This window comes from Synechococcus sp. H55.10 (genome assembly GCF_047502715.1).
In the GTDB taxonomy this organism is placed as follows: Bacteria; Cyanobacteriota; Cyanobacteriia; order Thermostichales; family Thermostichaceae; genus Thermostichus.
Genome location: NZ_JANSJJ010000097.1, coordinates 1 through 45136, shown reverse-complemented (window position 1 = coordinate 45136; position 45136 = coordinate 1). Strand labels below are relative to the sequence as shown.

47 protein-coding genes, 1 tRNA gene and 1 pseudogene are annotated in these 45136 nt (G+C 60.0%); 24 read left to right on the top strand and 25 right to left on the bottom strand.

Annotated features, from left to right (window positions below; genetic code table 11):
• Positions 1 to 276 precede the first annotated feature (276 nt).
• The 4 genes from NW858_RS07440 to NW858_RS07425 all read right to left on the bottom strand — a co-directional run bounded on the left by NW858_RS07440 (position 277) and on the right by NW858_RS07425 (position 4235).
• Entirely contained in the window at positions 277 to 1815 is a 1539-nt protein-coding gene (locus tag NW858_RS07440) for an L-aspartate oxidase (RefSeq protein ID WP_414520212.1), read from the bottom strand.
• A gap of 2 nt (positions 1816 to 1817) precedes the next feature.
• Entirely contained in the window at positions 1818 to 2774 is a 957-nt protein-coding gene (nadA, locus tag NW858_RS07435) for a quinolinate synthase NadA (protein WP_414335604.1), read from the bottom strand.
• Between the two features lie 198 nt (positions 2775 to 2972).
• On the bottom strand, positions 2973 to 3836 hold the full coding sequence (gene nadC, locus NW858_RS07430; protein ID WP_414335605.1) for a carboxylating nicotinate-nucleotide diphosphorylase: 864 nt from the start codon (positions 3834 to 3836) through the stop codon (positions 2973 to 2975).
• A gap of 69 nt (positions 3837 to 3905) precedes the next feature.
• A complete protein-coding gene (locus NW858_RS07425; RefSeq protein WP_414335607.1) occupies positions 3906 to 4235 on the bottom strand; it encodes a hypothetical protein in 330 nt (109 codons plus the stop codon).
• A gap of 126 nt (positions 4236 to 4361) precedes the next feature.
• Here NW858_RS07425 and NW858_RS07420 point away from each other — a divergent pair, with 126 nt between their 5' ends.
• The 3 genes from NW858_RS07420 (at position 4362) to NW858_RS07410 (ending at position 7120) form a co-directional block, all read left to right on the top strand.
• Positions 4362 to 4934, top strand: coding sequence for a pseudouridine synthase (locus tag NW858_RS07420; protein ID WP_414335608.1), 573 nt, complete (start codon positions 4362 to 4364; stop codon positions 4932 to 4934).
• A 527-nt stretch (positions 4935 to 5461) separates the two neighbouring features.
• On the top strand, positions 5462 to 6415 hold the full coding sequence (rsmH, locus tag NW858_RS07415) for a 16S rRNA (cytosine(1402)-N(4))-methyltransferase RsmH (RefSeq protein WP_414520211.1): 954 nt from the start codon (positions 5462 to 5464) through the stop codon (positions 6413 to 6415).
• 174 nt (positions 6416 to 6589) lie between these two features.
• Positions 6590 to 7120, top strand: coding sequence for a hypothetical protein (locus NW858_RS07410; RefSeq protein ID WP_414520210.1), 531 nt, complete (start codon positions 6590 to 6592; stop codon positions 7118 to 7120).
• Here the strand turns inward: NW858_RS07410 and NW858_RS07405 are convergent.
• Positions 7117 to 7860 (bottom strand): response regulator, encoded by a 744-nt coding sequence (locus tag NW858_RS07405; protein WP_414336014.1) that lies wholly within the window; start codon positions 7858 to 7860, stop codon positions 7117 to 7119. The two genes, NW858_RS07410 and NW858_RS07405, sit on opposite strands and share 4 nt — an antisense overlap.
• Before the next feature lie 133 nt (positions 7861 to 7993).
• Positions 7994 to 8911, bottom strand: a complete 918-nt coding sequence (gene rbsK, locus NW858_RS07400) for a ribokinase (RefSeq protein WP_414336016.1) — start codon at positions 8909 to 8911, stop codon at positions 7994 to 7996.
• Between the two features lie 187 nt (positions 8912 to 9098).
• Between rbsK and NW858_RS07395 the strand changes: the two genes are divergently transcribed.
• Entirely contained in the window at positions 9099 to 9425 is a 327-nt protein-coding gene (locus tag NW858_RS07395) for a YbjQ family protein (protein ID WP_414368823.1), read from the top strand.
• A 365-nt stretch (positions 9426 to 9790) separates the two neighbouring features.
• Here the strand turns inward: NW858_RS07395 and NW858_RS07390 are convergent, their stop codons facing one another.
• Positions 9791 to 10540 carry a YebC/PmpR family DNA-binding transcriptional regulator gene (locus tag NW858_RS07390; protein ID WP_414336113.1) on the bottom strand — a complete coding sequence of 250 codons (750 nt, stop codon included), beginning with the start codon at positions 10538 to 10540 and terminating at the stop codon, positions 9791 to 9793.
• A 165-nt stretch (positions 10541 to 10705) separates the two neighbouring features.
• Complete coding sequence (locus tag NW858_RS07385) at positions 10706 to 11416, bottom strand: hypothetical protein (RefSeq protein WP_414336111.1); 711 nt, start codon at positions 11414 to 11416, stop codon at positions 10706 to 10708.
• Between the two features lie 230 nt (positions 11417 to 11646).
• Between NW858_RS07385 and NW858_RS07380 the strand changes: the two genes are divergently transcribed.
• The 11 genes from NW858_RS07380 to NW858_RS07330 all read left to right on the top strand — a co-directional run bounded on the left by NW858_RS07380 (position 11647) and on the right by NW858_RS07330 (position 22262).
• Entirely contained in the window at positions 11647 to 12570 is a 924-nt protein-coding gene (locus NW858_RS07380) for a fructosamine kinase family protein (protein ID WP_414520209.1), read from the top strand.
• A 373-nt stretch (positions 12571 to 12943) separates the two neighbouring features.
• Positions 12944 to 14083 carry a cyclopropane fatty acyl phospholipid synthase gene (cfa, locus tag NW858_RS07375; RefSeq protein WP_414520208.1) on the top strand — a complete coding sequence of 380 codons (1140 nt, stop codon included), beginning with the start codon at positions 12944 to 12946 and terminating at the stop codon, positions 14081 to 14083.
• Between the two features lie 151 nt (positions 14084 to 14234).
• Complete coding sequence (locus tag NW858_RS07370) at positions 14235 to 15290, top strand: extracellular solute-binding protein (protein WP_414520207.1); 1056 nt, start codon at positions 14235 to 14237, stop codon at positions 15288 to 15290.
• Between the two features lie 41 nt (positions 15291 to 15331).
• Positions 15332 to 16183 (top strand): ABC transporter permease, encoded by an 852-nt coding sequence (locus tag NW858_RS07365; RefSeq protein ID WP_414337271.1) that lies wholly within the window; start codon positions 15332 to 15334, stop codon positions 16181 to 16183.
• Entirely contained in the window at positions 16180 to 16983 is an 804-nt protein-coding gene (locus tag NW858_RS07360; RefSeq protein WP_414520206.1) for an ABC transporter permease, read from the top strand. The genes NW858_RS07365 and NW858_RS07360 overlap by 4 nt, the downstream gene beginning before the upstream one ends.
• Positions 16980 to 18047 (top strand): ABC transporter ATP-binding protein, encoded by a 1068-nt coding sequence (locus NW858_RS07355; protein ID WP_414337269.1) that lies wholly within the window; start codon positions 16980 to 16982, stop codon positions 18045 to 18047. The genes NW858_RS07360 and NW858_RS07355 overlap by 4 nt, the downstream gene beginning before the upstream one ends.
• 187 nt (positions 18048 to 18234) lie before the next feature.
• The gene (locus NW858_RS07350) at positions 18235 to 18993 is read left to right on the top strand and encodes a GntR family transcriptional regulator (RefSeq protein WP_414368853.1); all 759 of its coding nucleotides are present in this window, start codon (positions 18235 to 18237) and stop codon (positions 18991 to 18993) included.
• A gap of 101 nt (positions 18994 to 19094) precedes the next feature.
• Positions 19095 to 19538: a SufE family protein gene (locus NW858_RS07345; protein ID WP_414426959.1), complete on the top strand. Its 444-nt coding sequence runs from the start codon at positions 19095 to 19097 to the stop codon at positions 19536 to 19538.
• Between the two features lie 13 nt (positions 19539 to 19551).
• Positions 19552 to 20643, top strand: coding sequence for a metal ABC transporter solute-binding protein, Zn/Mn family (locus NW858_RS07340; RefSeq protein ID WP_414520205.1), 1092 nt, complete (start codon positions 19552 to 19554; stop codon positions 20641 to 20643).
• On the top strand, positions 20640 to 21416 hold the full coding sequence (locus NW858_RS07335; protein ID WP_414349117.1) for a metal ABC transporter ATP-binding protein: 777 nt from the start codon (positions 20640 to 20642) through the stop codon (positions 21414 to 21416). The genes NW858_RS07340 and NW858_RS07335 overlap by 4 nt, the downstream gene beginning before the upstream one ends.
• Positions 21417 to 21425: 9 nt before the next feature.
• The gene (locus tag NW858_RS07330; RefSeq protein ID WP_414520204.1) at positions 21426 to 22262 is read left to right on the top strand and encodes a metal ABC transporter permease; all 837 of its coding nucleotides are present in this window, start codon (positions 21426 to 21428) and stop codon (positions 22260 to 22262) included.
• On the opposite strand, the gene NW858_RS07325 is transcribed toward NW858_RS07330, so the two are convergent.
• Positions 22259 to 23014 carry a hypothetical protein gene (locus NW858_RS07325; protein WP_414520203.1) on the bottom strand — a complete coding sequence of 252 codons (756 nt, stop codon included), beginning with the start codon at positions 23012 to 23014 and terminating at the stop codon, positions 22259 to 22261. The genes NW858_RS07330 and NW858_RS07325 overlap by 4 nt on opposite strands.
• 366 nt (positions 23015 to 23380) lie before the next feature.
• On the opposite strand from NW858_RS07325, the gene NW858_RS07320 reads away from it, so the two are divergent.
• Entirely contained in the window at positions 23381 to 24199 is an 819-nt protein-coding gene (locus NW858_RS07320; RefSeq protein ID WP_414335863.1) for a DUF1350 family protein, read from the top strand.
• Here NW858_RS07320 and NW858_RS07315 read toward each other — a convergent pair.
• Positions 24196 to 24606: a hypothetical protein gene (locus tag NW858_RS07315; RefSeq protein ID WP_414349167.1), complete on the bottom strand. Its 411-nt coding sequence runs from the start codon at positions 24604 to 24606 to the stop codon at positions 24196 to 24198. The genes NW858_RS07320 and NW858_RS07315 overlap by 4 nt on opposite strands.
• Before the next feature lie 208 nt (positions 24607 to 24814).
• On the opposite strand from NW858_RS07315, the gene NW858_RS07310 reads away from it, so the two are divergent.
• Entirely contained in the window at positions 24815 to 25048 is a 234-nt protein-coding gene (locus tag NW858_RS07310; protein ID WP_414337264.1) for a hypothetical protein, read from the top strand.
• 206 nt (positions 25049 to 25254) lie between these two features.
• Here NW858_RS07310 and NW858_RS07305 read toward each other — a convergent pair whose 3' ends face one another.
• Positions 25255 to 26286 carry a hypothetical protein gene (locus NW858_RS07305; RefSeq protein ID WP_414520202.1) on the bottom strand — a complete coding sequence of 344 codons (1032 nt, stop codon included), beginning with the start codon at positions 26284 to 26286 and terminating at the stop codon, positions 25255 to 25257.
• 361 nt (positions 26287 to 26647) lie between these two features.
• On the bottom strand, positions 26648 to 27748 hold the full coding sequence (gene ribD, locus NW858_RS07300; protein WP_414520213.1) for a bifunctional diaminohydroxyphosphoribosylaminopyrimidine deaminase/5-amino-6-(5-phosphoribosylamino)uracil reductase RibD: 1101 nt from the start codon (positions 27746 to 27748) through the stop codon (positions 26648 to 26650).
• Positions 27749 to 27991: 243 nt separating this feature from the next.
• Between ribD and ppc the strand changes: the two genes are divergently transcribed.
• The gene (ppc, locus tag NW858_RS07295; RefSeq protein WP_414520201.1) at positions 27992 to 30928 is read left to right on the top strand and encodes a phosphoenolpyruvate carboxylase; all 2937 of its coding nucleotides are present in this window, start codon (positions 27992 to 27994) and stop codon (positions 30926 to 30928) included.
• Positions 30929 to 30968: 40 nt separating this feature from the next.
• Here ppc and NW858_RS07290 read toward each other — a convergent pair whose 3' ends face one another.
• The gene (locus tag NW858_RS07290) at positions 30969 to 31775 is read right to left on the bottom strand and encodes a Ycf66 family protein (RefSeq protein ID WP_414367760.1); all 807 of its coding nucleotides are present in this window, start codon (positions 31773 to 31775) and stop codon (positions 30969 to 30971) included.
• A 165-nt stretch (positions 31776 to 31940) separates the two neighbouring features.
• Between NW858_RS07290 and NW858_RS07285 the strand changes: the two genes are divergently transcribed.
• Positions 31941 to 32342 carry a hypothetical protein gene (locus tag NW858_RS07285; RefSeq protein ID WP_414335877.1) on the top strand — a complete coding sequence of 134 codons (402 nt, stop codon included), beginning with the start codon at positions 31941 to 31943 and terminating at the stop codon, positions 32340 to 32342.
• Between the two features lie 294 nt (positions 32343 to 32636).
• Here the strand turns inward: NW858_RS07285 and aroH are convergent, their stop codons facing one another.
• The 6 genes from aroH to NW858_RS07255 form a co-directional block, all read right to left on the bottom strand.
• The gene (gene aroH / locus NW858_RS07280) at positions 32637 to 33011 is read right to left on the bottom strand and encodes a chorismate mutase (protein ID WP_414334481.1); all 375 of its coding nucleotides are present in this window, start codon (positions 33009 to 33011) and stop codon (positions 32637 to 32639) included.
• A 90-nt stretch (positions 33012 to 33101) separates the two neighbouring features.
• A complete protein-coding gene (locus NW858_RS07275; RefSeq protein ID WP_414334479.1) occupies positions 33102 to 33791 on the bottom strand; it encodes a V4R domain-containing protein in 690 nt (229 codons plus the stop codon).
• A gap of 64 nt (positions 33792 to 33855) precedes the next feature.
• Positions 33856 to 34338 (bottom strand): hypothetical protein, encoded by a 483-nt coding sequence (locus NW858_RS07270; RefSeq protein ID WP_414520200.1) that lies wholly within the window; start codon positions 34336 to 34338, stop codon positions 33856 to 33858.
• Positions 34339 to 34383: 45 nt separating this feature from the next.
• Positions 34384 to 34635 (bottom strand): hypothetical protein, encoded by a 252-nt coding sequence (locus NW858_RS07265; protein ID WP_414520199.1) that lies wholly within the window; start codon positions 34633 to 34635, stop codon positions 34384 to 34386.
• Positions 34632 to 35315, bottom strand: coding sequence for a V4R domain-containing protein (locus tag NW858_RS07260; RefSeq protein ID WP_414334474.1), 684 nt, complete (start codon positions 35313 to 35315; stop codon positions 34632 to 34634). Before NW858_RS07260 ends, NW858_RS07265 begins: the two co-directional genes overlap by 4 nt.
• 147 nt (positions 35316 to 35462) lie before the next feature.
• On the bottom strand, positions 35463 to 35774 hold the full coding sequence (locus NW858_RS07255; RefSeq protein ID WP_414510307.1) for an Hfq-related RNA-binding protein: 312 nt from the start codon (positions 35772 to 35774) through the stop codon (positions 35463 to 35465).
• A gap of 291 nt (positions 35775 to 36065) precedes the next feature.
• Between NW858_RS07255 and gvpA the strand changes: the two genes are divergently transcribed.
• The 5 genes from gvpA (at position 36066) to NW858_RS07230 (ending at position 39378) form a co-directional block, all read left to right on the top strand.
• Entirely contained in the window at positions 36066 to 36284 is a 219-nt protein-coding gene (gene gvpA / locus NW858_RS07250) for a gas vesicle structural protein GvpA (protein ID WP_011429717.1), read from the top strand.
• A gap of 239 nt (positions 36285 to 36523) precedes the next feature.
• On the top strand, positions 36524 to 37531 hold the full coding sequence (gene gvpC, locus NW858_RS07245) for a gas vesicle protein GvpC (protein ID WP_414520198.1): 1008 nt from the start codon (positions 36524 to 36526) through the stop codon (positions 37529 to 37531).
• Between the two features lie 88 nt (positions 37532 to 37619).
• Positions 37620 to 38504 carry a gas vesicle protein GvpN gene (gene gvpN / locus NW858_RS07240; RefSeq protein WP_414334468.1) on the top strand — a complete coding sequence of 295 codons (885 nt, stop codon included), beginning with the start codon at positions 37620 to 37622 and terminating at the stop codon, positions 38502 to 38504.
• Between the two features lie 41 nt (positions 38505 to 38545).
• Positions 38546 to 38878, top strand: coding sequence for a gas vesicle protein (locus NW858_RS07235; protein WP_414334484.1), 333 nt, complete (start codon positions 38546 to 38548; stop codon positions 38876 to 38878).
• Between the two features lie 74 nt (positions 38879 to 38952).
• Complete coding sequence (locus NW858_RS07230; protein ID WP_414334466.1) at positions 38953 to 39378, top strand: LptA/OstA family protein; 426 nt, start codon at positions 38953 to 38955, stop codon at positions 39376 to 39378.
• Positions 39379 to 39548: 170 nt separating this feature from the next.
• Here the strand turns inward: NW858_RS07230 and NW858_RS07225 are convergent.
• From NW858_RS07225 to NW858_RS07200, 6 genes and pseudogenes are all read right to left on the bottom strand, one after another.
• Positions 39549 to 39622 (bottom strand) — tRNA-Arg (locus tag NW858_RS07225).
• A gap of 21 nt (positions 39623 to 39643) precedes the next feature.
• A complete protein-coding gene (locus tag NW858_RS07220; protein ID WP_414334483.1) occupies positions 39644 to 40276 on the bottom strand; it encodes a ribonuclease HII in 633 nt (210 codons plus the stop codon).
• Between the two features lie 62 nt (positions 40277 to 40338).
• Entirely contained in the window at positions 40339 to 42504 is a 2166-nt protein-coding gene (locus tag NW858_RS07215; RefSeq protein WP_414520197.1) for an Rne/Rng family ribonuclease, read from the bottom strand.
• Between the two features lie 778 nt (positions 42505 to 43282).
• Complete coding sequence (locus NW858_RS07210) at positions 43283 to 44302, bottom strand: TIGR03936 family radical SAM-associated protein (protein ID WP_414520196.1); 1020 nt, start codon at positions 44300 to 44302, stop codon at positions 43283 to 43285.
• A complete protein-coding gene (locus tag NW858_RS07205) occupies positions 44299 to 44823 on the bottom strand; it encodes a tetrahydrofolate dehydrogenase/cyclohydrolase catalytic domain-containing protein (RefSeq protein WP_414520195.1) in 525 nt (174 codons plus the stop codon). Before NW858_RS07205 ends, NW858_RS07210 begins: the two co-directional genes overlap by 4 nt.
• Positions 44820 to 45136, bottom strand: a pseudogene (locus tag NW858_RS07200) (arginine decarboxylase); the annotation flags it as partial. The pseudogene NW858_RS07200 and the gene NW858_RS07205, both read right to left, overlap by 4 nt.

Genomic DNA, 45136 nt, shown 5'->3' with positions numbered 1-45136 from the left:
ACAGCATCTGCCAGTGCCAAGAAAACAAGCTCAACTCGCTCGCGGAAAAAGACAGAGGGAGAGAGGGGCTAGGGATAGCGCTCCGCGTCGCCGGCGCGTTCGCGGCAGCGTTGCGTAGCAACAACGGCGCGACAAAAAACCTTTCATTGCTATTTGAATTGAATTAAATAACTATAACTCTCAAACCCATTTCATCTTCATTCAGCCTTCATTCAGCAAAGGGTTCAATTCTGCGGCTAGGATGCGGATAGCTCGCTCCTGGCAAAGACAAACCACTCAACCTGCAGGTGCTCGACAAAGGGTTGAGCCGCACACTTCGGTGTGAAAAGGCTCCCCTTCCTGGGGAAAATCTTCCCGAAAATGGGCCCCTCGGCTTTCCTCTCGCAGCAGCGCCCCCTGTGCCACCAGGCGAGCGAGCAAAAGTAGACTGCCGGCCTCCGCCTCTTCCCGGCTGGCCCAGGGCTTCTCCTCTAGGGGCAGGGCTTCTGCAAAAGCCAGAAAAGCTCGCAGCCGCTCGCCCTCCCGCACCACGCCCAGGGCTTCTCCCACTTGCGGCTTGAGCTTGGGGAGAAGAGAAGGTGGCGCAGTGAGCACAGGTAGTGCCTGGGGCTGCCGAGGGGGGCCGTGTAAATCTTGCAAGGCGGCCAGAGCGGCCCGCTTGCCCATGACCAGCCCTTCCAAAAGGCTGTTGGAAGCTAGGCGATTGGCCCCATGCAAGCCCGTGGAAGCCACCTCCCCCGCTGCATAGAGGCCCGGCAGGCCGGTGAAGCCGCCAGCGTCGGTGCGTACCCCACCCATCACGTAGTGAGCCGCAGGAGCGACCGGGAGAAGATCTGTTGTGGGATCCAGCCCCAAGGCGCGGGCAGAGGCGACGATGGTGGGAAAGCGTTCCCCCAAATGCTCAATGCTGCGCAGGTCGAGGTAGACCGCCCCCGTCCGCTGCCGCTCCCAGAAAACAGCCTGGGCCACCACATCCCGCGGCGCCAGCTCGCCCAGCTCCGCATAGCGAGGCATAAAGCGCTCCCCCCAGGCGTTGAGCAGAACCGCTCCTACCCCTCTGGCGGCCTCGCTCACCAGTGCCCCATTGGGCAAGGCCGTAGGGTGAAATTGCACAAACTCCAGATCCCTCAAGATGGCTCCGGCGCGCCAGGCCAGCACCATTCCATCGCCGCTGGCCCCCGGTGGAGCCGTGGAGATGGGAAAGAGGCTGCCAAATCCTCCCGTAGCCAGGAGAACCGCCCCGGCCTTCACCTGTACCGGCCCTTCAGGGCCGAGAAGCAGGGCTCCCGCCACTCTGTCTCCCGCCAGCAAAAGGCTGAGAGCCGTGTAGCCCTGCAAAGGCGGCCTGCTGAGACGGCCCAACAGGCCTCTGAGCAGCCACAGCCCGCTGCGATCCCCCCCCAGGTGACGCACCCGTGCCCGCGAGTGGCCTCCTTCTCGCACCGGCTCGGGATGGAAAGGCAGTCCCCAAGACAAAAGTTTCTCCAGGTGAAAGGGCGCTTCCTGCAAGATGGAGCGGGCCACCTTTGCTTCCACCAGGCCGCGGCCTGCCTGCAGGGTGTCCTGGAGATGGGCCGCCACATCCGTCGCGTCCAGAGGAAAAGCCACCCCCCCCTGCGCCCAAGGCGTAGAGCCAGAGGGCAAGGGATCCTTGCTCACCACCAGGGTTCTTGCTCCCTCAGCTTCCGCCCACAGGGCTGCGTACACTCCCGCCACCCCGGCTCCCAGGATCAGCAGATCCGTTTCCCATCGCGATAGCGCTGCAGTTCCCGACAGACCCCCTTGCAAGGGCGGCACGTAGTCCTTGCGCCTCACCTCTAGGCCCCGGCAGGGATCGCCAGCATGGCCAGGATGGACTGGCGGGCCTTCGCAGCCACCGCCTCCGGCACCCGGATCACGGGGCGCATCTCCAGCAGGGAGCGGCGGATCTTCTCCAGGGTGATCTTCTTCATGTACTCGCAGACGGCATCCGCCTTCACAGGGATGAACGTCTTGTCGGGGGCTTCCTTCTTCAGGCGGTGGAGAATGCCCACCTCGGTGGCGACCACGAACTCCCGGCAGGGCGAACTCTTGGCATGGCGCACCATGCCCTCGGTGGAAAGGAGCTTGGCATCGGGTTTGAGAAACAGACAACTGGAGCCACAACTGCATTCGGGGTGAATGAGGAACTCTGCCCCAGGATGCTCTTCCACCATCGCCTTGAGGTGCTCTTCCCGAATGCCGACATGCACGTGGCACTCGCCGGGAAACAAATCCAACTCCCTGCCTGTCACCTGCGCCACGTGGGCCCCCAGGAACATATCTGGCACAAAAAAGATGGGGCGATCCGGGGGCAGGCTGGCCACCACTTGAACCGCGTTGGCGCTGGTTACGCAGACATCGGCCAGGGCCTTGATCGCGGCGGCAGTGTTGACATAAGCAACCACCAGGCCTTCTGGGTTGGCCTCTTTCCAGCGCAGCACATCTTCGGGGCAGATGCTATCGGCCAAGGAGCAGCCCGCCTCCAGATCCGGCAGCAGCACCGTTTTTTCCGGGTTGAGGATGGCCGCCGTCTCAGCCATAAAGTGGACGCCGGCAAAGACGATCACCTGGGCGTTGGTCTTCTGCGCCTCGCGAGCCAGTCCCAAGGAGTCTCCCACAAAGTCCGCCACCTCCTGCACTTCGGGGAGCTGATAGGAATGAGCAAGAATAACCGCCTGTCTCTCCTGTTTGAGCTGAGCAATTTCCCGGACGGTCGCAGCAGCGTTGCCTCGCAACAGGGTTTCTCCTTCCATTACTTCCTAACGGTTTTGTTCCTCTGTGAGCTGGAGCGGAGCACTTTTTGGGCAGAGCATAGCTCCCGCAGGTGGTCAACTCCGCTTTGGAGAAGCATCTGAGCCGGCAAGAGAAGCCTTTCGTAACAGCGGGACGGAGCCGAGCCCAGGTTGTCTTCTCAAGCTAGCATCAAAAGCAGTGCCCCGCGAGAGCGTGTCTCAGGGCGGCACCACCAGCAAAGAGAGATCCAAGGCCTTGGCGGAGTGGGTGAGCGCCCCGACGCTGACGTAGTTCACGCCTGCCTCGGCAACTTGCCGGGCCCGTTCCAGGTTCATGTTGCCGCTGGCCTCCAGAGGAACCTTGCCGCCCACCCGTTGGACGGCGGCCCGAGTTGCTTCCAGGGTGAAGTTATCCAGGAGGATGAGATCGGCGCCTGCCGCCAACGCCTCTTCCAGTTCTTGGAGATCCCGCACCTCGACCTCCACCTTGAGGTGGTGGGGAGCGCCTTCCTTGGCCCGTTTGACGGCTGTCAAAACCCCCCCCGCGCTGCGGTCGCAACAGAGTTGCGTAGCAATGATGTGGTTCTCTTTGATCAAGATGCCGTCGAAGAGGCCAAAGCGGTGGTTTTTGCCGCCCCCTACTCGTACTGCATACTTCTCCAGGGCGCGTAGGCCAGGGGTGGTCTTACGGGTGTCCAGAAGCTGGGTTGAGGTTCCTCGGAGAGCTTCTACATAGGAGCGGGTGAGCGTGGCAATGCCGGACAGCCTTTGGAGAAGGTTGAGCGCCAGCCTCTCCCCCGCCAGAATCCCCCGCAGGGATCCCTTGAGATGAGCTACCTCTTGGCCAGCAGCTACTGCGGCCCCCTCTTCCACCCAAGGGGTGAACTCTACCTGGGGATCTGCCAGCCGGAAGACTTTTTGGGCAATCTCCAGGCCCGCCAGGATCCCCGGCTCCTTGGCCAAAATCACCGCCTCGCCCTTCAGTCCTGGGGGCAGGGTCAGCTCTGTGGTGAGATCGCCGTGACCCAGATCTTCCCGCAGCCAAGCGCGAAGGATCTCCTCAGGCAAGTCAACTTTGTCCATTGTTTTAGCTGGTGGGGGTAGAGCTGGTTGTATGAGACGGCTTTGCCAGGATCTGATACAACTTTTGCCCTAGGGGGTGTTTTGCGGCGTTTCCTCTGCCGGGCTGGGCGCCGTATCCGGCTCTTGGGCGAGGGCAGAGTCCTCAAGGCTGGGAGCGGTTTCTTGCTCCTTAAGAGGAAGCTGGGCGGCAACAGGCTCTGGGGCAGAAGGGGAGGGCGCAGTCGGGATCGCGGCTTCTTCTTCAGGAGCAACCGCAGGTGGCTGGGCAGCTTCTTTTTCTTTTTGCTGTTCGTAGCGCCGGCGTTTGTTGCCCTCGTCCACCAGCACGTACACCAGACTGAGGAGAGAGAGCCCCGCCGTTCCGACTAAAACCCAAAGTAAATTGTTGTCTATGGTCATGGGTGAGCTCCGTCAAACGCTGCTGCCGGTGGAGGAACATTGCTCCTTAAGGCTCGATCTTACCGTTGAAGCTGCTCTGCCAATCTGAAAGATCCGGAAAGATGGAATTCATGAGTTGTGTGCCTCATGCGTTATCTCAAGTTCTACAAGCCCTACGGTGTGCTCACCCAATTTACCGACCAAGAGGGGCGGCCTACGCTCAAGTCTTTTATCCCGGTGCCCAGGGTCTATCCGGTGGGTCGATTGGATCGCGACAGCGAAGGGCTGCTCCTGCTGACCGATGATGGCATCCTCAATGCCCGCTTGATCGATCCCAAGTTCGGCCACGAGCGCACCTATTGGGTTCAGGTGGAAGGGATCCCCACCCCCCAGGCCCTACAACAGTTGCAACAGGGGCTGATCATCCAAGGGCGAAAAACGCGCCCGGCCCAGGTTAAAGTCTTGGCCGAGGAACCCAACCTGCCGCCACGGGATCCCCCCATTCGCTTTCGCCGCTCCATCCCCACCACCTGGCTGGAACTGACGCTGCGGGAGGGTCGCAATCGACAGGTGCGCCGCATGACTGCCGCTGTTGGGATCCCAACTTTGCGGCTGGTTCGCGTTGGACTGGGGCCGCTCTCTCTGACGGGGCTTGCTCCCGGCCAGTGGCAGGATCTCAGCGAGGCAGAACTGGCTCAGTTACAGCAATACTGTTTCTAATCACCAAGCAGTTGTTGTTTTTATCAAGTTGTCTTTATCAAAAAGTTGGGTCTAAAACTCCAGGCTTTTCTTGGTTTTGGATGTATGGTCATTTCCAACCGGATTAAGACACTTCGCCGCCAATCCAACTCCTCTCCCGACCCTCTCTCCCAAGGGGCGAGGGGGAGAAGACTCAGAACCCTCTCCCTCTGGGAGAGGGCAGGGTGAGGGATCAACGAGGGATCAATTTGTAGTCCATTTAGCACAAGGTCAGTTACCCAATAGCGATGTTGCCCTCACCCCCGGCCCCTCACCCCCAGCCCCTCTCCCTCTGGGAGAGGGGAGTTAGAGCGGCGCGTAGCAATGTAGAGAAACGTTTCGTTGCTATTTGAAATGACTATAATTTGAGATCATGAAAGCTTGATAAAAGCACAGTCTCTACTCTACAAACCAATAGAGGCGAAACTCAGCCGACCTACTGAACAGACGGATCCATTTGGCTGGGGAAAAGACCCGGCTAGCATCGAAGCCACCCCTCTGCTGCGCTTATGGACTTGCCGAAAACTCTGCTTGGGGAGATCCCTCTCTACCACCATGAGTCCGTTCTGACCGAAGAGGTGGTGGCCTATCTGCAACCAAGGAGTTCGTCCCGCGAACGGCAGGGCGGCACCTTTTTGGACGTAACGGTGGGAGGGGGTGGACACAGCTTGGTGCTGCTACAAAGAGGAGCAGAGCGAGTGGTGGGGCTGGATCGGGATCCGGCAGCTCTGCGGGCGGCCCAGGCGCGTTTGGCCGCAGCAGGGATCCCCGACAGTTGCCTCCGACTCTGGCACCTCAACTTTGCCGATTTCGATCTGCAGCAGCACGGCTTTCGGGATGAGCAAGGGCAGGGGATCCCCTTCGATGGCATCGTGGCCGACCTGGGGGTGAGTTCGCCACAACTGGACTCTCCTGAGCGAGGATTTAGCTTTCGCCGGGAGGGGCCGCTGGATATGCGCATGGATCCCGGTGCTGATCTGGAAACCGCTGCCGATTGGGTCAATCATCGCCCGGTGGAAGACTTGATCGACATTTTCACCCGCTATGGCGAAGAGCGATTTGCCCGCCGCATCGCCCACCGCATCGAACAGTCGCGCCCCCTTTTCACCACCACCCAACTGGCCCAGGTGGTTTGCCAGGCGGTACCCCCGGCAGCGCGGCGAGGCCGTATCCACCCGGCCACCCGGATCTTTCAGGCGTTGCGCATTGCCGTAAACCGAGAACTCGAGGCTTTGGAAACCTTGCTGGCTCAGGCTCCCACTTGGTTAAAACCCGGCGGCAGGTTGGCCGTGATCAGCTTCCACAGCCTGGAAGATCGCCTGGTGAAATGGGCCTTTCGCACAGATCCCCGCTGGCAGGTGCTCACTCCCAAACCCGTGTGCCCTTCCGAGCTGGAACAGCAACGCAATCCGCGTGCCCGTTCTGCCAAACTGCGAGTGGCTGCCCGCCGAGCGGCGCTGTGATTGCCCTCCACCTCGCCTGGAGGTTTGATTTAGCACCCTGCGTCTCATCGTGGAAAGCTGCTGCAGATCGGATAGAGTGGGTCGGAAAAGGACTCCGTCCCGCTGGCGCGAACGGCAGCGACCCATTGCTAGCGTTGTGACGTTGGCACTTGGTGTGTGTGAGGTTTGAACTCTATGATCAGCCAGCCTTTGAACACAGGCCGTGGCCGCCGCTCTTTTCCACTGCAGAGCAAAACCGCGACCTTGCCTGCCCGCCGCCACCCAAGGACGGCTGCCCACGCCAGCAAAGTCAGTCGCCCCCAGCCCTTAAAATCGGCTCATCCCCACAGTCGGGATCCCGTCTGGAAAAAACATCTGGTCAGGTGGCAACAGATCTCCACAGGCATGGCCATTGTCTCGGGGTTGGCGGTGCTGGGCCTCTACAGTTGGACTGTGCATACCCAAAGCCAATGGAGCCAGCGTTACCAGGTGTGGCAGCAGATGCAGCGCAACGAACGGCAGTTTCTGCTGGCTCAAGAATCCATCGCCAATGCTCTGCGGGAAGTTGCCGACCGCTCCGACATGGTGCCGCTGGTGCCGGAGCGGATGATCGAGGTGCCTTTCGCCTCCCCTGGCCCAGTTGAACCCCATCCAGGCCACCAGGCCGCGCTCCGCGCCGCTAGCCCGACCGAAAAAGCCCCGCCCTTTTATCCGGTTGGGTACTAGTCCAACGGATCCAATCGATAGCGGCTGAGCCAGTGATCCAAATGCACTTCCTCCTCATCCAGCAGTTGGGCGTTGATCAACCCCCGTTTAAAAGCAAGGCGGATGGCGCGGGCCCGCAGGCTGAAGGTGGTTCCCCACTCGTCGCTCTCGATTTGGTCGTTGCTCACTTCTAACTTGTCGTAGAGGTTGCGCAGGCGGTTGGTGACCCCTCGGCGGGACAAAAAGCGCCGTGCGGCAATGGCCTGGTCGGTGAGGCCGAGGGCAATGTCCACCAACACCTCATACTCCGCATCGCTGAGACCCGTAATTTTGTTTTGTGAACGGGAATCGACCCCGCGCACTTCCCGATCGATCACGCATTGCTCGTCCTGCACCACCGCTTGGATGGCGCTGACCAATTTTTCATCGGTGCAATTTTTCAAAAGGTAACCATAGACGGTTTGCGGGGGCACAATCTTGTGCAGCTCCCGCACATAGACTTCATCGGCAAAATGCGACCAAAAAATGATGCGTGTGCTGGGGCACTCTGACCACACCTGGCGGGCCACCTCGATCCCGGTCATCTCGGGCATGCGAATATCCATCAACACAAAGCTGGGGTGGTGCTGACGGTAGAGATCCAGCGCCTCTCTGCCGTTCGAGGCTGTGTACACCGGGCCAAATTCAGGCAAATGTTGCGTCAGTAGGCTGTGTACATGCTGACGGTAAAGAACGTCATCTTCAGCAAGGAGGGTACTCACAGGTCTTTGTCAGAGCTACCGGCTGTTTTCTGTCTGTTCATCTCCTAACCCACACCTACGCGGGAAGACAAGGTTCTCTTGAGCAGTACCCAAGGGATCCTGTTACCGGCTGTGGTCGGGTGCTAGCGCTGGTCTAGGCCGTTTCTGGGGCAGAGGCCAAAAACGCCTCGATTTCAGGGCGCCGAGGCAAGCTGGGTTGGGCTCCCGCGCGGGTTACGGCCAAAGCAGCGGCAGCATTGGCAAAGCGCAAGGCTTCCCTCAGGGATCCCCCGGCAGCCAGACAAGCGGCCAACGCCCCACAAAAACCATCTCCGGCAGCAGTGGTATCCACCACCTCTACGGGATGGGCCGGCCAATGGCCCCTTTCTTCCCCATCGGCCCAAACGAACCCTGCCCCTCCCAAGGTGAGGATGACGGTTGGGATCCCCTGCTTCTGCAATTCTTGAGCCACCTTTTGAGCTTGTTCCGGCGTTTCCACAGGAGACTGGGCAAGGTCGGCGGCTTCGATTTCGTTGAGCACCAGGTAGCGAACCTGGCGCAACAGGGATCCCGGCAAGGGTGCGATGGGCGCAGGATTGAGCAAAATGGGGATCCCCTGGGCAAAGGCTTGTTCTGCTGCAGCCTGCACGGTGGGCAGAGGAATTTCCAGTTGCAGCAGAAGCAGAGCCACCGGGGTAAAGGGAGGCAAATGCGCTGGCAAATAGCGACCATTGGCGCCAGGGCTGACCACGATCCGGTTTTGCCCGCTTGCATCCACGGTGATGAGAGCCACGCCGCTGGGCCCTTCCAACTGCCTCAGGTGACGGGTATCGACGCCGTTTTGCTCCAGGTTCTCTCTCAGCAGGCGGCCAAACCCATCCGATCCCACCGCCCCCCACATCTCCACTTGGGCTCCTGCTCGTGCCGCTGCCACCGCCTGATTGGCCCCCTTGCCGCCAGGGTAGGTGGCGTAGTCGGATCCCAGCACCGTTTCGCCAGGGCCGGGATGGCGGGGCACCTGCACCACCAAATCCATGTTCAAACTACCCACCACTCGGATTGGGCCTGCCATCGGGTTTGGGGGAGAATCCTGTCGGCAAAGCAGAAGTCTTTGACTCTTGGGCAGCTATTGTATCAGCCGCCGGTTTGGCCGGGGATCCCGTTAACAATACCCCACCACGTGGCAAAGGCCATCGGGAGGGATCTGAAGGTTGACGATCCCGACTATCCTGGTAGGCGTTGACCAAGGGGGCAGGCTGATGTTGCTGACAACCACAGATGTGCTGCAAGGTGTGGAGATCGAGCGCTACCTGGGCATCGTCACCGCCGAGGTGGTCTACGGCAGCAATGCCTTGCGAGATTTCTTTGCCGGCATCCGCGATATTATTGGCGGGCGCACGGGAGCCTACGAGCGCGTCTTCGAGCAAGGCCAAAAAGAAGCCATAGAAGAGCTGGAGCGGCGAGCCAAACGCCTGGGGGCAGATGGCGTCATCGGCATCGCCATCAACACCGACACCATCAACATCGATCAAACCGGCGTGCTGCTGCTCATCACCGCCACCGGCACTGCCATTAAGCTCCGCTGAAGTTCTGGGGGTATGGTCGTTTCAAATAAGATTTAAGACACTTTGCCACCAGCCCCTCTCTCTGAGGGATGACCCTCACCCCCAGCCCCTCTCCCAAGGGGCGAGGGGGAGAAGACTCAGAACCCTCTCCCTCTGGGAGAGGGCAGGGTGAGGGATCAATTTGTAGTCCATTTAGCACAAGGTCAGTTACCCAATAGCGATGTTGCCCTCACCCCCAGCCCCTCACCCCCGACCCCTCTCCCTCAGGGAGAGGGGAGTTAGAGCGTTGTGTAGCAATAACGACTTAGAGAAACGTTTTGTTTGTAGGTGTGGCCGGCAATGCAGCTCTGATGAGAGTTTCCTGTCGCTTCAATAGAAGGGTGTCCTCAGGCCAAACTTTCCATCACCGCCTCGTCGATCTCGAAATTGGCGTAGACATTTTGCACATCGTCCAGGCTATCCAGACGTTCCATCAAGGTGAGCACCAGCTTGGCGGTGTCGGGATCCCCCACCTGAACCTCATTGGATGGGATCCAGCGGATGGCGGCATCTTGCACTTGGCAGCCCTCTTTTTTCAGATACGTGGCCACCTGCTCGAGCAAGGAGTAGTCGCAGTATACTTCTGCGCTGGTTCCCTCCACCTTGAGGTCATCGCCCCCTGCTTCTGCCACCGCCAGCAACAGGGCTTCGGGATCCGCCACGTTCTCCAGGCTGATCACCCCTCGCTGTCGGAACATCCAGCTCACACAGCCGGCTTCTCCCAAGCTGCCGCCGGTTTTGTTGAAAGCTTCTCGCACCTCGGCAGCCGTGCGGTTGCGGTTGTCGGTCATCGCCTCGATCAACACCGCTACCCCGCCGGGGCCATAGCCCTCGTAGCGAACTTCTTCCAGGGGGCTGTCATCGCTCCAGTTGCCGGCTCCCTTGGCGATGGCCCGTTCGATGTTCTCGCTGGGCATCCCCGCCGCTTTGGCTTTCTCCACCGCCGCCCGCAACTGAAAATTCCCATCCGGATCTGGCAAGCCGCTGCGAGCCGCCACGATAATGGCCCGCGAAAGTTTGGTAAATAGGCTGCCCTTTTTGGCATCTACACGGGCCTTTTGCCGTTTAATGTTGGCCCATTTGCTGTGTCCTGCCATGCCGCCGACACCGATCCAGTCAAGCCATCAACCGAGGGGATCCCTCCTAATTTTGAAGCCTAGATCACGGCGACCCAGGACTCAACCCCACCCCAGCTCCAACGGCAACAGACTGAGGGCAAAAATGGTGGGATCCCTAGAGGGCATTTAAAGCGAGCAACCCCCTCAAGGCCGAATGGGCTGCCGTTCGATCACACCCCCCGGCGGCGGTGGAGCGGCTGGGGTTTCTTCAGGGGTAGGCGTTGCCACAGGAGCTGGGGGCAGAGGGGGCACAGCCTCTCCGGGTACAGGCCCAGGTGCGGGCGTGGGGGTTGGGGATGGAGTGAGAAAAGGCGTCACCTGGGGCAGCAGCTCGGCGTAGAAAATCGCGTCTTGCTCTGGCCCCAAGCGACCCACTTGCCAACGGTGACGGGGAACAAACATCGTTTGCAACAGCACTTCTCGGCCAACAAAAGCGGGAGTTCCCGAAAAGACATAGCCATCGACGATGACCCGATTGAGATCGGGCCGAGTTTGAAACACCCGATCCACCTCCCGCCGCATCTCAGCATCCAGCCGCCCCAGCAGAGTTTCCAGAGTATCTTCAGGGCCAATCGGCACCCGCACCGCAAAGCGATAGCCTTCGCAGCGATAGTCGCCACAGATCTTGACCAGCTCGTTACGCACCCGGATTTGCGCCCCAGGATCGATGTTGCGCTCCAGCACAAAGACTTCCTCTTGCGGTTGCTGCTCGACCGGTTGAGCCCAAGTTGGCGGTTGACTTGTCCATCCTGCCCAAGCCAGGGATCCGAAAAACAAGCCAAGGCTCCAACCCAGACTGCCCTGCTGAGCGCGGGGTGAAAAGGCGGGATCGCGATCCGGGTTCGGGCTATTCATAAGCGTTAACCGACATCAGGATGGCTATCGCCAACTCTACCCGACATTGGCCCAGCAGGCACTAGGCAAGGAGAAAAATCAGTTTCAAGATCAATTCAAGATCAAAATGAGAGCAGGCGAACGGCGTCCTGGTCAGCAACGGATGGGCTGTGGCGGAGAGTCTGAGGCAAGCTATGGAGAATATGTCAATTAAGTACCTGTTTTCCCCCAACAACTAACTTTTGCTGTTGATGCAAACTCTTTGGCAAGCCATTGCCCAGCACCTTTCGCAAGCGACAGGGGATCCCATCCAGCCCCTGCAGTATCGTCCTGTGGGCGGGGGCAGCATCAACGCCACCTATCGGTTTTCCTGCGCTCCCCAAAACCCTCTTACAGAAGGGTCGAGAGACTACTTCGTCAAATTGGCCCGTGGGGGAGAGAGGGCGCTGGAGATGTTTGCGGCAGAAGCGGCGGGCTTGCAAACCCTGGCGGCTGCCCACGCCATTCGGGTGCCTCGACCCATTGTTTGGGGATCCGTAGGAAGCCAAGCCTACTTGGTGCTGGAGTACTTGGAGCTAACCTCGCCCCGTCCCCACACGGCCAGTCTCTTGGGATCCCAGTTGGCCCAGTTGCATCGCACCTTGTCTCCCAACGGGAGCTATGGCTGGGATCGCGACAATACCATCGGCTCCACGCCGCAAATCAACAGTTGGCGGCCAAACTGGCCGGACTTTTATCGGGAACAGCGGCTGCTCTACCAAGTCAAGCTGGCCTGCCAACGGGGATACCGCGGCTCGTGGGTGGCCCAAGCCGAACGGGTGATGGCGAAGCTGGAAGCGTTTTTTCAGGACTATAGGCCGGAACCCGCTCTGCTACATGGAGATCTGTGGGGGGGCAACTACGGGGCCTTGGCCGATGGATCCCCCGTGATCTTCGACCCAGCCGTCTACTACGGGGATCGGGAGACAGATCTGGCGATGACAGAGCTGTTCGGCGGTTTTCCGCCGGCGTTCTATCAGGCTTATCAGCAGGCCTATCCCTTGAACGAGGGGTATCCCCACCGCAAGCCTCTCTACCAGCTCTACCACTGGCTCAACCATCTCAACTTGTTCGGAGAGGGCTACCTGGGCTCGGTGCAGCGCGCCCTGCAGCAATGCCTGCACTTTCTCGAATAGGGTCAGTTATAGTCAGGTGTATGGTGCTTGTAGGTATAGAATTTATTTCCTCGCACTTGTAATCCAATTGCACTCGATTCCGGAAAAAGTTTAACTTTAAAGCCATCCTTTTCTAGAGTTGGCACCTGCTGGAATGTACGGCGTGTTTGGGCAAAACCCACACCATCCCGCCAGTAAAGCTCTTATCAAAATAAGTTTTCCCTCTGGTGCTGTATCCCTGACTTTGGCACCAACAACAGAAGCTAGAAGCCGATAGGCAGAAATGTCCTGAGCTGCTGCCAAGTGACAGGATGAAGAAGCTGCGGTTTAATAGCTGAGCAATACATTGCTGGTTGCGCTCACCAGGCTTGCCTACAGCAAGGGGTTCCTGGAGATGAGGAAAAGCCTTAGCATCTGGCATTGGCTGGCCCGCCGATATGGGCTTAGGCTCTTGAGTGCTGCCGATATAGCCGTCAATGGCTCGCGGCCCTGGGATCTGCAAGTCCGCGACGAGCGGCTCTACCTGCGCTGCCTGCTCTATGGATCCCTGGGCTTTGGCGAGGCCTACCTGGAGGGGTGGTGGGATTGCGAGGCTATTGACGAGTTGGTTTGTCGTCTCCTCACCGGTCAGGCAGTGGAGCAAGTGGGCTGGCCGGTTCGGCTCCTGCTTGCCTTGGACAGTCGCCTCATCAACCGCCAGCGGGGTAAGGGAGCGTTTGTGGTTGGCCAGCGCCACTACGACCTTGGCCATGACCTCTACGAGGCCATGCTGGATCGCCGCCAGATCTATAGCTGTGCTTATTGGGATGGGGGGGCACAAACCCTCGACGAAGCCCAGGAAGCCAAGCTGGATCTCATTGCCCGCAAGCTAGATCTCCAGCCCGGCATGCGCGTGCTCGACATCGGCTGTGGTTGGGGAGGCACGGCACAGTACCTGGCCGAACGCTATGGGGTGCAGGTGGTGGGCATCACCGTCTCGCAAGAGCAGGCCAAGCTGGCCAGCGAACGCTGCCGCGGCCTACCGGTGGAGATTCGGCTGGAAGACTATCGCCAGACGCAGGGAAAGTTTGATCGGATCCTTTCTGTTGGCATGTTTGAGCATGTGGGCTACCGCAACTACCGAACATTTATGCAGGTAGTCCGTCGCCTTCTCAAAGAGGATGGCTTGTTTCTTCTCCACACCATCGGCGCCAACGTTGCTTACCAAGGGCGGGATCCGTGGATTGAGCGCTACATTTTTCCCAACTCGATGCTCCCCTCGCCTCGTCAGATAACAGCGGCTTTCGAGGGCCTATTTGTTCTGGAAGACTGGCACAACTTTGGGATCAACTACGTGGCCACCCTAAAAGCTTGGCACACCAATTTTGAGCGGGCATGGCCCCAACTGGCTGGTCGCTACGACGAGCGCTTTCGCCGCATGTGGCGGCTTTACCTGCTGATGAGCGCCGGCAGCTTCAAGGCCCGCGCCAGCCAGCTTTGGCAACTAGTCCTCTCGCCCAGGGGAGTAAGGGGCGGCTACCGCTCGGCGCGGTAGCGACACGGAAAGATCTCCCTTCCTGTTTCTCAGGATTCCCTTTCTCTTGAAGAGCCCTGTAGAGATGGGGCCGGCTCTTAACGTCAACTTAAATTTGGCCGTGTAGCCTGCTAATAAGCGCATACACTTATTCGCGCAAGGAGGTCGTCCCATGAAAAAGCTGGCTGAGCTTCCTCTGATCGGTCTCCCCATCGCCGCTTTGTTGACCACGTGGGCAGTGGTCACCTCGGCTCCTCCGGTGACGGGGGCGCCGGCTGGCGGGCGCGCTGCCTTGGTGGTGGCCTACAACAGCCCGGAGAAATGGGCCAACTGGGGCGAGGTGCTCAAAACTTTCTCTGCTAAAACCGGCCTGCAAGCTCCTTCGGATCCCAAAAACTCCGGCCAAACCCTGGCTGCCCTCAAGGCGGAAGCCGCGGCTCCCCAGGCGGATACGGCCTACTTTGGCATTGTGTTCGGCATTCAGGCTGCCGAAGCCGGGTTGCTGGAGCCCTACAAGCCGGCGGGATTCGAGGAGATCCCGGCAGGGCTCAAGGATCCCGAGGGCCGCTGGATGACGATCCATCAGGGGGCGGTAGCCTTCTTGGTCAACACCAAGGTGCTGGGCAACACTCCCATGCCCCAGTGCTGGGCTGACCTGACGAAGAACGAGTACAAGGGCAAGGTCGGTTTTCTGGATCCCACCCAGGCGGCCATCGGGTATTCGGTGGCCACGGCTGCCAACCTGGCCCTGGGAGGCACGCTGGAGAACTGGGATCCCGGCATCCAATACCTGGCTCAGCTCAAGGCCAATGACCTGCAGCTGCCGGCCCAGACGGCCACTGCCCTGGTTCAACAGGGCGAGATCCCCATTTTGATCGACGCCGATTTCAACGGCTACCAGCTCAAAAACAACGAAAACGCCCCCGTTGAAGTCGTCATCCCCTGCGAGGGATCCCTGGCCATCCCCTATGTCATCGGCCTGGTCAAAGGGGCGCCCAACCTGCAAGGGGGTAAGCAGTTAATCGACTTCACCCTCTCGAACGAGGGGCAGGCTTTGTTTGCCAAGAGCTACCTGCGGCCCGTGCGGCAGGTGAGTGTGGATCCCGGTATTGCCGCCAAGATGCTTCCGGACAGCGCCTATGTAAAAGTGACTGTGCCCGATTTCGCGCAAATGCGCGCCGTGCAAGAGCAATTTAACGAACGCTGGAAAGCTGAGGTCATGCGGTGATCCCAGGCACGGGACTTCGCTCTCCTTTGAGGTTGGCGGCGATGGGGCCGCGGTGGCTGGCTGCACCGCTTGTTCTCCTCTACGCGCTGGGGCTGTTGATCCCGCTGGTTGTGCTGCTGCGCCAGAGCTTGCTGGAAGAGAACGGCGGGAGCCTGACGCTGGAGAACTACGGGGCGGTGGTTACCTCGGCTGCCTATCGCCGCGCCTTGCTCAACAGCATCTGGATTGCTCTTGCCTCTACGCTGCTGGCTTTGATCCTGTGCTTTCCCGTAGCCATCTACATCGAGCGCTCCGCCGATCCCCACCGCCATGCCCTGGCTGTGGCCTTGAGCATTCCTCTTAGCCTGCCGGGGATTGTCATCGGGTTCTTCGTCATCCTGTTTTTTGGGAGGACGGGCCTGGTGCCCCAGCTTTTTTTGCTGCTGACGGGCGAGCGGCAACTGAGCTTGGCTTACACCTTTGGGGGCATGCTGCTGGGGTATCTGTACTTTCAGATCCCGCGGGTTGTGTTGGTGTTGCGGGGGGCGGTGGCTGCCCTTCCTCAGGAGGTGATCGAGGTGAGCCGTACGTTGGGAGCGACACCTTTGCAGGTGTACTTGCACGTGCTGTTGCCGGCGCTCCTGCCGGCTTTGCTCGGCGCTGCCAGCGTCAGCTTGGCCACTGCCTTTGGGGCTTTTGGCACGGCGGCCACCCTCAGCCGTGGCTTTCGCGTCTTGCCGCTGGAGATCGCTGCTTCCTTCACAGAAAGCTTTCAGCCGGGACGGGCTGCCAGCTTGAGCATTGTCCTGACCTTGCTCACCACAGCCATTCTGGTGGGCCTGGGCCAGGTTGCCGAGCAGGCCCTGCAGCCCCAGCGCCCCGCAGCGGGATCATCTAGGGGGCCGCGGCCATGAAGCCCTTGTTTCCCCGGTCGCAAGGGGATCCCGTCCTGGCCATTGGGCGGGGGTTTACCTGGGCGGCGGCGATCTTGTGCCTGGCGCCCCTGCCCTTGCTGCTGCTGGTGGCTACCACAGCCAACTGGCCGCTGGGGGTTTGGGCCGGCGGGATCACCGGCAAGTGGCTGCAGGAGGGATGGGAAACGGTGCGACCCTATGCTTTTTTCAGCCTGCGGCTGGCGGGCCTTGTGCTGGGGATCAACCTGGCCGTCGGCCTGCCGGCAGCTTGGCTAATAGCGCGGCGGCGCTTTGTGGGTCGGCAGGTTCTGATGGCCCTGATCAATCTGCCGCTGGCCATTCCCGGCATCGCCATTGCCCTGGCCTTGATCCTGGCCTACCCGGCAGCTCGCGCCAGCGGGATCCTTCTCCTGCTCGGCCAGGTGATCTACACGTTGCCGTTTCTGGTGGCCACGCTGGTGCCGGCTCTGGCCCAAGGGGCATTGCTGGAGCGAGAGGCGGTGGCCCGCACCCTGGGCGCCACTTTCCTGCAACGCTTATGGCATGTAACGCTCCCCTCGATCCGCAGCGCCCTGTTGGCCGCTTTGCTCCTGGTCTTCACCCTCTCCATGGGAGAGTTCAACGTCTCTTTCTTTCTCTTCACCCCTCTCAACAAAACGTTGCCCATCGAGCTGTATTCTGCCTATATCACCAATCGGGTGGAGGTGGCAGCGGCCATGACTGCCCTTTTTCTTCTCTTCGTCGTGCCCGCTGCCATTGCCATCGAGCGACTGGGCGGTAGCAAGGTAGGACAAGCATGACCACCCCTGCTTCTGTCGTCTTTGACCGGATTGCCTACGCCTACATCCCCGGACGCCTAGTGGTCGAAGACATTAGCCTGCAGGTGCCGGCGGGAGAAATTGTGGTGTTGGTTGGCCCCAGCGGCTGTGGCAAAAGCACTCTGCTGCGCTTGGTGGCCGGCCTGCTGATCCCCGCCGAAGGCCGCCTTCTCATCGACGGCGCCGACACAAGCTCCCTGGGGCCAGAGAAGCGCTTGGTGGGCTGGGTGCCCCAAAGCTATGCCCTGTTCGAGCATCTCAACGTTCGCGACAACGTGGCTTTTGGATTGCGCATGCGGCGGATCCCCAGGCCTGTCATCTGCCGGAGGGTCACCGAGATGCTGGAGCTCTGCCGCATTGCCGAGCTGGCCGATCGTCCAGTTACCCAGCTTTCTGGGGGTCAGCGGCAGCGGGTGGCCATTGCCCGGGCTCTGGCCGTGTCGCCGCGGGTGCTGTTGCTGGACGAGCCGCTGGCGGCTTTGGATCCGCAACTGCGGGCGGCCATCCGGGCCGACCTGCAAGCCCTGTTGCGGGCCAGTGGGGTCACCACCCTGTTTGTTACCCACGACCAAGAAGAGGCCCTGGCCATTGCCGACCGGGTGGCGGTGCTGCAGGCGGGCAAGCTGGAGCAATTCGGGACGCCCCAGGAGCTCTGGCAAGCCCCGGCCAGCGCTTTTGTGGCTCAGTTTTTCGGGGGGGCAGCGGTGTTTTCTGCCCAACGTCTTGGACCTGGCCGCGTACGCCTTGCCCCCGGAGTAGAGGCGAACATTCCCTGGCAGTGCGATGGCCAGGTGGTGCAGGTAGCAGTTCGCAGCGGGGATCTGGAGCTTTTGCCCGAAGTTGGCCAATCGATGGAGGCAGGGCAGTTCGTGCCCACAGCCGTTGAGTTCGGAGGCGATGTCTTTAAGATCGCCGGGGAATTGATAGGCGCAGGCAAAGTCACGCTTCTGCACGACCGACCGGTTATCCTGGGGCAAAGCTACCCCGTTCGGGCCAAGCCAGGCCGCGTCCTCTCTGTCATTGGCCGGCCTTGCCACCGCCACTAGGGGATCCCACCTTTGCCGGCAGCCAACTTCAACTCCCCCCGCTTTTGTCGTATGCTTTCCAGAGTTGAAGCAGGCCGCGGGATCCCTGCCGGATAGTGCATAACCTTACAGCCTCTCCTAACTTTGTTCAGCCACTTTCCAATAGCAAGCCTGCGCGCTCACCAGGGATCAACCAGCAGGAGCACAGATGGCTACAGGAAACGACGGCACCCCAGCCAAAGGGCGGCCTGGTAGGCGTTGGGCCAAATCAGCCGACCTGCTGGCTCAAGGCAAGCTCAAACTCCGACCGGCCAAGGGCGGGCAAAGGCCGCAAGAGGTGGTGTACAGCAAGCTGCGGGAGATGATCTTGAGCAGCAAGCTGCAGCCGGGCGAGTGGCTGCGCCAGGAGCAGTTGGCCTCTCTTTTCGGCGTCAGCCGTACCCCTGTCCGCGAGGCTCTGCGCATGTTGAGCCAGGAACACCTGGTTGAGTTTGTTCCCAACTATGGGGTGCGGGTGGTGCCCCTCAGTTGGGAGGAATTTGAAGAGCTCTATGCCATGCGCATCGGGCTGGAAGGGCTGGCGGCGCGTCTGGCTGCGGAGCGAGCTACGCCCTCGGACGTGGGTGAGCTGCAACAACTCCTGGCTGCCATTGCCACGCTGGCCGAGGACGAGGATTTGTGGACCTATCTGCGCCAAGAGTGGCACTTTCGTCTGCGATGTTACGCCATCACCGGTCGGGAACAGCTGATCCAGCGAATCCGGAATCTGCGCGAGCACGCCGAGCGCTACCTGCGGCTGGCCTACCACGTGGAAGGCAAGATGCAGGAGTCGCTGGAGTTTCACCGCCGGCTCCTGAAGGCCATCGCTGCCCACGACGGCGCCGCTGCCGAACAGATTAACCAAGAAGCACTGCGCTGGACCCTGACCAATGCCGGCCCCATTGTGCGCGCCAGCCAAGCTATATAGGGATCCCCCCATCGCCACACCTAGTGCTTCTCCTCGGCAGGCTCTGAGGCGGCGTGCTACGATGACTTTTGATTATCATTCTCATTCAGGCAAGTGGGTTGATGCCCGAAGCTCTGCGGCAGATTGTGGGTCGCTTTCAAAAGGCCAGAACTTCTCGTCAGAAGTACGAGCTGCTGCTGGCCTATGCCAAGCGCCTGCCCCCTTTCCCCGATTCCCAGCGAACAGAGGAGAATCTCGTGCGGGGTTGTGCTTCGCGGGTGTGGCTGGCCACCGACTTGAGGAACGGCAAGGTCTACATCCAGGGAGATGCCGATGCCCAGTTGGTCAAGGGCTTGGTGGCCATTTTGGTGGAGGGGTTGAGCGGCCTAGCGCCAGAGGAAATTTTGGGGGTTTCCCTGGAGTTTGTGCGGGAGATGGGCCTCAATTTCAGCCTTAGCCCTTCCCGCTCCAACGGCCTGGTGAGCATGTTCTCATTGCTGCAGCAGCGGGCCTTGGCTTTCCAGGAGTCAGGCGCTTCCGACGCTGCTGTCTCTGTCGTCTTGTGAGGTATTAGGACTCATGGCTAATAACTCTCTGCGTTCGGCCCGACCCGTGCGATCGCTGGTCTCGCTGGTGGCGGCCCTCTCGGTCGGGATCCTGGGTGGCTTACAGATGCGCCAAGAAGAGTCCCGGGCCCAACGGGGATCCACCCCTCCGCAGGTGGTGACCACAATCCTGCCGATAACGCAATTTACCCGCGCCGTGGCCGGGGAGCGGGCCGAGGTGAAACCCCTGATCCCTCCCCAGATGGGGCCCCACGACTTTCAGGCTCGACCCGAGGATGCGCGCCTGCTGTCCCAGGCGGATGTGCTGGTGATCAACGGGTTGGGAATGGAGACCTTTTTGGAAGGATTGATCGCCAGCGCCGGCAATCCCAAATTACAAACCATTGACAGCAGCCAAGGGATCCCGACTTTGCAGACCCAGGAGCCAGAGCATGGGCATTCCCACGGCCATGGCCATTCTCATGGTCACGGCCACAGTCATGGACACTCTTATGGGCACAGCCACGGCGAGTTGAACCCCCACATCTGGCTGGATCCCAGGCGGGCCATTCAGCAGGTGGAAAACATCCGCGATGGCCTCATTGCTGTCGATCCAGAAGGGGCAGAGACTTACCGCGCCAATGCCGCTGCCTTTATCGAGCAACTGGAAGCTTTGGATAAAGAAATCGAGCAGAAATTAGCTCCCTTCGCCGGCAGGAGCTTTGTGGTCTTCCACGACCTTGCCCCTTACTTTGCCGAGCGCTACAACCTCAAAGCGGAGTTCCTGGTGGAGATCCCGGAAGCCAGCCCCTCCCCTGAGGATGTGCGGCGGGTGATGGAGACGGTGCGGCAGTCGGGCCTAAAGACAATCCTGGTGGAGCCACAAGTGGGGAAGGACAACCCCTTTGAGGTCTTGGCCCGGGATCTGGGGGTACAAGTCCGCGTATTCGATCCCTTGGAAACGGCTGGCCCAGAGGGGATCGAGCCGGAGTACTACCTAACCATCCTGCGGCAGAACGTGGAAAACCTGGTCTCCGCCTTCGAGAAAGAGAAGGCCTGGGTTCCCCTGCAGTTGCCCTTGGTGGGTCAGGCTGCTCTCGAGCACCTGCTGGCAAGGGGGCGATGAGCTTCCATTCTGACGAGGTTGTCCTGCGGGTGGAGGGGCTGACGGTCTATCGGGGATCCCAGTTGGCGGTGCAGAATGTCTCGTTTGAGCTGGCGGCGGGATCCCACACGGCCATTGTTGGCCCCAACGGCGCCGGCAAGAGCACCTTGGTGCAGGCCATCTTGGGCATCCTGCCGCGGCAGTGTGGCTCGGTTTACATCCTAGGGGAGCCGCTGCGTCTGTCGGGGTACTTGCCCCAGAAAGTGCGGCAGCAGCTTGCCTATGTGCCGCAGCGCTTGCACTTCAACCCCGCCATTCCCCTGACGGTGGCGGAGTTTGTTGCCCTGGGCTGGGGATCCCTTAGGCCCCGCTGGCCCTGGCAGCAGCGAGCTGCTCGGCAGGAGGCCGTCCAGAAAGCCTTGCAACGGGCCGAGGCTCTGCACCTGGCCTCTAAGCCCCTGGGTCAACTGAGCGGCGGCGAGCTCAAACGGGTGTTGTTGGCCTATTGTCTAGTCTGGCCGCGGCGGCTGCTGGTGCTGGACGAGGCCCCCGCTGGTCTAGATAGCCTCAGCGAAGGGGAATTCTATCGGCTATTGGAAGAGCTGCGCCGCTCCCTGGGCTGGGCCATCCTGCAGGTCTCCCACGACCTGGAGATGGTGTCCCGCTACTGTGACCGCGTGTTGTGTCTCAACCGCTCCCTGATTTGCCAGGGATCCCCTGAAGCGGCCCTGGCGCCGGAGATGCTCAGCCGCGTCTACGGCCCCGCGTTTGCCCGCTACATCCACCACCACTGAGGAGGGGCAATGCCGGAGACCTGGGCGCAGGTGGTGGAATGGCTGCAGCTGCCCTTCATGCAGCGGGCTCTCCTAGGCGGCATCCTGACGGGGGTGACGGGGGGGCTTTTGGGCAGTTTTGCCATCTTTCGGCAGTTGGCGTTTTTTAGTGATGCCTTGGGGCATTCGGCGCTGCTGGGTATTGTCCTGGGAGTGGCCCTGGGGCTGGATCCCACGGCGGTGCTGATGGTGTTTGGGGTGGTGTTTGCCTTGGGCGTGACCTTTATCCTGGAACGCACCCAGCTCTCGGCAGATGCGGTGCTAAACATCATCTACTCCTCCTCCTTGGCCCTGGCCATCATTGGCCTCAGCCTGATCCCTGGCTACCGCGGCAACCTTAACCAGTTGCTATTTGGGGATATTCTCGGCATCAGTCTGCCGGCCTTGTGGATGAGCGGCCTGCTCCTGCTCTTGGCCCTGGGGTATATTGGGCTGACCTTGCCTGCCCAGATGCTGCTCACCCTGGATGAGTCGCTGGCGCGGGCGCGGGGGGTAGAGGGGGGCTGGCAGCGGTTGGCCTTTGTGGTGCTGCTGGCTTTGGTGGTGGCCCTGTCGATCCGCTCGGTAGGGGTGCTATTGGTGAGCGCTTTTGTGGTGATCCCTGCTTCGACGGCGCGGCTTTTGGGATCCAACTTTACAACGTATGTGTTGCTGGCCATGGGCTTGGGGGGCTTGAGTGCGGTGTTGGGGATCCTCCTCTCGGCTGCCTTCAACCTGCCCTCCGGCCCCAGCATTGTGGCCACCCAGTTGCTGTTTTTTCTCCTGGCTATGGCGCTCAAGGGGGCGCCGCAACTGCTGCGGCTCTAGCTGTCGGCCATCCCAAAAGTTCTTTCTGGCAGAAGCTGGCCGAACAGGCGGCGGTAGCTCTCCGGGAAAACCTGGCCCATGAGGGTGGGCTGCTCATAAACCCGCTTGAGGGTATTGAGATCCCGTTTGGTGATGGTGGGCACCCGCAGCAGGCGGCGATTGCCGGTAGCCGCCGCATGGTGGCCGCCGTACATCAGATCCCGCGGGTCGGGGCTATGGCCCCACAGCCCCAGCCCATGGCCGATCTCGTGCCGGGCCACCGCCGTCACTTCTGCCAACCCCTGGCCTTCGGCAATGACAATGCGCACCCGCTGTTGCAAAGCTCCATTTGAGGCGAAGAAAAACTCAGGTCGGGCCGCCCCCACTACCCCGCCGCCGAGGGGGGGAACGCGATAAATGCTCATCCCGTAGAGGGCCTCTTCCTCTTTGGCCACCACCCGCATCGGGATGTAAGCAGACCACTCCTTGACCGCCTGCTCCACAAAGGTTTTCCACTGGGGGTGATCTCCCTGAATGTAGACAGGGACGGGGTAGAAGGCCCACTGGGCGTAAGCTCCACCCGGCAGCAGCGGCTCGATTTCTTCGAAGTAATCTCCCGCCGACTTATCGTAGGTGTAGCGGGCCAGGCCAGGGGGCAGTCGTAGGCGTACCGGTTGTGGCAGTTCTCCGGCTTGGGCCTGGAGAGCCTCTATGTCAAAAAGATGCAGAACCGGCAGGGATGCTCTGCCCCCTACTGCCAGGGCGAAAAGCATTGCCCAGCCGACGATGCAAAGCTGTAGAACGCGCCGATGGATCAAAGCCGACTTCTACCTATCTCCCTACCAGGTTAGTGGCTCGGCGGGCAGGCGTCGATTTTCAACTGCGAAGTCTGCATCACGATCCCCCACGACACCCCACCCTAGGCGTGCTGGAACTTCAACCTGAGGCAGGACGGAGCTTTGCTTGCTACATCGGAAGTCCGCCTGGGGATCCCCATGTTTGGGCAGAATATCCATTAGCATGAGTTCCAGGGGCTGGCCAAACGGGACGCGAGGAAGCGCGCGAAGTGGCAAAATCGGACTGCCGGGCGCCGGGTTGTGGGGAGAGCCCCAACAAAATCGCAGGTGAGGTCGCAAACCATGGCACCGACTTGGCAGACAGATGGGCACACTTGGTTTCTTCTGCCCGCTCAACCCCGTGCCGTAATTCACTTTCTGGGCGGAGCGTTTGTGGGAGCTGCCCCGCAAGTGTTCTACAGCCGCCTGCTCGAAGAACTGGCCCGCATGGGCATGGCCATTGTGGCTACCCCCTACAGCACCGATATCGATCACGCTCAACTGGCTCTCAATGCAGCCCAATCTTTGCACAGAAGCCTGCAAAGCAAAAATTTGCTAGGTCTACCCCTGTTTGGCTTGGGCCATAGCCTGGGCTGTAAGTTGCAGATCCTCTCTTGTCTGGCCATGGGATCCCAGCGGCGAGGCAATATTTTCCTGGCCTACAGCAACGCCGGGCTGGATCGGGCTCTGCCCTTGCTGCGGCTGTTGGCTCAAGCTTGGCCTCAACAACAACTGTCCGATCTGTGGCGGATGTGGATGGGATCCTCTTCGCCGCCTGTGAACCTGTGGTTGGAGTTCGAGCCTTCTCCGGCAGAAACCAATCGCTTAATCGAGGAGCAGTATCCGGTCAGCAACAACCTGCTCGTGGAATTTCGCCACGATGATATCGACGATGTTCCTCTGCTTTACCAACAGCTTTGCCGCAAGTATCGAAGTTACACAGAATGGCAACACTTGGAAGGGGATCACCTAACTCCGCTGGGTTTTAGCTACCCTTTCCCAGTTGGGGAAGAATTCAGCCCCATCGATGCTTTTGGACAGTTGATTTACCAAAGCTGGCTGGCCCCCAACCACCAGATGATCCGCAGCATTCAAGCCTGGCTATCCACCCACCTCGCCTAGTCAAGCCAGCTCAGATCGGAAAGCAGATCCAGATCTTGAGAGTGGGAAAAGGAGGAGTGCGCCTGGAGATGAAACAACATCTGTAGGGTGTCGCTCATGAGAAAGTAACAGGTCAAGACGCCACCGGCAGCCACGGCCACCAGTGTCCCGGCCAACATGCGCGAGAACTCCTGACTCTGAAAAGCCTGCTCCATCAGGCGCAGGGCCCAGAATCCCAACAGGACAACAATAGCAAGGATGATCAACATATCGTAATCTATCGTAACAAGTCTGCTGCCCAACGGCCATTGGCAAAGTTGAATAAGAATATAAAGAACCTGGTTGCCCCTCATGCTCGATGACTCGGCGTCGGTGTGCAGAAGTGCCTGGATCTGTAGTCCTTTCCGGTTGGCCTTGTTGCGGGCCATGAGCACAAAAGGGATCCCGCCGGCGAGATCGCAGATCACCGACCGGTATCGTCTGGCTCCTCTGGGCCGGCAGTTGCTGCAAGATCTGGAGAGGAGTGAAGCGAGGATCTCCGCAAGCTGGGCAGAACAGGCTGACCTGCTGGCGACTGCTCTCCTGACGATCCCCTACACTGGAGCTAATTTTCGATGGTCGCCCTGGAGGTGAGATGTGTTACGGCCAAAGTTGAGGCGTGTGCCCGGATCCCTGGCACTTCAACGTTCTCTTCAAGCTTCTTTGCAACAGCGCAGCCGGGCGATCAACCGTCGCCGCACACTGCTCTACCGCAGAACTCGCTTGCTCCACCGACGCAACTTGCCCCTTTACCTGCGCAACTTGCTGTTGCAGTACCGCACCAGCTTTATCTACAACCTCAAAGCCAGGCCCGTGATCAGAACTCGCTAGAGAATGTCGAGCTATCTTTTCACTCTCAGCGCAATAGTCTTCACAGCGCGAAAAATAGGCAGATGGCGATGGACATCGCCCTACCGGAAAAGCCTGGATTTATAGTCAAAAATTGTTCTCTGTAAGCCTTATCTCCCCCTTCCTTCTAAGAGAGAGGCTGGGCTCCCTCCGAGAGAAAAGAGTTGGAAGTGGGAGCCAAGCTAAGGCTACCGAATTGTGAAGCGGCCAACTCCTATCTTCTCGCCGTTGACCTGAACCTCGACACGGTAGCGCCCGGTGTAGGGTTGGCTGAAGCTGAGAAAGCCTTGCACCGTGTCGGCCAAGGGATCCCAGGGAAAATCAAACTTGCGGATCAGTTGCTCGCCCCCGGCTTCTCCGCCCTCGTAGTACCAAAGCATCTCCACCTGGGCGTTGGCAGGGAGGCTGCCCACCGGCAAAATGGCCCAGACTAGGGTATCGGTGGTCTTGAACTCGGTTGTGGCCTCGCCAGGGCTGCCGTCCCCCCGACCTCGGTGCAGGCTGATCACGCTTGTCCCCGCCTCGTTTGGGGCCTTCTGGCTGTAGGCGCGGGCATCCGCTTGCGCTTCCTGACCGAGACGATCCAGCTCGGCCAGCAAATCTTCCTGCTGCTTCAGGGCATCGGTTGCTTCCTGCAGCCAGCGGGCGATCTGCCGCTCTGCGGTTGGGGCTTCTGGAGCTGGAGAAGAAGGCTTTCGGGTGACCCCCGTAAGGTTTTGGATGGGAAAGCCCCGAGCCGTCCCCACCTCGCTGCCCAGCAAGTTGAGCCAGCGACTCCGGATTTCGGGTGTCATCTCTGGCTTGGTGGCGTAGGCAATGCGCACAGGGCCGTCTGGGCCTTGGGTGATGCGGCCAATCTCATGCTCTTGGATCCCGGCAGCCTGCCCACGACAGCCGGCGCTACGGAACTCGTAGAGAACATCTTCTTCGCCCTCCCAATGAAACTCCCAAGTCATTTGGAGACAGTTGGCCAAGAGGTCATCCCGAAGGCGGTTGGCCACCAAGCGCGGCGATCCCTCGACATGAATGTCCATGACGGAGAGCATTTCACTCCAAGAGGACAAGCTCTCTCCAGGCCGTGTAAGAAGGGTTAGAGTAAGCCCTTCCAGGACTTGATGATCGGCGAAAACCCACTCCCCCAATCCTTCAATGAGGACATTTCCTGAGAGGCTGAGGTAAGGCGAGGTAAAGAGCAGGCCGGCAAAAAGGTTTAACATCATGATGATCCTCCCTACCAGGATTTGTACTGGGAAAGTTCTCAATCAGCTCGCCGGGCAAGCAATGAAAAACGACTGGACAAAGAAGCTAGAGTCTTCGTCATTACCTTTCACAAGGTTCACCTCAGGAGAATCTTGACAGATCCCTACAGCTTGATTTTGCTGACCTTACCGAAAGATCCTTATGACCCCCTAGAATATCGGCCAGCATAGCACAGTTGAGCTCAATTCTGAAACCTACTTTGCAAGAATGCTGTATTTTTCTGATCAGTATATTCATTTACATTGAACAGATATCAGTCTGTTCGTTCAGACACTTAAAACCCTCCGGATAGCCCTCGCGAATTTGTCAACAATCGATCTCTTAGTCATCGGGGCTAGAAGAGGGGATCTTCCCGGTGATCAGCCAGTTATCCCCCACAGTCTGCAGTTGCGGCTCCAGCAGTTGCCAGCTCTGGTTAACGTCAGGGATCCCTTCTCCTCCTACGGGGGTTGGGGCGTCGGCCCCGCCCAAGATCTTGGGAGCGATGAAGGCGGCCACTTTCTGGATGGCCCCATCTTTGAGGGCTGCCCAGGCCAGGGTGCCGCCGCATTCCCAGAGGGCGCTCAGACAGCCTCGCTCGAAGAGGGCCTGTGCTGTCTGGGCCGGGGTTACTTGATCCAGGTGCAGCAGCTCCACCCCTTGCTTGGCCAGGGATCCCCAGAGGGAATGGGTCTCTGAGGCTTCGGTGATCACCAAAGTTGGTGCTTCTTCCACCTGCCACAGGTGCGCCAGCGGGGGCAGATTCAGAGAGCGGCTGAGAACCACCCGCAGGGGCTGGGATCCCTGAAAATCCGGCAGGCGGCAGGTGAGGCGGGGGTTATCGTGCCAGACAGTTTTCGATCCCACAATGACTGCATCGTGCCAGGCCCGCTGGCGGTGAACCCACTCTCGCGCCAGGGGGTTGCTAATCCACTGGCTGTGGCCGGTGGCGGCGGCGCTCTTGCCGTCTAGGGTCATGGCGTATTTCAGCAGGCCAAAACACCGTTTCTGCACAATGGCGAAGGCAAAGCCCTCGTTCAATTCTTGGCACTCCTGCTCCAGCACCCCTACTGTTACCTCAACCCCGGCCTCCTGCAGGCGGCGGATCCCTTTGCCGGCCACCAGGGGATTGGGATCCTGCATTCCCACCACCACCCGCCGGATCCCAGCCGCCAGAATGGCCTCGGTGCAGGGGGGGGTACGCCCATAGTGGTTACAGGGCTCCAGGTTGACGTAGAGGGTGGCGCCCCTGGCCAGGGATCCCGCCTGTTGCAGAGCCAACACCTCTGCGTGGGGCTGGCCGGCCCCTGGATGAACGCCTTCTCCCACCACCTGCTCCCCCTGCAGGATCACGCAGGCCACCCGCGGATTGGGAGAGGGGCGCTGCGATGTGGAACGGGCCAGGGACAAACACCGCTCCATCCATTGCCGATCCGAGGTCATAAAATGGGCGTCCAGTCCAGGGGGCTGAAGCTGGCTATAGAGCTGCCAGTTGACGGTCAAAAGCTACGATAGATGCTCTAAATTCTAGCTCGGCTACCTGACGTCAAGAGGTGGGTATCGATCCAGATACGGGCAAGAAGTTGCCCCCGCCAATTCACAACCTCCTGACCGTGATACCTGCTACATCTTGGGTTTCGACAAACAGGCTCTAATATTGGGATGGTTGTTCTAGGAGCTGCCTTCATGACCTCTTCCCCCCACCTGACCGCTGCAGAGTGGGCAGCGGCTTCTGCCAACGGGCTGAAGGAGGCTGCCCTGCTTGGGGAACGCGATCCCTTGGCCCATCCCCTCCAAATCAACGAAGCCTTCAACCACAGGAACAACCTGTTAAACCGTCGCCTGCAACTGGTGGAAGAACTCTGGGAAGCCGTAATCCTGCAGGAGTGCGGGCAGTCTCTGGTGGAGCTGTTGCGGCGGCTGCGTTCCATGTGTTCCCCAGAAGGACAAGCCCTGGAGTACCCGATCCCAGAGGTGCTGCAAATTATCGAGCATCTCAGCCTCGATGCCACCATTCAAACGGCGCGCGCCTTTGCCCTGTTTTTCCAGTTGATCAACATTGTTGAACAGCACTACGAACGGGCCGAAGACTCCGACATGCGCATGGTGGACAGCCAGCAGCGCACGGTGCGGGAAAACGAAAAATTTGAACGGTTGTTCCCTTACCTGCGGGCTCAAGGAGTGCCGCCAGGCCTACTGCGCCGACTGCTGGAGCAGTTGCACATTCGCATGGTGTTCACCGCCCACCCCACCGAGATCGTCCGCCACACCATCCGGGAAAAGCAACGGGCCTTCTCTCGCCTGCTCAGCCAACTGGATTGGGCAGAACAGACTCAGCCTTTGCAGGCCCAGATGTTGAAAGAACAGATGGCGGAAGAGGTTTTGCTTTGGTGGCGCACCGACGAGTTGCATCAGTCCAAACCGACCGTTCTGAACGAAGTCGATTACACCTTGCACTATTTTGAAGAGGTTTTGTTTCAGGCTATCCCGCTGCTGCACGAATACCTCAGCCGCAGCTTGAAAAAAGCGTTTCCCGGCGTTGAGCCGCCGCCGGCAGGATTTTGCAACTTCGGCTCGTGGGTGGGCGGGGATCGGGATGGCAATCCTTCCGTCACCGCCGATGTTACCTGGCAAACGGCCCGCTACCAGCGCAACCTGATTTTGGGCAAGTACATCGAATCGGTGAAGGCGCTCACCAAAACCCTGAGCGTCTCTTTGCACTGGGGGGATGTGGACAGCCAACTGCTGGATGCCCTCGAGCAAGATCACCGCCTCATGCCGGAGGTTTACGAATCGTTTTCGCTGCAGTATCGCCAAGAGCCCTACCGTCTCAAGCTCAGTTATATGCAGCGGCGGCTGGAGTTGACGCGGGAGCGCAACCGCAACTTGGCCGACTCCGCCTGTCTGCCCGCCCCTCCCCCTGTGGACAACGCCTACGCCAATGCGGAAGAATTTCTGGCCGACTTGCAGCTTATCCAGCAAAGTTTGAAAAACAGTGGCCTTTCTTGCCGCCAGTTGGATCACCTCATCCAACAGGTGCAGGTGTTTGGCTTTCACCTGGCCCACCTGGATATCCGCCAAGACAGCAGCTACCACGAGGCCGCTCTCACCGAGATCTTTGAGTACTTGCGCATTTTGCCGCGGCCCTATAGCCAGATGACGGAAGAGGAAAAAACGGCTTTTCTTCTGCAGGAGCTGCAGACCCGTCGGCCCCTCATCCCCCTGGAGAGCCCTTTTTCCGAGAAAACGGCGGAGCTGATCGCCACCTTTCGCACCCTGCGCCGTCTGCAGCAGGAATTTGGCCTGGCCATCTGCCAAACTTATGTGATCAGCATGAGCCGCCAGTTGAGCGATCTGCTGGAAGTTTTGTTGATGGCCAAGGAGGTGGGCCTTTACGATCCCATCAGCGGGCGCGGATCCCTGGCAGTGGTGCCGCTGTTTGAGACTGTTGAAGACCTAAAGCGAGCGCCAGAGGTGCTGCGGCAGTTGTTGGAGATCCCTTTCTACCGCCAGTACTTAGCTCAGCAGGGGAACTTGCAGGAAGTGATGCTGGGCTACTCGGATAGCAACAAGGATTCTGGCTTTCTAAGCAGCAACTGGGAGATTTACAAAGCCCAACAACGCCTGCAGACGGTGGCCGAGTCCTATGGTGTGAAGCTGCAGATCTTCCATGGCCGGGGCGGCTCGGTGGGGCGCGGGGGAGGGCCGGCCTACGAGGCGATTTTGGCCCAGCCGGGGCGCAGCGTGGGAGGCCGCATCAAGATTACCGAGCAGGGAGAGGTGTTGGCTTCCAAGTATTCCCTCCAAGATCTGGCCATTTTTAACCTGGAAACCGTTACCAGCGCTGTGATCCAGGCCAGCCTGCTGCGCACCTACCCCAACGACCTGCACGAGTGGTCGCGCTTGATGGAATCCTTGGCAGAGCGCTCCCGCCAGGTGTACCGCAACCTGGTCTACGAGCAGGAGGGTTTTGTGGAGTTTTTCCATGAGGTTACCCCCATAGAAGAGATCGGCCAACTGCAGATCAGCTCCCGTCCTGCTCGCCGCAGCGGTGGCTCGAAAGATATTGGATCCCTGCGGGCTATTCCTTGGGTATTCAGTTGGACGCAGAGCCGCTTTCTCTTGCCGGCCTGGTATGGGGTCGGCACCGCCCTACAAGAATACGTGGCTAAGGGCGAGCACAACCTCAACCACCTGCAGCACCTCTACCGCGAGTGGCCCTTCTTCCGCATGGTGATCTCCAAAGTGGAGATGACTCTGGCCAAGGTGGATCTGCAAATAGCGCGTCACTACGTGCGGGAGATGAGCTCTCCAGAACGTTTGCAGCGGGCGATGGAGCTGTTTGAGTGCATTGCCCAAGAAATGTACCGCACGCGCACAATGGTGCTACAGATTACGGGTCACAGGGAACTGTTGGAGAACGATCCCTACTTGAAGCGCTCGGTGCAGTTGCGCAACCGCTCGATTGTGCCCTTGGGCTTTATTCAGGTCTCTCTCCTCAAGCGCCTGCGAGAGCACCAAGGAGCCCGCGCCGGGCGCACGCGCTACAACCGCGCTGAACTCCTGCGCGGAGCCATGCTCACCATCAACGGCATTGCCGCCGGAATGCGCAACACGGGCTGAACCCCTCAAACGCCGGCCAAGCTCAGATTGGTTCAGATCTTCAGAACAGGTCGTCATCGTACTCTTCTGGCTCCGCCTCTTCCACCTCGACCGATTCCACCTCGACAACGCGGCGGGAGGGACGACGGGGGGGCTCATTCGGGTAGCCTTCTCCTTGGTCTTGGGGCAGACGTGGGGGACGGCGGCGGGTGACCGTGCCTGTGCCGCGCTCCTCCTGCGTATCTACATCCTCTGGATACTCTCCGGTGGCGGGGCGACGGGCCTCTGGCGGCGGGGCGGGCTCATCGTAGTCGGTGTTTTGGCGAGAGCGGGATCCTGGCTCGTCGTAATACTCATCCACTTCGGGTCGGCGGCGCGGACGCACACGGGTATCGCTGGTCAGTTGGGGCCTGGGGCGACGCCCAGGCTCTTCGCTGCTGCGTTTGGGAATGGCGCGACTGTAAGAGGAGGTATCGCGAATGCGGGATCCTTCGGCCCGAGCAGAAACCGTGCGTCCTTGGGCATAGTCATCTAGGGGGTAGGTACGGCTGAAGTCTTTCTTGCGAACGGCTGGACGAACCCCGCCCACCTGCCGTACCTTTTCGCTCAAGAGAATCCGCAACCGGAAAGTTTCGATGGCAAACCAGCCGGCCATCACCGCCAGCAGCACCTGGGCAAAAAACAGCAACGGGATGAGCCGCTGACCCTCCAGAAGCAAACAGATGGAATAGATCAGGCCCATCGTGGCGAAAATCACATCCGATTCAGCGGAGGCCTCTCGCTTGATAAAGCGAACTGCGAAGATGGCTCCACTGGCAATCGCCACCAGCGCTGCCATCAAAAAATAGGGGCTTTGGGTGAGAAACATGCCAGGGATCCCTAAACAATGAAGAGGGGAGAGCGCTAAGCCTTACCCATTCCACAGCCGATCCTAACATCGATCCTCCCGCCGGCACGGACAACACCCGGGTTTGGATCCCTCTTGAATCCATGGGATCGGTGCTAAAATCGGCAACATCTTCCTGCATGTTCCATGCTGTATCTGGCACGGGTACACAAAAAGAGTCTCTTCGGCCAGGGGGAGCTGCAGCTCTTGGCTCGCCAGGCCGAAGAAGGGGTTTGGATCCCACTGCGCCAGCCAGAGTGGGTCACCTGCAAAGATGCTGGCCCTTACAACGTTGGCGTGTTGCTGCTGGTTGAGCTCTCGGAACAGCGGCGGGTAGAGCGGCTGGAAGAGGCGGCCATGAAGCTGGTGGAGATGTTGCACAGCCTGTCTCAAAACCGCAGTCTGGTGGATCTGTCGGAGATCGAAAGCTGGCGGCAATCTTTGACTCGCCAAAGCCAAGAGCTGAGCCGTCGAGAAGCCGAGGTGGCCGCCCGCCAAGAGCAACTGCAACAATGGGAAGCCCGCTTGCGCGAGAAGCTATCTTCCTGAATGCTCTACCGATCTTTTTCCCAAGCCGTCTGAGCCTGCCAGGGCGCGTTGAGACTAGCATAGCTCCCGGCTGCTCTAAGCCAACAACAGACGATCCCCTCTCCCTGAGTCAGCCCAAGCGCTCCGCGCCGCTCACGCGACCACCCCCAACCCCTCTCCCTGAGGCAGCCCTCACCCCCAACCCCTCTCCCTCAGGGAGAGGGGAGTTAGGGATGGATGTAGTTTCTTCATATTTTTTTGTTTGAAATGAGATAAATGGCCGTAACCGCGGAAAACCCCGCGGCTTCCCATCGGTTAAACAGCGCTGAGATCTGGCCTTAACTCGCGGGCACCTCGCAGATACACATGTTGCATGTCAGCTTGGGCAAGCGGAGTATTCAATTGGATCAGAACGCGAATACAACGGGGCAGGTCGCTGCTTACCCCCATCTGCTGCACATCCAACAACGGTACCGATTCCCAGCCGGGGCGACGACGGGCAAATTGGGCGGGAAAAGCCGCATTTAAATCAGGGGTAACGGAAAAAATAACGCTGACCAACTCAGCCAGATCTAGAGCGTTGCGATGTTCCAGTGCGTCCAACAACTCTGTTACTGCCGCTTCAATCGCCTCGGCAGTGTTTGCCGGTACGGTGATGGCTCCCCGAATTGCTCTGACTCGCCACCCCAATGGCCACACCCTCGCGCCTTTGAGCTCGTCTTGCTTCCAGAAAATTATACAGACTCATCTCCACGGGATCCCATCCCCTGCCAGCTCCGGTTAGGGGCCAGGCTGTAACAGCTTCTCCAGGATCTGAGCGTGGCTGAGGCCGGAGTCCACCCAGGCTTCTCCCTCTTTGAGGCGGGCGGCAGCGGTCAAGATAAACAAGTTGCTCTGCGCCCCCAAGGCCTCGCTGGTGGTTTGCACACAGGCCAGATCCTGGCCGGTTAACTGGCTAAACCAAGTGCCCAGCAGGCCTGCTTCCAAAAAGCCCATCGGGCGCTTGAAATGAGGGGGCGTAGCGGCAGCGAAGGGAGAGTTTCGGATCGACACCACCAGCACCCCCTGATCTTTGTAGGTCCAGTCGATCTCGATCAACCCCCAGCCGTGAGCTTTCCAAGCTTGTCTCAGACTTTGGAGGAAAATGCCCATCTCCAGCTCGGCCAGAGGCTTCTGGTAGTAGTCAGAGAGTTCCTGGGCAAAACGGCGGAAAAATTCCTTGCCCCACATACGACCACAGTTGCGCAACACCAGGCGAGCGGCTTGCCCCGTCTCGTATTCCAAGCCGGTGTAGATACCCCTCAGCAATGCCTCTGGAAGGGCCAAGAGCCGGTCACCGTGGCGACTCTCCAGCAAGCCTGACTCCAGGTCACTTTGCAGGTAGGCGCTGGGCGCGTAGTAGTTGCCCAAAACAGGCGTATAGGGGTCGAAGCTGGTGGAGCCATTGGGGATAGCGGTGGTGCCGGCCATATGTCAAAGATCCCTGGGCTATCAAGTAGGGCAGCGCAATTGGGAAACTCAGCAGGAGAGACCTCTACTCAGTTGATCTGAGTCCGTCCAAAGAGAGCAAAGCTGCTTGCGCCTGGGTGATCAAGGGGCGAATAAACTCTAGCTCTCCAGGGGCCAGATGATCCCTTAGCTCTTGCTGACAAATCCGATAAGCAACCTCGTAGGCGCTTTGCAGCTTGTACAGGCGCACCTCTTCCTCCATCCACTCGATCAGCCGCTCCTTCAACAGGTTCTCGTCCTGGAGCAACATGGCCAGAGCGCTGTAACGCAGCAACAGGATCAGGTGCCGCCGGCAGAGATCCACCACTTGAGAGGAAAGGTTGGGCATCTCCTTTTGAAGGGTGTTTAGGGTGCGGCTCACCATCTGGCTCTCCCCCTCCCGTACGGCCCGGTACACGTGCAGCCTTTTGGGCCAGCCGAGCACATAGGCTTTGAGCTGCTCCAGTTGCTCCGGTGTGAGGTAGCGGGCCTCTGCCTCAATTAGCATCTGCTCCAGTGGGCTCACCATCTCGCTCCTCCCAAGGGTCGGTGGGTGCTCAGCGGGTGTCGGAGTTCAAAACAGGCTGAATAAATCGGCCAAAGTAATCTGTTCCTCTTCAGGCTGAGGCGGCAGCGCTGCCGACAGGGATCCCATAGAACGGGCCGCCAAAGTCAGGGGATCCCCCGACCAGGGGATGGAGCCGAAGTACTCCCGCACCCCTACAAAAGGCATGGGCAGCGAGGGACTCTGCCGCGGTCGGCTATCCCAATTTAAATGGGCAAAAAAGCTCTGCACCGACTCTTCCAGAAAAACCTCTGCTGTCATGCTTTGGCCACTCCCTGACCGGAGCGCAACTTTTGGGCAATTTCGCCGGCGCTGGCCCCTTCGTTGAGCCAAAAGGCAGCGGCATCGATGCGATCTTTGCTGCCGAGCAAAAATTTGCAGTAGCTTTCCCCCATGGAATAGCACTGGATCTCGATGCAGTTGAGCTGCCGTTCCACCATGGCGCTAAAAAACCCGGCAAACAATCCGGCGTAGAGGTGGCAAACGGGCTTACCCACATCCCCCAGGGTGCGAGCCACAGCGGAGTCGAACAAATTAATGAAAATAAATCCCTGCCGCCGGCCCTCAGTCTCCACCTCCCAGCGCCCCCAGCCTTGCGAGGTCAAGGGCCACCACCAGGTTTCCAAAAGGAACATCAGGTGGCTCTGCTTGGGTTTGCGCCGATACTCCTCCTCGAACCAGCGGGAGAAGTGGATCGCGTCGTTGCTCCCCCACTCGCGGCCAATGGTGTACATCAACGAGGCAGAGGCATCCCCCACTTCTTCTTCTAAGCCCTGCTGTAGGCCCAGGATAAAGTCTTCGCTTACCAAGACGTTGCGCGCGCCCGTCCAGTCCACCAGGGATCCCTGGGAGGGGTCGAAACGATAAAAGTCTTCGCGGCTGTAGTGATTGTGCCGTTGGGCAGCAGGCTGCAGGGGCAACTCGAGGGGAGTGGTTGTCATAGGGGCGGAGAGAGGGTGTCCATTGTTTCACACTTCTTGCTGAATCATAGCCTTTCCGCCGAGGGCTTTGGCCAGGGCCGTCGATAGCTGCAAGAAAAGAGCCTCTGCTGCCGGGAAGCCAGCGACGGCGAGTGGGGGGACTTGGGTTTAGGAGGGAGGTCTGACTTTGACGAAGGCGATGGCGGAGCGCCACAGCAGCGCTTCCCGCCCTTCCGCATCGGCCAAACAGAGGCAGTCGGGATCCTGCCAGCGCAACTGGCCGACAAAGACATCCCCGGTGTTGAGCTTTACCTCAAGGATCTCTCGATCTTTGATCACTTTTTGCAGGCGACGCACGCTTGGGATCCCGGTGTCGAACTCGGTCACGGCAGCCCTCTTGGCCAGCGAAAGGACGGCAAGCGCACTGCTCTCAGTATAGGGGATCCCTGCTGGCCCGCACCTTGGCTGGACAATCTCCATAGCCGGGATCCAAAAACGCTCTTGCCCTCTGACCCACTTTTTCTTTCGGCGGGTACTATGTAGGGGGGATGGCGCTTGGAAAAGACGGTAAGTCTTGTCGGCCTGCCGTATTTTTTAAGCGAATCTACGGGTGTTCTCCCCGAAAAAAGTTAGCAGAATAGGGCTGGGGCGACAGAAAGTGCGCTTGTCGCCCTGGGGAAGGCAAATCCCAGCTTGGGATCCTTGTTGCCTGCTGTTTTGCTACAGAATTGTTTGTCTTTTTCAACCATCATCTGTGCAGGAGAGATCGTTATGGCAGTCGAGAAAGTGAACTCTTCTTCCAGCTTGGCCGAAGTGATCGACCGCATTTTGGACAAAGGGATCGTGGTCGATGCCTGGGTGCGGGTTTCTTTGGTGGGGATCGAGCTGTTGGCCATTGAGGCGCGCGTCGTTGTGGCTTCGGTGGAAACCTACCTGAAATACGCCGAGGCTGTGGGCCTGACGGCTACCGCTGCTGCCCCTGCCGTCTAAATCTGACCCAATCGCTCGATCCCCTTGCCTTCAACACCGCGGGGGTCGAAGGGTCGGGTCGTCGAGAAGGCGAGGCAGGGATCCGCTGTCGATCTCTGCCTTGTTTCCTTAGCTTCGGCTTGGGGATCGAGTTGGGCGGTGGTGTTGAGCTACAGGCCGTGCTGGTGGAGAGCGAGTTGGGAAAAAGCGGAGAACTGCATTCGCCCAGGCATTGAGAAGGACGTAGGGGATTGCACACCATGAGTTTGCAGGAACAGTGGGCCGCGGCCCGCAGCCGACGGGCGGCTCAAAATCAAAGTTTGTTAGGCGGATCCCGGCAGCAGCGCCTGGAGCAGCACCGCGCTCTGATGGCCGAGCTGAGACAACGTTGCCAGGAACGACAAGAGGCAATACGGCAGCAGAGAGAACAAACCCGCAGCCAACTGCGCAACCTGGAGCAGAGCCGGGCGGCGCAGCGAGCCTTGGACGAGCATTCTCGCATGGCGGCTGCGGCGCAGCGGGCTAAAACGGTGGCGGAGCTTCTCTCTCGCATGGCCCAAGAACGAGCCGCCCAATCGCAGGCCCAGCAGCAGGAGCTACAGACTTTTCAAGCCAACTTGACAGCGACCGCGGAGAGCTTGCTGAGCACCTGTGCCCAGGCGCGGCAGGCCATGGCCAACCAAACCCGACAAGTGCGGCAGGCTTTCTATACTGAGTTGCGGCAACGGGTACAAGCTTTGCGGCAACTGGCGCAGCAGGAGCTGGCTCAGATTGCTCAAGAACAGCGGGCAGAGGCCCAGGCTCTGCGGCAGGCTTTGACAGCTTTCCGCAAGGCGTTGCACGAGCAGGTGTGGGGGAATGGGATCCCAGGGGATCGGCCCATTGTCCCAGATCTTGAGGAATCTGAAGAGGGTGATAAGCCGCCTGAGAGCTCGGTCAAAGCTGCAACAACGATTTCGACTGAGGTTACCCAACTAGAGCTTGGAGTTCCAGTCTCAGACAACACAGCCCCTCCTCCTGTGACACCACCTGAACCTCCGCCAGTTCCGCCCGAGCCCGTCCCTGAGCCGGATCCCATCGTGGCCTACGTCAACGACTATGTGGCCAGCCTGCAAGCGCAGGATCCCGATGTCACGTTGCTGCAGGTGATCGGGGATCGGGAGCGGGTGCGGGATCTGCTGGCCCGCGGTGCAGTGGATCTGGGGGTGGATCCCTCGGAAATCTTGGCCACCTTGCGGCGTATGGTGTCAGCGACGGTTGTGGTCTGAGCCCAGCGCAATCCCTAGGAGCGCAAAAAGACCGTTGCGGCTATAGTCAAGGCAAGAGCGTCAAGGCAATTGAGAGTTGGGTATTGCTATGGCCACGGTTCTGCAGGCGCGTCCCCGCCAATTTGTGAACACTCCTTACATCGAGCGGATTACCCGCCGCGCTTTGCGCTATCTGCAATCGGGTTTTGCGGTGCATCTGCGGGGGCCTTCGGGCACGGGCAAGACTACCCTGGCGATGCATCTGGCCAGCCTGCTGGGCCGTCCCATCATGCTGATCTACGGCGATGATCGCTTCGATTCTTCCGACCTGATCGGCGGGCGCACCGGCTTTACCCATCGGCGGGTGGTGGATAATTTCATCCACTCGGTGGTGAAAATGGAAGAAGACGTGCGGCAGCGCTGGGTGGATGCCCGCCTCACCTTGGCCTGCCGCGAGGGCTTTACCCTCATCTACGACGAGTTCAACCGCTCCCGCCCTGAGGCCAACAACGCCCTCCTGAGCGCTTTGGAAGAGAGGCTGCTGGTGTTGCCGCCAGATAGCAACCGCTCCGAATATCTGCGGGTGCATCCCCAGTTCCGGGCCATCTTTACCTCTAACCCAGAGGAATACACCGGGGTTCACAAGGCCCAAGATGCGCTGCTGGATCGGATGATCACCATCGATATGGGGGAACCGGACATCGAGACCGAAAAAGAGATCCTCACTGCCCGCATTGGTCTATCTGCCCCCGATGCGCTCAAGATCGTGCACATTGTGCGGGCTTTTCGCCGCAAGCTGGATTTGACCCGCCACCCCAGCCTGCGCAGTTGTCTGATGATCGGGCGGATCGTCAAGGAGCACGAGCTGGCGGTGAGCAAAGACAATGCCGACTTTCGCGCTTTGTGTGCCGACGTGCTGCTGCCCCGGGCCGGCAAGCGCTATGAAGAGGGATCCCAGTTGCTGAATTATCTGCTAGACCAACTGCCTGGCTAGGTCTTCTGCCTGTGGGTGCGCTCTGGAGGTCGATGAACCCTGTGCCGATTAGCTCTCAACCCTTGAATACGGCCACTCACGGCTCCTCGCTAGCCGACGTGTTGGAGCGGGTGCTGGATAAGGGCATTGTTATTGCTGGAGACATCACCGTTTCGGTGGGCAATGTGGAGCTGCTCAATGTCCGCATCCGGCTGTTGATCTCTTCGGTGGACAAGGCCAAGGAGATCGGGATCAACTGGTGGGAATCGGATCCCTATCTCAACAGCCAAGCCCGGGAGCTGCTGGAAACCAACCGCCAGTTACTGCAGCGGGTCAGCGAGCTGGAAAAGCAACTGGCCCAAGGGCTGCCCAAGGGGGGAAATGGAAGCGATTAACACGTTGCCCCGTCAGAAGGGATCCGGGATCCCAGGCTAGACTGGCTGCTGGGGTGGTTTGACAAGGTGATGGGATGGCACTGGGGATCAACCTCGATCGCAAGGTTTTGGGCCGGCTGAGGGAGCTGGGCTGGTCGATGGGTGTGGTGGTGGCGCTTGCGATCCCCGGCCCGGCCTGGGGGCAAAATCCGCGCGCCATCAGCATTAGCGCTGATGTTCAGGAGGCCAATGCCAATACGGGGGTGTTTATAGCCACTGGCAACGTCACCCTCAGCTTCCCTGCCGAGCGCCTCACGGCCCGCGCCCAAAGAGCGGTGTACTACAGCCAGGAGCAACGCATTGAGCTGGAGGGCCAGGTCACCATCCGCCAAGGGGAAAATCAGTTGCAAGCAGAAAAGGTCATCTATTACATCGAAAAAGGCACGATCCAGGCTGCGCCGGCAGCAGGGAGCCAGGTGGAGTCCGTTTACGTGCTGCCAGAGCCGACCGCAAGCCCTTGAGATCGAGTGTTTGGCCCATCAACCCTCTGCGTTCCGGTCGCCCCTGAGGAATATGAGTTTGAGGCCAATGGGGTGATTCACCCCTGAATCAGCTTTGGATCCTGTTCCCAATGGCAAGTTATGCCCACCCTGCCCTACAGCAGGGACTTGGCTCGTCTGTACGTTTGAAGCGCCCACGAAAGGATTCGAACCTCCGACACCTGGGACCGGAACCCAGTGCTCTAGTCCACTGAGCTACGTGGGCAGCGCTATTGCATAACCTATCTTATCGCCTGATTTTCCCTTCTGCCAAGGGGAAAAAGCTGCGGCGGTGCTGCGGGGTCGGCCCTAGGTTTTGCAACGCCAGTCGGTGCTCCTGCGTGCCATAGCCCACGTTGGTGCGCCAGCCGTAGCCAGGGTACTGGTGATCCCAGCTTTGCATCAGGGCATCCCGCCAGACCTTGGCCACGATGGAAGCGGCGGCGATGGAGAGGCTGAGCTGATCCCCTTTAACCAGCGCCGTCTGCCGGGATCCCAGCTCGGCCAACGGCAACCCATCCAGCAAGATGTGCTCCACTTCCCCCACCTGCGCCAGCGCTCGTTGCATGGCCAGCAGCGTGGCCTGGCGAATGTTGAGCTGGTCGATCTCGGCGGCAGAGGCGCTGCCAATACCCACAGCCAGGGCCACCTGGCGAATCCGCTCCGCCCAGTGGGTGCGCTGCGGCGGGCGCAGTTGTTTGCAATCCCTCACTCCCTCCAGCGTTTTGGGATCCATCTGGGCCGGCAAAATGACCGCCGCTGCCACCACCGGCCCCGCCAGCGCCCCCCGCCCCACCTCGTCCACCCCCGCCACTCGGAGAATCCCCTGTTGCCAAAGGGATCCCTCCCAAACCAAACTGGGCTTCGCCGTCTTGCCCACAACGCCAGCCCTGGAGCCATCAACCCACCAGACCACCGTGCTCCTGCGCTCAACCGGCTGGTCTAACTGCTATGGGAGCGGCGTCGCCTGGAGGCTGCCGGAGATTGCTGGGCAGGGCTGATCCCCTGTTCCGCCGGTGGCTCGGCCAAGCTGCTCCCCACCGCTGATGGGAACGATTCAGCAGAGGGGATTTCGGGTGGGGGAAGGTTATCCACCGGCTCCTTCTCCTGTAAGGCATCCGCTTCGGGCACCCACTCCTCCGACTGAGCAGTGGCCTCAGTCTCTGGCCTGGTTTCCGCCTTGACAGTTCCCGGCAGAACCACCCTAACCGCCAGGTCGCGGCCCCAAGGTGGCGGCTGATCCAGAAGCAACAGCGGCGATAGCCCCAACTCCGAGTAGACCCGTTGTTGCAGCGGGGTCATCTCCACGGTGATGGTTTGCCGTGGCGGAGCTGGACGGCCTTCTGAGGACTCCGTCCCGCTGGCGCCAGCAGCTCGGGCCGGGGCAGTGTGGCTCTTGCGTAGGGTGGGTTCTGCCTCCTCGGCGCGGCCAGAACGGCGGGGTTCGCGGCGCTTTGGCTCTGCTCCACCCCCCTGCAGGGGATCCTCCCCAAGCGGCTCCGGGGTTTCCTCTTCGGCAGGCGTATCCGTGCTGCGCACAACGAGGCGCTGGCTGGTGCGGGGATCCCCCCAGTCTTCGCGGGAGCGCTTGCGTTCGGTTTCAACCCGTGGCTCCTCCAGATCGACCGAGGCAGCAAAGGGCGAAAAGGGATCCGGGCTGGGGCGTCGTTGTCCGGGGGCAGAGCGTGACCGCCGCAGCAGCGCGCGACTATCGCCTCGAGACAACCCATCGCTCCCGACTCGCAGACGGGCCCGTTGGGCGTTGCCATCGCGGGGCAGGATCGGGCCAGCCTCTTCCTCATCCCCTTCCTCCGCCTCGCTGGGCAGTGTTACAGTCAGGCCACTTTCGACGGTCAGCAGCCGTCCCGGCTCCGCCCCTGGCAGACGGGCCAGGATCCCCAGCCCCTCGCAGGTGGGGCAAGAATGGCCGAAGATCTCGTAAAGGCTTTGCCCCTGCCGTTTGCGGGTCAGCTCCACCAGACCCAATTCCGAGAGTTGGGCCACCTGGGGGCGAGCTTTGTCGCTGGAGAGGGCCTTGTTGAAGTGCTCCAAAACCAGCAACTGGTCGCGGCGGGAATCCATATCGATAAAATCCACCACGATCACACCGGCAATGTTGCGCAGTCTCAATTGGCGGGCGATCTCGGTGGCGGCCTCGCAATTGGTCCACAGCACCGTCTCGCGGGAGGTGGCCGATTGGGTGAAAGAGCCGGAGTTGACGTCGATCACCGTCAGGGCCTCGGTGGGCTCGATGACGATGTAGCCACCGGAGGGCAGATCCACCCGAGGCCGCAACGCCTGGCGAATGACCGCATTGACCCGGAAATACTCCAGGATGGGGGTGGGCTCGCGGTGGGCATCGACCACGACGCCAGGCGGCATCTGGCCCTTGTTCCAACCTTGCAGATAGCTGCGCACCCGCTTTGCGCCAGCAACAGAGTCGGTAACAATGCGGTTCACGTCCTCCGAGTAGACATCCCGCAGCACCCGCTGAATGAAATCATCGTCCCGGCTGAGCAGGCCTGGCTCCCGTGCCGCCTGATACTGCTGTTGAATATCTTCCCAGAGCTTTTTCAACTGCTCCAGGTCGTCGATTATCGCCTCTTCGGATACCCCCTCCGCTTCGGTACGTACCAGCAGGCCCATCTGCGGAGGTTTAATTAAGATAGCCAGGGATTTCAAACGGTTGCGTTCTTCCCGATCCTCGATGCGCCGGGACAGGTGAACGCCTTTGCCGTAGGGCCGCAACACCAAATACCGCCCTGGAAAGGCCAAATCTCCGGTTAGCCTTGGCCCTTTGTTGCCGGTGGGCTCTTTCATCACCTGCACCAGCACCTTTTGCTGGGGCAAGACCAACTCGGAGATGGAGGCATGGTTGCGTTTGAGGCGCAGCGGGCCTAGGTCGCTGACATGGATAAAGCCATTGCGTTCGGCGGGGCCGATGTTGACAAAAGCGGCATCAATGCTGGGCAGAACGTTCTCGATGATCCCGACGTAAACATCCCCCACTTGGTGAGCGCCGCTGGCGACGATCAGCTCCTGCACTTGGTCTTCGGCGAAGACGGCTGCCACTCGATGTTGCTCGGCAATGACGATCTGCCTGGGCATTAACCCTCCTCCCCGCCCCAAGGGCACGCGGTTGCGGACTGAACCCTCATTCGGGCGAGGCGTCGTCCTTTGGCCGGGATCCGCTCAAGTTTCTTTAACCAAGATCGACTCATCATGGAGTTGTCTATTACCCTAAGCTCTGCTCTGACGGAATAGAACCGATTAGCTTCCTCATCCAAGGGGTGAGGCGAGTTAAGTTCAGGTGAACTACCCGATGCTGGCCCTGGCGAGTCCAGCGCGGGGCTTCTGCTGCTTGCAACGAAAGCTCATCGGTGGAGATGCATGAATGGGGTGAGGTTTGCATGGAGATTCATGGATGGGCTCAATCGACAGGCTCAGTAAGCATGACGGCTCCGCCTCGGGAGATGGGACGCTGGCTCCTTGCAGAACCCCAATTGTGCGACCCCAGCCTGAGCCAACAACAAGACGGGGTTTGCACGTGGAAAGAAGCACCTTCTCAGGGTTAAGATATAGCCCGGGCTAGGTCAAACGGTCAGATCCCTCTGTTCACCTATGGTTTGACCCCGCCGTGCCTGTTACTTGCCCCGGGTACTGAGCTAAGAGTGTCTCCATTCCAAAACCCGGCCCAACCTTTGCCTGCTGCTCGCTCCGCCTTCGGTCAGGTTGATGCTCGGCAAGCCCCACAGCGGCAGGAGCCAGTAGTAGCAGCATTATAGCGCTTGTGGGATCCCTCAGCCCAGATAGGCACTTGGCCATTTTGCCGCGCAACGCTGATGCGACCGGATCTCAACAGCTGGGCTGCTCCCCTGGGAAATCCTTAATCCTGATCGGACAGGGGGTGTTCCCACAACAGGCGCAGCCGCTTGGCCGTCTGCAACGTCCAGCAGGGCAACCCCAGGGACTCGGCCATTTGCACCAGTTGGTTGGGCCGTAGGTAGGCGCCGTCGTTGCGGCAACTGCCGCGGTAGAGAAGGTGGGCGCTGCCGTCGGGGGCCAAGCCCTGAAACTCCAGGTAGTAGAGCAGGGCACGGGCATTGAAGGGAGCGGATTTGCCCGACTTGGAGCGTTTCTCAATCCAGATCTCGCGCGCATCCAGGATCTGGGTGACCCAGGCCGGCCAGTCGGCAGTGGGCGACTCGCAACTTACAGTGAGCTGATATTCGGCAGCATAGACGGCTTCGGTGGCCGAGGGATCCCGCAGGCCGATCGCTTGGATGGCTCGGATGGAGAGTTCAGGGGGCAGTTGTTCGCTCAGAAGGGCGCGCAGTTCCTCAGGGGTGACGGGCCCCTCAGGCCGCTCCAGCAACTCCAGATCGAGGATCTCTCCATAGCCTTCCTGGCCAATGGGTAGGGCGTTGGCGTTGGCCAGGCGGGGCATGGGGTGGTAGCCGCCGCTGAAGGCCAGAGGTAGCCCCGCTCGCCGACAAGCCCGTTCCCACAGCCGCATCAGATCCAGGTGGCCCAGCCAGCGCAGATCCCCGGTTTTGCCGTAGGTGATGCGGAAGCGCTGGGCGGGCGGCTGCGGCTCCAGGGGATCCGGGGTGGGGGTGGGCCGGCTTTGCAGGGGCGGGACGGGCGGGGGCGGGATAACGATGTTGTGGCCAAAGCCGGGGCCGCAGATGCCGCAGGCGGAGCACTTCTCAAAGGAACAATCTTCCACCGTGATGGCTTCCAGGGCGCGGTGGTAGTCTTTCTGCAGCCATTTTTTGTCGATGCCGGTATCGATGTGATCCCAGGGCAAGGGATCCTCCAAACCCAGCTCGCGCATGGGGAGATGGGCGCAGAGGGCGACCGGATCGGCGCTGGGATCCACGGCTTCGCCGCAGTAGGCCTTCACCCAGGCGGCATAGGCGGCGTCGATGTTTTCCCCACCAGGCGTCCCCGCCCCAGCACCACCACATGCTTCCCCGCCACCGATATTCCATAATGCCGCAAAAGCTCGACAATCCCCCAGGGCGTGGCCGCTACCCACTCCGCCCGCCCCTGCGCTAAAAGCCCCAGGTTATACGGGTGGAGCCCATCCGCATCCTTCTCCGGGGGAATAGCATCCAGCACCGCCGCCTCATCTATACCCCCCGGCAGCGGCAGCTGCACGATTAGCGCCGTATACAACGGGTCTGCGCCAAGCGCCTTCACCACAGACAGCACCTCTTCTGTCTTTGCCGTTTGGGGCAGGTGGATCTCCCGGGCTTCTATCCCTACCCGCTGAGCCGCCTCCAGCTTGCGCCTCACATATATCCGACTCGGCTCATGCTGCCCTACCCGAACTATCCCAAGACGCAACGTATGACTCTGTGCATAAGCCGATACCTCCGCTAAAAGCTTATCTGCGGCCGGCTTTCCCTGTAAAAGCTTCATAGGTAGCCAAGAATTTTCAATACCTGCTTGCTATTTTGCTCCTCATACAAAATCTCTACATGTGCCTGTCCATCCCGCTCCCGCCGGATCAAAATGTGGCGCGGCGTTGGAATCAAACAGTGGTGGATCCCCCCTACCCCACTAAGCGACTCCTGATACGCCCCGGTATGGAAAAATCCAATATACATTTCTTTCCGCGTCTTGGGTAAAAAGAGTACATTCGTATGCGCATCCCGGTAGTAATAGTCCTGTTCATCACAGGTAATCCCCCCTAAAATCACACGCTCATACTCCGCATCCCAGTTATTGAGTG

Excerpts from the sequence above, each read along its gene's own strand:
- NW858_RS07285 (WP_414335877.1), top strand. The coding sequence starts at position 31,941 with ATGCTGTATCTGGCACGGGTACACAAAAAGAGTCTCTTCGGCCAGGGG.
- NW858_RS07260 (WP_414334474.1), bottom strand. The coding sequence starts at position 35,315 with ATGACAACCACTCCCCTCGAGTTGCCCCTGCAGCCTGCTGCCCAACGG.
- gvpC (WP_414520198.1), top strand. The coding sequence starts at position 36,524 with ATGAGTTTGCAGGAACAGTGGGCCGCGGCCCGCAGCCGACGGGCGGCT.
- NW858_RS07255 (WP_414510307.1), bottom strand. The coding sequence starts at position 35,774 with ATGGAGATTGTCCAGCCAAGGTGCGGGCCAGCAGGGATCCCCTATACT.
- NW858_RS07215 (WP_414520197.1), bottom strand. The coding sequence starts at position 42,504 with ATGCCCAGGCAGATCGTCATTGCCGAGCAACATCGAGTGGCAGCCGTC.
- NW858_RS07380 (WP_414520209.1), top strand. The coding sequence starts at position 11,647 with ATGCAAACTCTTTGGCAAGCCATTGCCCAGCACCTTTCGCAAGCGACA.
- NW858_RS07205 (WP_414520195.1), bottom strand. The coding sequence starts at position 44,823 with ATGAAGCTTTTACAGGGAAAGCCGGCCGCAGATAAGCTTTTAGCGGAG.
- NW858_RS07340 (WP_414520205.1), top strand. The coding sequence starts at position 19,552 with ATGGCTAATAACTCTCTGCGTTCGGCCCGACCCGTGCGATCGCTGGTC.
- NW858_RS07305 (WP_414520202.1), bottom strand. The coding sequence starts at position 26,286 with ATGATGTTAAACCTTTTTGCCGGCCTGCTCTTTACCTCGCCTTACCTC.
- NW858_RS07350 (WP_414368853.1), top strand. The coding sequence starts at position 18,235 with ATGGCTACAGGAAACGACGGCACCCCAGCCAAAGGGCGGCCTGGTAGG.
- nadA (WP_414335604.1), bottom strand. The coding sequence starts at position 2,774 with ATGGAAGGAGAAACCCTGTTGCGAGGCAACGCTGCTGCGACCGTCCGG.
- NW858_RS07420 (WP_414335608.1), top strand. The coding sequence starts at position 4,362 with ATGCGTTATCTCAAGTTCTACAAGCCCTACGGTGTGCTCACCCAATTT.
- ppc (WP_414520201.1), top strand. The coding sequence starts at position 27,992 with ATGACCTCTTCCCCCCACCTGACCGCTGCAGAGTGGGCAGCGGCTTCT.
- NW858_RS07390 (WP_414336113.1), bottom strand. The coding sequence starts at position 10,540 with ATGGCAGGACACAGCAAATGGGCCAACATTAAACGGCAAAAGGCCCGT.
- NW858_RS07370 (WP_414520207.1), top strand. The coding sequence starts at position 14,235 with ATGAAAAAGCTGGCTGAGCTTCCTCTGATCGGTCTCCCCATCGCCGCT.
- NW858_RS07345 (WP_414426959.1), top strand. The coding sequence starts at position 19,095 with ATGCCCGAAGCTCTGCGGCAGATTGTGGGTCGCTTTCAAAAGGCCAGA.
- nadC (WP_414335605.1), bottom strand. The coding sequence starts at position 3,836 with ATGGACAAAGTTGACTTGCCTGAGGAGATCCTTCGCGCTTGGCTGCGG.
- NW858_RS07270 (WP_414520200.1), bottom strand. The coding sequence starts at position 34,338 with ATGGTGAGCCCACTGGAGCAGATGCTAATTGAGGCAGAGGCCCGCTAC.
- NW858_RS07320 (WP_414335863.1), top strand. The coding sequence starts at position 23,381 with ATGGCACCGACTTGGCAGACAGATGGGCACACTTGGTTTCTTCTGCCC.
- NW858_RS07330 (WP_414520204.1), top strand. The coding sequence starts at position 21,426 with ATGCCGGAGACCTGGGCGCAGGTGGTGGAATGGCTGCAGCTGCCCTTC.
- NW858_RS07425 (WP_414335607.1), bottom strand. The coding sequence starts at position 4,235 with ATGACCATAGACAACAATTTACTTTGGGTTTTAGTCGGAACGGCGGGG.
- NW858_RS07230 (WP_414334466.1), top strand. The coding sequence starts at position 38,953 with ATGGCACTGGGGATCAACCTCGATCGCAAGGTTTTGGGCCGGCTGAGG.
- NW858_RS07290 (WP_414367760.1), bottom strand. The coding sequence starts at position 31,775 with ATGTTTCTCACCCAAAGCCCCTATTTTTTGATGGCAGCGCTGGTGGCG.
- gvpN (WP_414334468.1), top strand. The coding sequence starts at position 37,620 with ATGGCCACGGTTCTGCAGGCGCGTCCCCGCCAATTTGTGAACACTCCT.
- NW858_RS07265 (WP_414520199.1), bottom strand. The coding sequence starts at position 34,635 with ATGACAGCAGAGGTTTTTCTGGAAGAGTCGGTGCAGAGCTTTTTTGCC.
- NW858_RS07365 (WP_414337271.1), top strand. The coding sequence starts at position 15,332 with ATGGGGCCGCGGTGGCTGGCTGCACCGCTTGTTCTCCTCTACGCGCTG.
- rsmH (WP_414520211.1), top strand. The coding sequence starts at position 5,462 with ATGGACTTGCCGAAAACTCTGCTTGGGGAGATCCCTCTCTACCACCAT.
- gvpA (WP_011429717.1), top strand. The coding sequence starts at position 36,066 with ATGGCAGTCGAGAAAGTGAACTCTTCTTCCAGCTTGGCCGAAGTGATC.
- NW858_RS07355 (WP_414337269.1), top strand. The coding sequence starts at position 16,980 with ATGACCACCCCTGCTTCTGTCGTCTTTGACCGGATTGCCTACGCCTAC.
- NW858_RS07395 (WP_414368823.1), top strand. The coding sequence starts at position 9,099 with ATGTTGCTGACAACCACAGATGTGCTGCAAGGTGTGGAGATCGAGCGC.
- ribD (WP_414520213.1), bottom strand. The coding sequence starts at position 27,748 with ATGACCTCGGATCGGCAATGGATGGAGCGGTGTTTGTCCCTGGCCCGT.
- NW858_RS07385 (WP_414336111.1), bottom strand. The coding sequence starts at position 11,416 with ATGAATAGCCCGAACCCGGATCGCGATCCCGCCTTTTCACCCCGCGCT.
- NW858_RS07335 (WP_414349117.1), top strand. The coding sequence starts at position 20,640 with ATGAGCTTCCATTCTGACGAGGTTGTCCTGCGGGTGGAGGGGCTGACG.
- NW858_RS07315 (WP_414349167.1), bottom strand. The coding sequence starts at position 24,606 with ATGGCCCGCAACAAGGCCAACCGGAAAGGACTACAGATCCAGGCACTT.
- rbsK (WP_414336016.1), bottom strand. The coding sequence starts at position 8,911 with ATGGCAGGCCCAATCCGAGTGGTGGGTAGTTTGAACATGGATTTGGTG.
- NW858_RS07325 (WP_414520203.1), bottom strand. The coding sequence starts at position 23,014 with ATGCTTTTCGCCCTGGCAGTAGGGGGCAGAGCATCCCTGCCGGTTCTG.
- NW858_RS07410 (WP_414520210.1), top strand. The coding sequence starts at position 6,590 with ATGATCAGCCAGCCTTTGAACACAGGCCGTGGCCGCCGCTCTTTTCCA.
- cfa (WP_414520208.1), top strand. The coding sequence starts at position 12,944 with ATGAGGAAAAGCCTTAGCATCTGGCATTGGCTGGCCCGCCGATATGGG.
- NW858_RS07275 (WP_414334479.1), bottom strand. The coding sequence starts at position 33,791 with ATGGCCGGCACCACCGCTATCCCCAATGGCTCCACCAGCTTCGACCCC.
- NW858_RS07360 (WP_414520206.1), top strand. The coding sequence starts at position 16,180 with ATGAAGCCCTTGTTTCCCCGGTCGCAAGGGGATCCCGTCCTGGCCATT.